Origin of the sequence: Burkholderia sp. BCC1985 (genome assembly GCF_905339915.1) — a bacterium.
Classification (GTDB): domain Bacteria; phylum Pseudomonadota; class Gammaproteobacteria; order Burkholderiales; family Burkholderiaceae; genus Burkholderia.
Map to the genome: position 1 here is coordinate 167,478 of NZ_CAJPGY010000010.1, position 47,219 is coordinate 214,696.

Below are 47,219 nucleotides of genomic sequence, written 5' to 3' on the forward strand. Positions count from 1 at the left end.
TACTTCAGCGCGTCCTCGGTGGTGACGTTGGTGTGCGCGTCGATCTGCTCGCGCGTGATCGACTCGACGACGGCCGGCGTGTCCGGATCGACGGGTTGCCGCCGGGCGGTGACGCTCACGGCGGTCAGCGTGTCGCCCGCAGAGGCGAGCGCGGCGACCGGTGCGGCACGGCCGGCCGGGTTGCCGGCGCCGGCGGGCATTGGGTCGGCGGATGCGCCATCGATCGAGGCCGCCTGCGCGGCCGGCCAGGCAAAAGCGGCCGCGCAGGCAAGCGCGAGCCGGCCGCGCGAGGGCCGCGCGGCGAAGGTGAACGACATGGATGAATTCCTGAAAACGTAACCGGACGCCGCCGCACGCAAGCCAACGCGCCGCGCGCAGACGGCGCGGCGCGCGGACCGGGCCGCGGGCGGCACGCGCGCCACCGGGGCGCGCGAACGATATCAATCAGATCGGGACGTTTTCAGGCGGACCGCGCGGCTGCGCGAGACGGATGCCCGTGCGGGGAACATCGGGAACGGCCGGGGCGGCCGCCCGGTACGCGAACGCGCGCACGAAACCCGGCAACGCGGGCAGGCTCGTGCCGAGCGCGACGTTCGCCGCGAAGCCGGGACAGTACACGCAGTGCGGCACGCCGGCATGATCGAACGACGCCGCGCCGCGGTCGTCGCCGGACTGCGCGAGGACGACCTCGCGAGCGCCTGCCGCACTGCACAATTCGAGCGTGAGCCCGCCGGAACCGCTCGATGCGAGACGCGCGTAGCCGACGACGGGCGACAGTACGTTCAGTACCAGCGCCAGCCATACGAGGCCGATCCATCGCGTCGTTCGTTTCATCGCGGTCCAGGAAAAAGTGCGCGCAAGTATAGCAAGCGGCCCGATTGTTGCCGATTGTGCAGGGCGTGATAGTCGGCATTGCTCGGCGCGCAGCAGCGCATGTGCCGTTAATACAACAGAGACAAAATCTAACGATTCGCCACTGGCATAAATCCAAGCGCGAGGTTGATAATCATTGAACCCGCTGGAGAAACGAACATGGACGAAAGACCAACCCGCATGCCCCCGCCCGAGCAAGTGATGAGCCCGGATCCGGAACCCGTCGGCGTGGAATTCCTCGCCGAATTGCCCGAGCACGTCCGGGCATTCTTCGACGAGCAGCACAAGCTGTACTCGCCGAAGTGAACCTACGTTCCGTCCTGTAACCGCCACGTGTCGATCGATATCGTGCGGTTCATCGCTGCGTTTTCGGCGCAGTTCGCTTCGCACCCCGGCTGCAACGGCCTGACGGTGCCGGATCAGCGCGTCCGCTGATTCTTCTGTCGCGTCGTTCCGCCGCGCGACTGTCTTCGTCTATCCTTCCGGTTTTCCACCTCCGGCCTGTCCGGCTCTCCCCTCTCCCGATCGTTCCGATGAAACAAGCCATTCGTGCCAGCGTCGCTGTCGCCGCGCTCGGCGTCGCCCTTTTTTCGTCACCGCATATCGCGCACGCGGACGGCGACGACACGGCGCTCACCAATCTCGTCGCGCTCGCATCGCAGCGGCTCGCGCTTGCCGAACCCGTCGCACGATGGAAATGGGCGAACCACCAGGCGATCGAGGATCGGCCGCGCGAAGCGGCACTGCTCGCATCGGTGGAGAAGCGCGCCGCACAGTCCGGCGTGGATCCGGCGTTCGCGCGCACGTTTTTCGAGGATCAGATCGCGGCCAGCAAGGACGTGCAGAACGCGCTCTTTGCAAAGTGGCGCGCGACGCAGCCGCCTGAAGGCACGCCGCCCGACCTCGCAACCAGCACGCGGCCGGCACTCGACCAGCTCACGCAAAAGATGCTGACGGGCCTTGCGCAAGTCGCACCGCTGCGCGACGCACCCGACTGCCAGGCGCGGCTCGCACGCAGCATCGCGAACTGGAAGACGCTCACCCGCTACGACTCCACCCAGACGCAGGCGCTCGGCACCGCACTGTCGCACGTTTGCGCCGCAGGCGGCGCCAGCGCGATCGGCTGACGGCGGCGTCGCGCGCCGCGGCCCGCGCTGCTCAGTCGGCAGGCGTAAGTGCCGCGAGCGGAATGAGTTGCAGGCCGCGCGCGAGATGCGTCTGCAGAAGACGATGGGTATGGGGTTCGAACGCGCCGTCCGCGCCGTCGGCCACGAGCCGCACCGCCGCGTCGAGCGATTCGGCCGTACCGAGGTAGCGCCAGCCGTCGATCACGTGAAACAGGCGGCGCTCGCCGCTCGCTTCGAACGCGACCGCACCGTCGAACGGCCAGGGCGCATTGCCCGCACGGGCGTGATCGGCTGCGGGACGCCGGTTGTATGACGGACGCAGGCGGGCGATCCACTGCGCTTCGGCGAGCATCGCGCCTAGTTCATTGCCGGTCTCCCGCCACTCGACCCGCCGCACCTGCTGCGCAATCCGCATTTCCTTCGACGAGCGCCGCTCGCCGGTCAGCAGCGCGCGCAAGCGCTGCCGCACGCGCACGCTGCGGCCGACATACAGTGCTTGGTCGTCCTCCCCGAACAGCGCGTACGCGCCGCATCCGGCCGGCGCGGTATCGAGCCACGCTTCGGTCATGCCGCCCGCGAGACGGAAGTGGCGCGTCGTACGCGCAATCTGGTCGCGCAGACGCTCGAGCGGCACGATCTCGTGCAATTGCCGCCAGAACTGCCAAAGGAGATCGGCATCCGCGAGTGCCCGGTGGCGGGCGGATGGAACGAGGCCATGCCGCTCGATCAGCGCATCGAGTCCGTGCCGCGCCTCGCGCGGAAACAGCGCGCGCGACAGGCGCACCGTGCACAGCACGTCCGGATTGAACGCGATGCCTGCGCGCTCGAATTCGGCGCGCAGGAAGCCACGGTCGAAGCTCGCGTTGTGCGCGACGAACAGCTTGCCGTCGAGCCGCTCGAACAGCGCGGGCGCGAACGACGCAAACGACGGCGCGTCGCGCACCATCTCGTCGGAAATGCCCGTCAGCTGCTGGATGAACGGCGGAATCGACTGTCCCGGATTGACCAGCGTCGTCCATGTCGATACGCCGAGCGGACCGATTTCGACCACGCCGATTTCAGTGATGCGGTGCTCGGCGGACGAGCCGCCGGTGGTTTCGAGGTCGACGAAGACGAGCGGCTGGTCGCAGGCGGGATCGGACGGACGGGAATCGGACATGAAAAGACGGGGGAAACGATGCTTTCGTGAGTATGCACCGGCAGGCGTGTTCGCGACCAGTCCGAACCCGAATCGATTCGCCGGCCGCCGGTTTTCGTGCCCCGGAAAGCAAAAAGCCCCCGCGATGCGGGGGCCGGACGTGGTCGGCGAAGCGTGGCGCGTCAGACCGCCTGGATATTCGCTGCCTGCTTGCCTTTCGGCCCGACTTTCACGTCAAAGGAAACGCGCTGGTTTTCCTTCAGCGTTTTGAAGCCGTCCATCCGGATTTCGGAAAAGTGCGCAAACAAATCTTCGCCGCCATTGTCGGACGTAATAAAGCCGAAACCTTTAGCATCGTTAAACCATTTTACGATACCGGTATCCATACCTTCGTTCCCCACTCGTTTAGATCAAAAAAGCTACTGTTATAGCCGCTTCCCGAAATCCCGCAACGGCGCGCCGACACTCCCCCAGCGCTCCGCCCGGGGACGGAGTGCTGACTTTATAAATTGGACAATCCGGGTGCGTCAAGGGAATTTTTAGGGCTTTCTTTATCAAAAAAACGCTAATGCCGCTGGAATCGGTACACGATCGCCTTTTATTAATTGATTCGCATCAAGAACCTGTCAATATTACCGGGATCGGATCGCCAATAATCGAAATCGTGAAAAACATACCGGGGACGAATCGCTTCGGTAAATTCCTCGGGTTTTTTCCGGGTTGCGGAAAACGGGGGACGTTGCGATGCTGGTGCAAAGGCAATGGGAAGGAGAAGGCCATGTGGCTGGACGGATTCAAGCGCTTCGCGAGCCGGCTTGCACGCGTACGCCGCAAGTCCCGCGCGCTGGCCGAGACCCGTGAAGCGCCGTGCGACACCGAGTTCGACCCGACCTGGCACGGCGATCATTGGCAGAACCTGCTGGCGTCACCGCTGGACGCCCGTCACTACGTAATGGAAGACTGGACGTACACGCCGCCGCAGGCCGAAGCCGACGACCCGCAGCCGACCGGCAAGCGCAAGCGCAAACGACGCTCGTACGCGCAGTAGGGATCGGAACCACAGGGCAAAAAAAAAGCGCGACTGGGAAGTCGCGCCGACAAAGGTTTGGAGATCTTTTCCGTCAACGAAAAAGTCTGCTTCGGAAAGCAGAGATCGCAGTATAGCGAGAGAACATCCTTTCATTATCCATGCCCCGCACAAACCTCTATTGCCGATGTGTCAATAATCGCGCTAGGCGTGCTCCCGCCCGTCATTGATCGCCTGTCGCGATCGCGCAACGCCCGCGACACCCGATACGCAGTCCTGATTGCTTTTTTCGCGTGCTGCATTGCCGCAAAGTCTTGATGGCCGGGCCTCTCGGCGCATATGCTGATTCTTGCCGGATTCAAAATACAGTATTGCGGGAAGCAATTTTCTTCTACGCCCGGACCGATCCGTACACTGCAAATGGATATCCGACGAGGGTGCCGCGCCCAATGCGCACGGCGTCGCCAACCTGCGACGCCGCCGATGCCCGCAGCAGGTTCGATCGACATCATCCTGTTTGGAGACAGATCATGAAAAAGACCCTGATCGTCGCGGCATTGGCGGGCGCGTACGCCACCGGCGCCCATGCGCAAAGCGCCGTCACGCTGTACGGCCTGATCGACGCCGGCATCACCTACACGAACAACCAGGGTGGTCACAGCGCGTGGCAGGAGACGAGCGGCTCGATCAACGGCAGCCGCTGGGGCCTGCGCGGCACCGAGGATCTCGGCGGCGGCCTGAAGGCGATCTTCACGCTGGAAAACGGCTTCGGCATCAATAACGGTTCACTCAAGCAGAACGGCCGCGAATTCGGCCGCCAGGCGTTCGTCGGGCTCGCGCACGAGAGCTACGGCTCGCTCACGCTCGGCCGCCAGTACGACAGCGTCGTCGATTTCCTCGGCCCGCTGTCGCTGACCGGCACCCAGTACGGCGGCACGCAGTTCGCGCACCCGTTCGACAACGACAACCTGAACAACTCGTTCCGGATCAACAACGCGGTCAAGTACCAGAGCGCGAACTACGGCGGCCTGAAATTCGGCGCGCTGTACGGTTTCTCGAATTCCAGCAATTTCTCGAACAACCGCGCGTACAGCGTCGGCGCGTCGTACAGCTACATGGGCTTCAACGTCGCGGCCGCGTACATGCAGCTGAACAACAACGTCAACGCGCTGGCGCTCGCGGCCAGCGACCCGGGCGCGGTAGCCGGCGACTGGACGTTCGGGGCCAGCCGTCAGCGCACCTGGGGCGCGGGCCTCAACTACGCGTTCGGGCCCGCGACGGCCGGCTTCGTGTTCACGCAGACACGCCTGACCGATTCGGCCAGGATCAGCGCCGGGCAGTCCGGCGTGTCGGGCGGCATCCCGCTCATCGGCGGCACGCGCTTCAACAATTACGAAGTGAACGGCCGCTACGCGCTGACGCCGGCGTTCTCGCTCGCCGGCTCGTACACGTACACCGACAGCCGCCTCGACGGCCAGACGCCGAGCTGGCACCAGTTCAACCTGCAGGCCGACTATGCGCTGTCGAAGCGCACCGACCTGTACCTGCAGGGCGAATACCAGCGGGTCAATGCGGACGGCCTGGCGATCGGCGCGAACATCAACGGGCTCGGCACCGCGTCGTCCACCAACAAGCAGATCGCCGTCACGGCCGGCATGCGCCATCGCTTCTGAGCGATGCGCGTGAGCCCGGTCGTTCGGCCAGGACCGTCATGACGAAGCGCCCCACCCGGGGCGCTCGTTCGTTTCAGCGCTGCACCGCACGCATGCGCCGCGCCATGCTCACGCGCTGCCCGATGCCGGATAGCGAACGTCGAGCACGTCGATCGGCTGGGGACCGGCCGGCGTCATCAGCGTAACGGTATCGCCGATCTTCGCCTTGATGAGCGCCCGCGCGACCGGCGAGATCCAGCTGACGCAACCGCGATCGAGATCGACCTCGTCGATCCCGACGATGGTAACGGTATGATCCTCGCCGTCCGGCGTCGCGTAATCGACGGTCGCGCCGAAAAACACCTGGTCGACGTTCTCCTGGCGGCTCGCGTCGACGACTTCGGCGAGATCGAGCCGCTTCGTCAGGAAGCGGATCCGGCGGTCGATCTCGCGCAACCGCCGCTTGCCGTAGATGTAGTCGCCGTTCTCCGACCGGTCGCCGTTCGACGCGGCCCACGACACCAGCCGCACGACCTCGGGACGCTCGACGTCGATCAGGTTCAGGAGCTCGTCCCTGAGCCGCTTGTGGCCGGCCGGGGTGATGTAATTCTTCGTGCCCGCCGGAATCGCGGGCTGACTCGGGTCGAGATCGTCGTCGTCGCCGTCCGACTCTTTGACAAACGCCTTGTTCATGATGCAGATTCAACGCATGGATGACTGATGCTTCAAGGGTACACGAAGGCGGCCTTCCCAAGATCGGGTGACATTTTTTGCGAATAAGGCTTCCCTTTTTATACAACCCTGCTATACTTCCGCTTCTGCGTGCGGCTGTAGCTCAGTTGGATAGAGTACTTGGCTACGAACCAAGGGGTCGTGGGTTCGAATCCTGCCAGCCGCGCCACCTTTTTCGAGGGCCTTCCCAACCGAAGGCCCTTTCAGTTCGATGTTGTAGCGTTTTGTTGTTGCGTGCGGCTGTAGCTCAGTTGGATAGAGTACTTGGCTACGAACCAAGGGGTCGTGGGTTCGAATCCTGCCAGCCGCGCCACCTTTTTGGGAACCTTCCCACCGTAGAAGGTTCCGACAGTTGAAGTAGTACCGCTTTGCGTGCGGCTGTAGCTCAGTTGGATAGAGTACTTGGCTACGAACCAAGGGGTCGTGGGTTCGAATCCTGCCAGCCGCGCCACCTCAGAAGGGCCTTCCTCCGGGAAGGCTCTTTTTTCTTTTCCGCTTCCCCTCTTCGCCTCTCCTCCTCTTCCCGGCAACACCGATCGCGCCCGAATCGTGCGGGAGCTGCCGCCACACAACGCCAAGTCCACATCACAAACGAAAACGGCGGCCCGTGGCCGCCGTCTCATTCCGCTGCATCGCAACGCGCAGCGTCAGTAATCCTGCCGCTCGCGCTCGATGCGCATGCCGCCGTCGTGACGCGCGTGCACGCTGTCGTCGGTCGAGCGCTCGCGCATGATCCGCATCACGTCCGGATTGGTCCGCACGCGCCGCATCACGTTCGCGAGATGCACGCGGTCGCTCACCTGGATCACGAAGCGCAGCACCGTCGATTCGTGCGTCAGATCCTCGTCCATCGCGATGTGAACGATGTTCGCGTCCGCCGACGTGATATCCGCCGCGACACGCGCGAAGATGCCCTTCGTGTTCTTCACGAGCGCCTTCACCGCGACGTCGAACAGACGACCGGGCTGCGGCGCCCATTCGACGTCGATCCAGCGGCCCGGGTCGCGGCGATGGATGCGCTGCGCGACGCGGCAATCCGTCGTATGAATCGCCATCCCGAGGCCGATGCCGATATAGCCCATGATCGCGTCGCCCGGAATCGGCCGGCAGCACGCCGACAGCTGCACGGACATCCCTTCGGTGCCGGTAATCACGACCGGCGGCGCATTGTGCGCGGGATGCCGCTCGGACTTCGGCAGATCGTCGTCCGCATCCCGGCCGCTCATCAGCACCTCGATGCGCTTGGCCATCACCGCGGCGACGCGGCGGCCGAGGCCGATGTCCGCGAAGATTTCCTGGCGGCTCTTGTTGCCCGTCCACTGCACGAGCTTCTCCCACACTTCCGGCCCCACATCGGCCAGCGCGAGCCCGTAACCCTTCAGGCTCTGGTCGACGAGCCGCTCGCCGAGCTGCACCGACTCGTTCAGGCGCATCGTCTTCAGGTAGTGACGAATCGCCGAACGCGCCTTGCCGGTGCGCACGAAGCCGAGCCATGCGGGGTTCGGCTTCGAATACGGCGCGGTGATCACCTCGACGATGTCGCCGCTCTTCAGCTCGGTACGCAGCGGCAGCAACTCGTTGTTGATCTTCACGGCCACGCACTGGTTGCCGAGATCGCTGTGGATCGAATACGCGAAATCGAGCGCCGTCGCGCCACGCGGCAGCGCCATGATCTTCGACTTCGGCGTGAACACGTAGACCGCATCCGGGAACAGGTCGATCTTCACGTGTTCGAGGAACTCGCTCGAATCGCCGGCTTCGCTCTGGATGTCGAGCAGCGACTTCAGCCACTGGTGCGCGCGCTTCTGCACGTCGTTCAGGTCCGCGCCGCCGTTCTTGTACAGCCAGTGCGCGGCCACGCCGGCCTCGGCGATCTCGTGCATCTTGCGCGTGCGCACCTGGAACTCGATCGGCGCGCCGAACGGGCCGACGAGCGTCGTGTGCAGCGACTGATAGCCGTTGATCTTCGGGATCGCGATGTAGTCCTTGAACTTGCCGGGCACGGGCTTGTACAGCGCGTGCAGCGCGCCGATGCACGTGTAGCAGTCGAGCGGGCTCTCGACGACGACGCGAAAGCCGTACACGTCGAGCACCTGCGAGAACGACAGCTGCTTGTCGCGCATCTTGCGATAGATGCTGTAGATCGTCTTTTCGCGGCCGGTGATCTCGGCGTCGAGCTTCGCGTCGCCCATCGCGCGCTGGGCGGCCTCGAGGATCTTGCTGATCACTTCGCGGCGGTTGCCGCGCGCGGCCTTCACGGCCTTCTCGAGCGTCGCGTAGCGATGCGGGTTGAAGTTCGCGAAGCTCATGTCCTGCAGCTCGCGATACGTGTTGTTCAACCCGAGGCGGTGCGCGATCGGCGCATAGATGTCGAGCGTCTCGCGGGCGACGCGGCGGCGCTTTTCCATCGGCACCGCGCCGAGCGTGCGCATGTTGTGCAGACGGTCGGCGAGCTTGACGAGGATGACGCGCACGTCGCGCGCCATCGCGAGCAGCATCTTGCGGAAGTTTTCCGCCTGCGCTTCCTCGCGGCTGCGGAACTCCATCTTGTCGAGCTTCGACAGGCCGTCGACCAGTTCGGCGACCTTCGGGCCGAACCGTTCGGCCAGCTCGCTCTTGGTCACGCCCTGGTCTTCCATCACGTCGTGCAGCAGCGCCGCCATCACGGCTTGCGCGTCGAGCTTCCAGCCGGCGCAGATTTCCGCGACGGCGACGGGATGGGTGATGTAGGGTTCGCCGCTCTGGCGATATTGACCGAGGTGGGCTTCGTCGCTGAAATGGAACGCCGCCTTGACCTCTTTGATTTCTTCCGGAGGGAGATACTCGGCAAGCACGCCCGTCAGTTTCGCGATCGAAACGACGCCGTGCTTGCGCGGCTGCTCCGGCGTGGCGGTCGGCCCGAACAGGTGCCGAAAGGACTGTTCGAGGACCGCGTCGATGTACTGGCGCGCAGGCGACTGGGCCGTGGCTTCGGTGGTCGAATCCGCGGAGGCGGACGATGGGGTGGTGCTCATATTCGCCTCCAGGTCGAGTCGTTGCGCGCGTGGACTACATGGCTGGAACGGGCCGGATGCGCGTTACACCGGCACCTTCTTCAGCATCTCGACGCCGACCTGGCCGGAGGCGATCTCGCGCAGCGCGACGACGGTCGGCTTGTCGCGGCTCTCGATCTTCGGCGTATGGCCTTGCGCGAGCTGCCGCGCGCGGTAGGTGGCGGCGAGCGCCAGTTCGAAGCGGTTGGGGATTTGCTTCAGGCAGTCTTCGACGGTAATGCGAGCCATGTTGGAAATTCCTTCTGAATATAGTCGTTATTCTACCTTATGTCCCTCTACCCTCGCGTCATTCCGCGTGGGGCAGATGGATGCCGAGCTCGATGAACAGCTCCGCGTGTCGCGCGTACTGCGAAGCAAAGCGCAGGCGCGTGGCCGCGACGATGCATTCGAGTTCGGCGAGCGCACGATCGAAATTCTCGTTGATCACGACGTATTCCGCTTCCGACGCGTGCGCGATCTCGCTGCCGGCAGCCAGCAGGCGCCGCGTGATCACGTTCGGCTCGTCCTGGCCGCGCTTCTTCAGACGTTCCTCGAGCGCATCGAGCGACGGCGGCAGGATGAAGATGCCGACCGCGTTGCGGAACTGCTTCTTCACCTGTTGCGCGCCCTGCCAGTCGATCTCGAGCAGCACGTCGTGGCCGTTCATCATCTGCTCTTCGATCCAGACGCGCGACGTGCCGTAATAGTTGCCGTGCACTTCCGCGCTCTCGAGGAATTCGTGCGCGGCGTGGCGCGCGCGGAAATCCTCGACGCTCGTGAAGTGATAGTGCTGGCCGTCCTGCTCGCCCGGGCGCGGCTTGCGCGTCGTGTACGAAATCGACAGGCAGATGTCGCTGTCCTTCGACAGCAGCGCGTTCACGAGCGTCGACTTGCCGGCACCCGACGGCGCGATGACCATGAACAGGTTGCCGGGATAGACGCCCGCGTGAAGCGTATGTGCGTCGTGAGTGGGGTGGATCATCTTGCTTTACTCCAGGTTTTGCACTTGCTCACGCATCTGCTCGATCAACAGCTTGAGCGCCATCGATGCGTCGGCGAGTTCCTTCGCCGCCGCCTTCGAGCCGAGCGTGTTTGCTTCGCGATTCAGTTCCTGCATCATGAAGTCGAGACGCTTGCCGACGCGGCCGCCCTTCTCGATCACGTGACGCGTTTCGTTCAGGTGCGCGGTGAGTCGCGACAGCTCTTCCGCGATGTCGATCCGGATGCCGTACATCGTCACTTCCTGACGAATGCGTTCCGCGGCTTCCTCGCGCGTGACGATCGGCGCGCTGCCTTCGGGCGCCGCGATGCCGAGCGCTTCCTGCAGCCGCTCGACGATCTTCTGCTGATGCTTCGCGATCAGCTCCGGCACGAGCGGCGTGATGCGCGCGACGATCGCTTCCATTTCGGTGACGTTCGACAGCAGCATCGTCGCCAGCTGCGCGCCTTCGCGCGAACGCACGACGACGAGCTCGCCGATCGCTTCCTTGCCGCACGCGAGCACCGCGTCGCGGATCGCGTCCGCCGACACGCCGCTCTCGGCGATCACGCCCGGCCAGCGCAGGATTTCGCCCGCGCGCAGGCGGCCGACGCCCGGGAACGAATCGAGCACCGAACGCTCGAGCTCGGCCAGCTGGCCGAGCGCCGACTGGTTCAGCGCGCCCGCGCCGATGCTCTGCTCGCCGCGCTGCAGGTTGATGCGCACGTCGACCTTGCCGCGCGACAGCTTGTTCATCAGCATTTCGCGCAGCGCGGGTTCGCACGCGCGCACGTCGTCCGGCATGCGGAAATTCAGGTCGAGGAAGCGCGAGTTCACGGTGCGCAGTTCGACCGACACGCTGGTGCCGCCGTTGCCGGTGGCCGTCGCGAGTTCGCGCGTCGCGCTCGCATAGCCCGTCATGCTGTAGATCATGGTTCGTCTCGCCGTCTGGGTGCCCGTCACGGGCGGGAATATGTCGAGGCGCCCGGCGCATTGCAAGGCGCGGGGCGGGAAGCGCGCATTATCCCATTTTTGCGTCCCACCCCGCCGGGCACGCCTGCCGTTCGGCGCTAAAATCGGGGTTTCCTCTTCCGTCCACGATTCCCCTATGACGTCTTCCCTGTCCCGCCCGAGCGGCCGCCGCGCCGACGAACTGCGCAAGGTCGCCCTCACGCGCCACTACACGAAACACGCCGAAGGCTCGGTACTCGTCGAATTCGGCGATACCAAGGTGATCTGCACCGCGAGCGTCGCCGAGCGCGTGCCCGAATTCCTGCGCGATCGCGGCCAGGGCTGGCTGACGGCCGAATACGGGATGCTGCCGCGCGCGACGCACACGCGCAGCGACCGTGAAGCGGCGCGCGGCAAGCAGACGGGCCGCACGCAGGAAATTCAGCGCCTGATCGGCCGTGCGCTGCGCGCGGTGTTCGATCTGGAGGCGCTCGGCCCGCGCACGATCCACATCGACTGCGACGTGATCCAGGCCGATGGCGGCACGCGCACGGCCAGCATCACCGGCGCCTTCGTCGCCGCGCACGACGCCGTGTCGAAGCTGATCGCGGCCGGCAAGCTCGCGCGCTCGCCGATCACCGACCACGTCGCCGCGATCTCGGTCGGCGTGTACGAAGGCGCGCCGGTGCTCGATCTCGACTACGCCGAAGATTCGCAGTGCGATACCGACATGAACGTCGTGATGACGGGCGCCGGCGGCTTCGTCGAAGTCCAGGGCACCGCCGAAGGCGTGCCGTTCTCGCGCGCCGAGATGAACGCGCTGCTCGACCTCGCGCAAAGTGGGATCGGCCAGCTCGTGCAGTTGCAGAAGGACGTGCTGGGCGCCGGCCATGTCTGATGATCGCACCCTCGCGCCGCTGTCGCGCATCGTGCTCGCGTCGAACAACGCCGGCAAGCTGCGCGAATTCACCGCGCTGTTCTCGACGGTCGGCATCGAGATCGTGCCGCAGGGCGACCTGGCCGTGCCCGAGGCGGAAGAACCGTTCGGCACGTTCATCGAGAATGCGCTGACGAAAGCGCGGCACGCGTCGCGGCTCACCGGCCTGCCGGCGATCGCCGACGATTCGGGGCTGTGCGTGCGCGCGCTGCGCGGCGCACCGGGCGTCTATTCGGCGCGCTACGCGCAGCGCGCGGGCGGCGCCAAGGGCGACGCGGCCAACAATGCGTACCTCGTCGAGCAGCTGCGCGGCGTCGCAGACCGACGCGCATACTATTGCTGCGTGCTCGCGCTGGTGCGCCACGCGGACGATCCCGAACCGCTGTTCGCCGAAGGCCGCTGGGTGGGCGAGATCGTCGACACGCCGCGCGGCGAGCACGGATTCGGCTACGACCCGTATTTCCTCCTGCCGTCGCTCGGCGCGACGGCGGCCGAACTCGAGCCGGCCGTGAAGAACACGCACAGCCATCGCGCGCTCGCGCTGAAGGCGCTGCTCGCGCGGCTCGCGGAGGAACCGGCATGATCGTCCTCGTCACGCATTCGCAACCGGAGGCCGCATGAGCCAGGCGGCGGAAACCGGCGCGCGCGTCGTCGCGACCTTCACGTCGCCCGGGCAGGTACGGCTCACGTCGCTGCCGCCGCTCGCGCTGTACGTGCATTTTCCGTGGTGCGTGCGCAAGTGCCCGTACTGCGACTTCAACTCGCACGAGTGGAAAGGCGAGCGGTTTCCGGAAACCGAGTACCTCGATGCGCTGCGCGCCGATCTCGAACAGGCGCTGCCGCTCGTCTGGGGCCGACAGGTGCATACGGTGTTCATCGGCGGCGGCACGCCGAGCCTGCTGTCCGCGGCCGGCCTCGACCGGCTGCTGTCCGACGTGCGCGCGCTGCTGCCGCTCGATGCCGACGCCGAGATCACGCTCGAGGCGAACCCGGGCACGTTCGAGGCCGCGAAGTTCGCGCAATTCCGCGCGAGCGGCGTGAACCGCCTGTCGGTCGGCATCCAGAGCTTCAACGAAGGCCATCTGAAAGCGCTCGGCCGTATTCACGACACCGCGCAGGCGCGCGCGGCCGTCGAGATCGCCGCGAAGACGTTCGACAACTTCAACCTCGACCTGATGTTCGCGCTGCCGAACCAGACGCTCGACGAATGCCGGACCGACATCGAGACCGCGCTGTCGTACGCGCCGCCGCATCTGTCGCTGTATCACCTGACGCTCGAGCCGAACACGCTGTTCGCGAAGTTTCCGCCCGCGGTACCCGACGACGACGCGTCGGCCGACATGCAGGAATGGATCCACGCGCGCACGGCCGAGGCCGGCTACGACCGCTACGAAGTGTCGGCGTACGCGAAGCCGAATCATCAGTGCAAGCACAACCTGAACTACTGGCGCTTCGGCGACTATCTCGGGATCGGCGCGGGCGCGCACACGAAGCTGTCGTTCCCGAACCGGATCCTGCGACAGGCACGCTACAAGCATCCGGCCACCTTCATCGAACGGGCGATGGCCGGCACGCCGGTGCAGGAAGAGCGTGAAGTCGGGGCGCGCGACCTGCCGTTCGAATTCATGCTGAACACGCTGCGGCTCGTCGAGGGCTTTCCCGTGCACAGCTTCGTCGAACGCACGGGCTTGCCGATCGGCACGATCGAGCCGGCACTGAAGGAAGCGGAACGGCGCGGGCTGATCACGCGCGATTTCGCGCAGATCGCGCCGACGCCGCTCGGCCAGCGTTTCCTCAACGACTTGCAGGAATTGTTCCTGCGTGACGATTGAAGCGGAACGAGGCGGCATTTCGGTTACAATGCCGCCTCGTGTGGAAGCGTGGCCGAGCGGTTTAAGGCACCGGTCTTGAAAACCGGCGACGGGAAACTGTCCGTGAGTTCGAATCTCACCGCTTCCGCCAGGAAGTTCGCCCAACCCCGTCCATTCATCGAATGACGGGGTTTTTGTTTGTCCGCGGCGCGCACGCTGCCCGCCTCCGCCTGCCGACGCATCTCGCCCGATGCCGTTACAATCCGGCGCTCCGATTCGCGAAACGGGAAATCCACGTCATGAAGCCCTTCATCGCCTCGTCGCTCGTCGCCCTGCTGGCCACCATCGGCACGCACGCAGCGGCCGCCGATTCCGCCTCCGGCACCGACGCGCAAACACCGTCGTGCGCGATCGCGTACGTGAAGGGCGTCGGCGGCTCGCCGCGCGGCCTGCGCGAATATCTCGCAAGCCCGACGCCGTACAACTACCTGAAGGAAAACGAGCTCCAGTGCAAGGTATCGGATGACGGGCGCGCGACGAACTGCACCGGCGTGACCTACATCCGCAACGAGCAGGTCAGCGTGTACGACGATTCCGACCCGGCGACGCTGACGGTCGTCGCGCCGGTGGAACTCGAGCACGGCCAGAAGTATCCGGTGATCCTCGTGGTGCAGCGCAAGGACGCGCGCTGCACGCGGTAACACGCACCGCCTGCGACGCGCGCAGCCCTCACGGGCCGGGCCGCCATCGCCTAGAATTCGATCAGCACGGCGACACGACCGCCGCCGCGATTCGATGCCGCCCGCACCATCCGTGCGTGCGGCACACGGAGACCGCCATGACCGAACTGTCGACAGCGCCCGATCACGTCGATTACGAAGGCTTCGAGATCCATGTGGTGCCGGGCCTCGTCCCCGGCAGCGATGCGCGCTACACCTACACCGGCTATGTCTGCCATCCGGGCGTGAACCCCGCGCTGCCGGATCATGCCGTGCCGTTCCATGCGGACGGCGAAGAAAGCTTCGCGAGCGTCGAGGAAGCGGTGCATGAAGCCGTGCACATCGGCAAGACCATCATCGACGGCACGCATCCGGACCTGTCCGTTCTATCGCTCGTGACACACGGCTACTGAGCCGGTCGAGCACGCCGCTGCCGCTGCGTCCCGCACGCGCCGCGCGTGCGCAATCGTCGTGCCCGCATGGTCACGTGTCATGTCACATCGCGTCGCGATGCGCGCCGGAAGCCCCGCCGAATCGCCATCCTCCGCGAATCGGCACATCGCGCTTCGCGTGCTATGCGTTTGTCCCGATAACGCGCCGCGCGCAGACGCCTATCATTTTTTTATCGTCACCCTCCGGCACTCCCCCATGCCTTCTCTTCCCTGCCCGGGCGTCGACCGGCTGCGCATTGCCGCGCTGGTCGCCGCCGTCATGCTTGCCGCCTGCACGATCACGCCGCCCCCGTCGCTGCGCTCGATCCTGACGATCCCGTCGGTCATCCGCAGCGCGAATCGCGACCAGTACCGCGTGGAAGTCGCGCAGTGCGTCGCCGAGCACAATCCGTCCGCCGTGTCGCACGGGATGCCGCAGGCGATGCTGCGCTCGCTCGTCGTCGTCGCGTTCACCGTCGATCGCAGCGGCCAGCTCGTCAACGCATCCGTCTATCGCAGCAACGGCGACAGTGAAGCGGAAGCGCTCGCGCTCGCGTCGCTGCGCCGCTCGGCGCCACTGCCGCCACCGCCGTCGAAACTGCTGGACGGCAATGGCCGGCTCGAGATGATGGAAGGCTGGCTGTTCAACGACGACGGCCACTTCCAGTTGCAAAGCACCGCATCCGCGCAGGCGCAATCGATCGACTGAGCCCGCGCCCGCCCGCGTTTGCCGCCATGTCGCGGCGCTGGCTATAATTTTCCGCAATCGCGCGGCCACCCTCCCGCGCGCGTTCGCGCGCCGCACCCGGCATGCGAGCCGACCACGCCGGCACCGGGCGGCGGCGACCTATCCGTCTCCATCGTCGACCGGCGGGTGACGTCCGCGCCACGCCGCGCGTCCACGCCGCCGCCTCATCCGCTCGGCCGCTCCCGGCAGGCGTCCGCCTGCCCGAGCGCTCACCCGGCCGACCGCCCAACGACAAAACGGAGACATCCATGTCCGCATCCCCCCCGGCCGTTGCACACGCAACCGGTTCGGCCGGCGCCGTCAGCCACCGGCGCATCGTGTTCGCGAGCTTCATCGGCACCGCGATCGAGTTCTACGACTTCTACGTGTACGCGACCGCCGCGGCACTCGTCATCGGCCCCGTGTTCTTTCCGCACGGCTCCGCGACCGCCCAGGCGCTGTCCGCATTCGTCACGTTCGGCATCGCGTTCATCGCGCGGCCGATCGGCTCGTTCCTGTTCGGCCACTTCGGCGACCGCATCGGCCGCAAATCGACGCTCGTCGCGTCGCTGCTCGTGATGGGCGTGTCCACCACCGCGATCGGCTTCGTGCCCGGCTACGACACGATCGGTGCGCTCGCACCGGTGCTGCTGTGCGTGCTGCGCTTCGGCCAGGGGATCGGCCTCGGCGGCGAATGGGGCGGTGCGGCGCTGCTCGCGACCGAGCACGCGCCGCAAGGCAAGCGCGGCTGGTTCGGGATGTTCCCGCAGCTGGGCCCGTCGGTGGGCTTCCTGATGTCGAACGGGTTGTTCTTCGCGCTCGCGCTGTCGCTGTCCGACGAACAATTCCGCAGCTGGGGCTGGCGCATCCCGTTCCTTGTCAGCGCGGTGCTCGTCGCGCTCGGCCTGTACGTGCGGCTGAAGATCACCGAGACGCCGGCGTTCCAGGCCGCACTCGAGCGCAACGAGCGCGTGCGCGTGCCGGTCGCGACGCTCGTCTCGCAACACTGGCAGCCGACGCTGCTCGGCGCGCTCGCGATGGTGGTCTGCTACACGCTGTTCTATATCTCGACGGTGTTCTCGCTGTCGTACGGCGTGTCGACGCTGCATATTCCGCGCCAGAGCTTTCTCGGCCTGCTGTGCTTCGCGGTCGTGTTCATGGGGCTCGCGACGCCGCTGTCGGCGTGGGCCTCCGACCGCTTCGGCCGCAGGCCGGTGCTGGTCGTCGGCGCGATCGCCGCGCTGTCGTCCGGCTTCGCGATGGAGCCGCTGCTCGGCAGCGGCTCGATGCCGCTCGTCGCGTTGTTTTTGACGCTGGAGCTGTTCCTGATGGGCGTGACGTTCGCGCCGATGGGCGCGTTGCTGCCCGAATTGTTCCCGACCAACGTCCGCTATACGGGCGCGGGCGTCGCATACAACCTCGGCGGGATCCTCGGCGCGTCGATCGCGCCGTACATCGCGCAGCTGCTCGCCGCGCGCGGCGGCCTGTCGTGGGTCGGCGGCTACGTGTCGGTTGCGGCGGCAATCAGCCTGGTCGGCGTGCTGCTGATGCGCGAAACCCGCGACGCATCGCTCGTCTGAGCCCTCGGGGCGCCCCGGGTTGTGCGGCGGGGGGCGCCGCCTATACTCGATCCGGGGGCGCCGTCACACCCCCCGGATCCCTCCGCTGAAGGAGCCGCCGCAATGAACCTCCACCTCGGCAACGCCGACCTCGTCCTGATCCTGGCGCTCGCGCTGGGTGGCGCCCTGCTGCTCGCGGCGCGCTTCCGGCCGAAAACCTGGCGCGGGCTCCTGTTCGAGGCGCTTCTCGCCAACCTGGCCGCCGTCGCCGCGGTGATGACGGTCGAAGCGCTGCTCGCCTGAACGCGCGGCCCGCTTCCCCGGAGCCGATTCACCCCGATAACGGGCTCGCGCTGGCCCTAGGCCGTCAGCCGGTCACGCAGCGCGCCATAGGCCGGCCCGACCGCATCGATCGCATCGAGTGCCTGCGCAACCGACGGCGGCGCGCCCGGTTCGCCGATCGACAGCGCGTTCGGCGCGCCGCCGATGCCGCAATGGTGACGCGACGTCGCGACGAAAATCATCACGGTCGGCCGCTGCAGCGCGTGCGCCATATGCACGAACCCGGTATCGACTCCCACCACGAGCGCGGCCCGGCCGATGGCCGCACCCAGTTCGCGCACCGACATCGCCGGCAGCACGATCGCGCCCGACGCACGCGCGGCAATGTCCTGCGCAGCGTCGTGTTCGGCTGCCGATCCCCACGGCACGAGCACGCGCACGCCGCGCGCCATCATCTGCGTAGCCAGCTCGGCCCAGTGGTCGGCGGGCCATTGCTTGTCCGGATTGGACGTGGCGTGAAACAGCAGCATGAACGGCGCGCCGTCGGTCACGGCGGGCGGCAGGCTCGCATCCTGCGGCGGGACGATCCCGTAAGCGGCGCTGCCCTCGGGGACATAGCCCAGCGCCTCGCCGGCGCTCACGCGCATCCCGTGCCACGCGTCGCAGTCCGGCCGCGGGCCGAAGCGATGCGAGTAGGCGAAGCGGGCACCCGCCTCGCCGAGATCCTGCGTCTGATAGCCGACGCGGCGTGCGGCACGCGCGAGTGCCGAGATGATCGCGCTCTTGTAGACGCCGTGCAGGTCGATGACCGCATCGTAGCGGTGCGCGCGCAGCGCGCCGATTGACGCCGAGATCGCCTTCAGGTCGCCGCCGTTCCGGAGCTTCTTGAACCGCCGCAACGGCGCGCAAAGCACCTTGCTCACACCCGGATGCCAGCGCACGACCTCGGCACACGATTCGTCGACGGCCCAGTCGACCGTTACGCCCGGAAAGGCACGGTGGAGGTCCGCGACGACAGGCAGCGTCTGGACGACGTCGCCGAGCGACGTCACTTTCACGATGAGGATGCGTTTCACTTTTCTTATGATGAATGGGGTGGGCCGGCCATTTGGTGATGCTAACGACGGTTGCCGCGTTGATACATTACGCCGACATTACATTTGCAACAAAGTGCGACGCTTTGGTGAGGATTTGTCGAGCCCCGGCTGCATCAGGTTCTTTTTATAATGCGCTCTTTGCCCTCCCGGCTTCCGCCGATGCAACGCCCCGCCCTTCCTGCCCTGCTTTCCGGGTTGTTTCCCGCCCTCACCCGCCGCTCGCTGCGGATCTGGCGCCAGTACGGCGTGTTCTGGCTCGGCGCGATCGCCGTGGGCCTCGCGGCCGTGCTGTACGCGCGGCTGATCGACTGGGGCTACGACACGTTCCGCACGATGCGCGACCACGCCGCGTGGCTGCCGCTGCTGCTGACGCCGTCGATCGCCGCCGCGTCGGCATGGCTCACGCGCCGCTTCTTCCGCGGCGCCGAGGGCAGCGGGATCCCGCAGGTCATTGCGACGCTGCATGCGAGCCCGGGCGCGTTCGGCGCGCGGCTGCTGACCCTGCGCATCCTGTTCGGCAAGGTCCTGATCTCGTTCATGGGCATTCTCGGCGGCTTCACGATCGGACGCGAAGGCCCGACCGTGCAGGTCGGCGCGGCGCTGATGTTCAACCTGCGGCGCTTCTACCCGCGCTCGAACGCGCAGATCGAACGACAGCTCGTACTCGCCGGCGCGGCGGCCGGCCTGTCGGCCGCGTTCAATACGCCGCTCGCCGGGATCGTGTTCGCGATCGAGGAACTCACCCGCAGCTTCTCCGCCCGCGCAAGCGGCGTGCTGATCACCGCGATCATCCTCGCCGGCGTCGTCGCGTTGGGCCTGAACGGCAACTACACGTACTTCGGCACGATCGACGCCGGCCAGCATTTCCCGAAGATGCTCGCCGTCGCCGTGCTCGTCACCGCGCTCGTGACCGGCGTTGCGGGCGGCCTCTTCAGCTGGCTGCTGCTCAATACCGGGCGCTGGCTGCCCGCGCGCCTGCTCGGCCTGTATCGCGAGCGCCCGATCGCGTTCGCGGCGCTGTGCGGTTTCGTGATCGCCGTCGTCGGCCTCGTGTCGGGCGGGACGACGTTCGGCAGCGGCTATGCCGAGGCGCGCGGCCTGCTCGACGGCCATGAACGGCTGTCGGTGCTCTATCCGTTCCTGAAGATGGTGTCGATGGTCGCGTCGTACCTGCCGGGCATTCCGGGCGGGATCTTCGCGCCGTCGCTGTCGATTGGCGCCGGGTTCGGCAACCTGCTGCACCTCGTGTTCGGCGACATGAGCCTGCCGATGCTGATCGCGCTCGCGATGGTCGGCTACCTCGCGGCGGTCACGCAGTCGCCGATCACGTCGTTCGTGATCGTGATGGAGATGATCAACGGTCACGCGCTCGTGATTTCGCTGATGGCGACCGCGCTGGTGTCGAGCCGGATGGCGCGCTTCTTCGCGCCGCCGCTCTACGAAACACTCGCGCAGCGCTATCTCGCGCCGCCCGCGGCCGCCGCTGAACCCGCCGCGGCGCCGGCGGCTACGGCCGGCGTCGTCGAGCCGCAGGATGCGGCCGCCGCGCCCGCCGATCCGCTCGATACGCTGCGCGAACGGGACGGTGGCGAGCCGCAGGCCCCGGCGGCCGGCAACGCCGCCACACACACGCCCGCGACGTCGCACGACGACGGACCGTCCGCTTCCGGCACGACCGCTTCCGGCGCGACCGCTTCCGGCACGACTCCTTCCGGCACGAGCGGCCCGGCGCAGACGGGCCCGCGTACCCCTCAGTAGATCACCACCGGCGCGGGCCGATAGTAGACGGGCCGCGCCGGCACGACGATACAGCCGGCGAGCGTGATCGCGACGAGCGCAATGGCAAGGGCGGTTCGTTTCATCGCGCGCCTCCGTCAGGCCCAGTGGCCGCGCGTCCAGAACCAGTTCGGGCCGCGCTGATCCCAGTGGCCCGGCACCCAGTGCATGCCGATACGCTCGGTTTCCCAGCGGCCGCCGATCCAGACGTAGCGGCCATGATCCCAGTGCCAGTGACCGCGCTCCCACACATAGCCGACGCGTGCGTCGGGCACGACCTCGTAGCGCACCGGCGGCGGCGCGTTCGGCGCGACGACGACGATTTCCTCGGCGGGCGCGGCCACCGGTTCGGCGACGAGCATCCGGCCCGACTGCACCATCACCGGCGTACCGACGAGGATTTCGTCGGCGCGTGCGGCGAGCGGCGCGGCGACGGCTGACAGGCCCGCGGCGAACAGTACGAGCGAAACGATACGGCGTTGAACGGTAGAGACAGCCATCACGACCTCCTGATTGACAAATGACGCGAGCGTATTCGTTCAATGCGAGAGATCGACCAACGGCCGACAGACGCCGTGTTACGGCGCGCCCGAAAGTGCAACAGGGCGTAAGACGCGCACGGCGGCAGGCGCCACCGTGCGGGGGGACAGACAGCGGTCAGGCTTGCGGAATCTCGATCTTCACTTCGAGGACTTCGAGATCGTCCTGGCGCTCGAGGCTCACGCGGATGTCATCGTTCGAAATATGGACGTACTTCGAGATGACCGCGACCAGCTCCTTCTGCAGCGCCGGCAGGTAGTCGGCCGGCGGCCGGCCGCCGACCCGCTCGTGCGCGATGATGAGCTGCAGGCGCTCCTTCGCGACCGATGCGGACTTCTTCTTCTCGCCGAGGAGAAACGAAAGGATGGACATGGGCGGCCTCCGTTACTTGCTGCCGAAGAGGCGCTGCAGCAGGCCCGGCTTCTGATAATCGGTGAAGCGCAGCGGCTTGTCCTCGCCGAGGAAGCGCGCGACGACGTCCTTGTACGCTTCGGCGACGTCGGTGCCGTCGATGTGCACGGCCGGCAGGCCCTGGTTCGAGGCGTGCAGCACGGCTTCCGATTCCGGCACCACGCCGATCAGCTTGATGCGCAGGATCTCGCTGATGTCCTCGAGCGACAGCATTTCGCCTTCGCTCACGCGCTTCGGGCTGTAGCGCGTGATCAGCAGGTGTTCCTTGATCGGATCCTTGCCTTCGGCCGCGCGCTTCGTCTTCGACGACAGGATGCCGAGAATGCGGTCCGAGTCGCGCACCGACGACACTTCCGGGTTCGTGACGATCAGCGCTTCGTCCGCGAAGTACATCGCGTGCAGCGCGCCCGCCTCGATACCGGCCGGCGAGTCGCAGACGATGTATTCGAAGTCCATCGCGACCAGGTCGTTCAGCACCTTCTCGACGCCGTCACGCGTGAGCGCATCCTTGTCGCGCGTCTGCGATGCCGGCAGGATGAACAGGTTCTCGCACTTCTTGTCCTTGATCAGCGCCTGGTTCAGGTTCGCTTCGCCCTGGATCACGTTGACGAGGTCATACACCACGCGACGCTCGCAGCCCATGATGAGATCGAGGTTGCGCAGGCCGACGTCGAAGTCGATCACGGCCGTCTTGTGGCCGCGCAGCGCGAGGCCGGACGCGAAGCTCGCGCTGGTCGTCGTCTTGCCCACGCCGCCCTTGCCCGAAGTCACCACGATGATTTTTGCCATTTACCCAATACCCTGTGTTCGTCAATGAGAGCCGATCGACCCGGAGCGTGCCGCGTGAATCACGTCAGGCGCAGCGGTTCGATCATCAGTTTTTCCTCTTCGAGCCGGATCTGCACCGATTTGCCCAGTATGTCGGCGGGCAACGGGTTCTCGGTCGTTCGATAGATACCCGCGATCGAAATCAGTTCCGGCTCCAGACACGTGCAGAAAATGCGCGCGTCGTGATTGCCGTGCACGCCCGCGAGTGCGCGGCCGCGCAACGGCGCGTAGATGTGGATGTTGCCTTCCGCGATGATCTCGGCGCCGTGACTGACCGGCGCCAGCACCACGAGGTCTCCTTTCGCGTAAATCTGCTGCCCCGAACGCAGCGGCCGATCGATCACCAGCGTCTGGCCGCCCGCCGCAACCGGCGTCGGCGCAGGTTCCGGCGCCGGTTCGGCTGCCGCGGCAGCGGCCGGCGCTGCGACGGGCGTCGGCTCCGCTTCCTCGGCCGGCTTCGCGGCCGACACGCGGCGATCGCGCGCCTCGAGCAACGGCAGGCCGGCTTCCCCCGCCCAGCCCTGCGTGGCCAGCGCGACGACGCCCACCGGGCGCATCCGCACGTCGTTCAGCATCTGGCGGATGTCGGCGAGCGCGACGCGTTCGCCGTCCGCGAGGCGGCGGACGTCGATCGCGACGACATCGTCGGCGAAAAACTCGGGAGTCGCTTCGAAGCGCTTGACCAGTTCGGTACGCAACGCGTCGAGATCGGTCGTCTTCACGGTGAACAGCAACGTATCGACCGATCCGCTGCGCAGCTCGAAGAATGGCGATTTTTTAAGCGACATGGACACTCTGCAAAAAATTTTTGCGTATTTTACAGGCGTCCACGCGTGCGGCCATTATTTTTGGGGAGCCGGGGGGCGACGGTCGCGGCGAGCGCGCAACCGGCAGGCGGGCAGTCGGGCGGGCGGCCGGGCTTTCATCACGCCGTGCGGCCCGCGCATTCATGCGTCAGGGTGTGTTGAAGTGCGACACGAACAAGGACTTCATCGCGCCGGGCATCCGCGCGATCGGCGCATGCTCGCCCGTGTTGCCGAAGCCCGCGCGTTCGTAGAAACGGATCGCGTTGCGGTTCGCATCGGCGATCCATGCGTAGACGTCCCGCGCCCCGCGTTCGGCCAGCCACGCGGTAGCCGTTTCCAGCAACAGCACGCCGCCGCGCAGGTGGCGGACCGCATGCGCGACCCACAGCTCGCTGACGAACGCGCGCCGCTCGGGCGTCGTGTCGAAATACGCGCCGATCATGCCGGCCGGATGGCCTTCGGTGTACAGCAGGAAAGTCGTCGACTCGTCGGACGCGGCACGCAGCGCGGCGATGGCCGCCGCCGCGTCGGAATCGACGTTCAGCAATTCGGCCTCCGGCGCTTCACCGGGCGCGTAGGGCTCACGCAGCGATGCGGCGCGGAGTTCGCGATACACGCCGCCCTGATCGGCAGCGATACGACGAACGGTCAAGGTCGAACTCATGCAGGCACAGCCCCCTTCGGACAGCAAGTTACTAGCTTCAACCGAAAGCGGGGCATGAGTCAAATCGTAATTTTCAAATGCCAGCGCGGATCGAAAGGCAGCACGCGTCGCGCACGCGCGGGTGTGCGGGTGCAGCATCGACGCGTCGACGGGCCGCGACGCATGGCAGTCCGAACGGCGAAGTCGGACGCGTCGCCCCGCTCGCCTTGTCATGCGTGGCATTCATGTGGTCAGGGTCCGACGTTACCCTGCAGCGGCGCCGTAATGATCCGTAATATATGTATCCCAAAAAGCCGCGCCGCCACGCGATGTCGCGTCGCATTTATTGCATTGCAACATTCGTTGCGGACCCCGCCGCCGGATACTCGCGCGTGTGGCCTCACGTATTCATCCGACGAGAATACCGGCTGCGCGAGCGGATCGGGCCCGCTCCGGCCTGTTTCAATCACCGTGGCGCAGGGCCCTCCCGGCCCGCGTCCTGCACGGCCCGCCGTTTGGAGTTGCCCGCCTAGCGGCGGGGTTTGGAAAGCGCGCGCGACGGTCGTATAACTGGCACAACCGGACCACCGATCCGGTGCCGCGCGCCGTGCCGCGGACCCACGACGATTCGACCGACGACAAGCGCGTCACTCGGCCGCCGCACCCGCACACGCGGGAGCCGGCCCCGAAAAGGAGGGAGACAATGGCAATGACCGACGCATCGGCCTCGGGCTGGTCGGATGGCAAACGTTATCTGTGGCTGCTCGGCGCGGTGACGATCACGCTGCCGATCCTCTCGGCCCAGCTCGCGCTGTCGACGGGCCTCCACGTGTTCTGGTGGTTCGGCCCGCTGTTCGCGTTCGGCGTGATCCCGGTCCTGGACACGCTGATCGGCGACGATCGCGACAATCCGCCCGAAGCCGTCGTCCCGCATCTCGAACGCGAGCGCTACTACCGCTGCATCGTCTATCTCGCGACGCTGGTCGAATACATCGCGTTCTTCGTGTGCGTGCGGATCGTCGGCACGCATGCGCTCGCGTGGTACGACTACGTCGGCTTCGCGCTGTCGCTCGGCGCCGCAACGGGCATCTCGATCAACACCGCGCACGAACTCGGGCACAAGACCAGCCGCTTCGAGCGCTGGCTCGCGAAAGTCACGCTCGCGCCGGTGGCGTACGGGCACTTCTTCGTCGAGCACAACCGCGGCCATCACGTGCGCGTCGCGACGGCCGAGGATCCGGCGAGCGCGCGCTACGGCGAATCGTTCTGGGCCTTCCTGCCGCGCACGGTGACGGGCAGCATCCGCTCGGCGTGGCGGCTCGAGAAGGCACGCCTCGAGCGGCTCGGGCATTCGCCGTGGACCTGGCGCAACGAGGTGCTGCACGCGTGGGCGATGACCGTCGTCGTGTGGGCCATCGCGATCGCGATGGCCGGCAAGATCGTGATCCCGTTCCTCGTGATCCAGGCCGTGTACGGCGCGTCGCTGCTCGAAGTCGTCAACTACGTCGAGCACTACGGGCTCGGCCGCCGCAAGCTGCCGAGCGGCCGCTACGAGCGCTGCACGCCGCAGCATTCGTGGAACAGCAATCACGTCGTCACCAACCTGTTCCTGTACCAGTTGCAGCGGCACGCCGACCATCACGCGAACCCGACGCGCTCGTACCAGGCGCTGCGACACTTCGACGACTCGCCGCAACTGCCGGCCGGTTACGCGACGATGATCCTGTTCGCCTATGTGCCGCCGCTCTGGTATCGCGTGATGAATCCGCGTGTCGTCGCGCACTATGGCGGCAACATGGCGCAATCGAACATCAAGCCATCGATCCGCGCTCGCGTGCTCGCGCAGTATTCGGCCGCGGGGTGACGCAGGACGGCGCGGTTGCGGTTGCGGTTGCGGTTGCGGTTGCGGTTGCGGTTGCGGTCGCGGTCGCGGTCGCGGTCGCGGTCGCGGTCGCGGTCGCGGTCGCGGTCGCGGTCGCGGTCGCGGTCGGCAATATCGTCACGCGGCCTGCGGCAGCCTGAACACGGCGACCGCGTGCCGCAGCGCGCTCGCCTGCTCGGCCAGCGCCTGCGTCGCCGCCGACGCCTGTTCGACCAGCGCCGCATTGCGCTGCGTCGCTTCATCCATCTGCGTGACCGCGACGTTCACCTGCTGGATGCCGCCGCTTTGCTCCTGCGAAGCGGACGAGATCTCGCCGACGATCGACGTGACCCGCTGCACCGCGCCGACGATCTCGTGGATCGATTCGCCCGCGCGCGCGATCAGCACGGCGCCCTCGTCGACCCGCCGCGTCGATTGCTCGATCAGCGTTTTGATCTCCTTGGCGGCGGCCGCGCTGCGCTGCGCGAGCGTGCGCACCTCCGACGCGACGACCGCGAAGCCGCGCCCCTGCTCGCCCGCGCGCGCCGCCTCGACGGCCGCGTTCAGCGCGAGGATGTTGGTCTGGAATGCGATGCCGTCGATGACCGCGATGATCTCGCCGACCTTCGCCGCGCTGGCGGCAATCCCGCTCATCGTGCCGACCGCGTCCGTCATCACGCCACCGCCCGCGGACGCGATGTCCGATGCGTCGCGTGCGAGCTGCGCCGCATGCTGCGCGTGTTCGGCCGACTGGCGCACGATGCCCGTCAGTTCGGTCATGCTGGCCGCGGTTTCCTCGAGCGACGCAGCCTGCGCCTCGGTGCGCGACGACAGGTCGTGATTGCCCGCCGCGATCTGCGCACTCGCGGTCGCGACGGCTTCGGCATGCGTACGCACCTCGAGCACGACACCCGACAGGCTCGCCTGCATCGTCTTCAATGCGCGCAGCAGATCGGCGATCTCGTCGCGGCCGGCCGCGTCGACGTCGCGCGTCAGGTCGCCGCCGGCCACCGCCTGTGCACAGGCCACGGCGCGATCGAGCGGCCGCAGGATCGCGCGGCTGAACAGGAATGCACCGATCATCGCGATGCCGAGCACGATCAGCATCAGCACGACGCTCGCCGCGGTCGCGTGACGCGCATCGCGGCTCGCTTGCGCCGACACGGCAGCACTCTCGTCGGCGATCGCCTTCGCCGCGCGCTCGAGCAGCGCGGCGGGCGCCCGGTCGACGCCCGCCACGGCCGCGTCCCCGGCCGTCGGCTCGAAGCCCGCGGCCTTGAACGCGTCGAACCCGCGCCGGTAGCCGTCGCCCATCGCCGCATGCGCGCGCATGAACTGCTCGACGAGCGTCCGGCTCTCTCCGGGCGGCAGCTCGCCGACGAGTTGCGCGGCGAGCGTGTCGACCGTGCGCTCGCGCGTCTGGAATGCCTGCCAGTACTTGTCGAGCTTGTCGGGCTGCTTGCCGCGCAGCAGCGTGTCCTTCCATTCCTGCACCTGCAGCTTGAACTGCACGAGCGTGGCCGATACGAGCCGTTCGTCGGCAACGTGCGTCTGCACGTCGTTCGCGAACGTGTCGATCGAGCGATTGAGAATGCGGATGCCGTACAGCGCGCCGCAGAACATCAGCAGCAGCGCAATGGCGAATGCGAGGGGAATCTTGTAGCTCAGCTTCATGGGACCTTGGATCGTCGGAGAACGGCGACCGCGCACAAAGCGCGAGCCGCCGACCGCTCTGTTAACGGCGCGCGAGGTCAAGGCTGAAGCGGGCAAGCGGCGGCGGGAACCGTGCGGGTCGAGCACGAAGCCCGTGGCGATCCGTCGGCGGCGGGAACCGAGGCAACAACGCCCAAGCGGGTGCCGGCCGATCGGTACGCGCGCGCGTACCGCACATCGCATCCACGCTCGCCACCGGGCGACCAAAACGAAAAACCCCGTGATCCTTCCGGATCACGGGGCTTCGTATTTTGGCGGAGAGGGTGGGATTCGAACCCACGGTACGGGGAAACCGTACGCCTGATTTCGAGTCAGGTACATTCGACCACTCTGCCACCTCTCCTTCCTTGCTGCTTCATTTCCCGGTTGGTCGCGTCCGAGAAAGAAAAGATTATAGAACGATCTCTTCGGAACTCACAAGCGTTTTTTGCAAAAATTTTTGCGAGCCCGTCGAAGACCGATCGCGCAGCGATCTCACGACGCCTGCGCAGGCGCTTCGATTCGCTCCATGCCGCCCATGTACGGACGCAGCGCCTCGGGCACCGTGACCGAACCGTCGGCATTCTGGTAGTTCTCCAGCACTGCGACGAGCGTGCGGCCGACCGCGAGGCCGGAGCCGTTCAGCGTATGCACGAGTTCCGGCTTGCCCTGCGCGTTGCGGAAACGCGCCTGCATCCGGCGCGCCTGGAACGCCTCGGTGTTCGAGCAGCTCGAGATCTCGCGATAGGTGTTCTGCGCGGGCAGCCACACTTCGAGGTCGAACGTCTTCGCGGCCGAGAAGCCCATGTCGCCCGTGCACAGCGTGATCACGCGGTACGGCAGGCCGAGCTTCTGCAGGATCGCCTCCGCGTGGCCGACCATCTCGTCGAGTGCCGCATACGACGCGTCCGGCGCGACGACCTGCACCATCTCGACCTTGTCGAACTGGTGCTGGCGGATCATCCCGCGCGTGTCGCGGCCATACGAGCCGGCTTCCGAGCGAAAGCACGGCGAATGCGCGGTCAGCTTGATCGGCAGCGCGGAGCCTTCGACGATCGACTCGCGCACGGTGTTCGTCAGCGAAATCTCGGACGTGGAGATCAGGTACTGCGTGATCGTGTTTTCAGCGCCGCCCTTCTCGACGCGGAACATGTCGTCCGCGAACTTCGGCAGCTGGCCCGTACCGTACAGGATCTCGGGATTCACGATGTACGGCGTGTACGTCTCGCTGTAGCCGTGCTGCAGCGTGTGCGTGTCGATCATGAACTGCGCGAGCGCGCGGTGCAGGCGTGCGATTGAGCCGCGCAGCATCGTGAAGCGTGCGCCGGCGAGCTTCGCGCCGGTTTCGAAATCGAGGCCGAGCGGCGTGCCGACGTCGACGTGATCCTTCACCTCGAAGTCGAACTGGCGCGGCGTGCCCCAGCGGCGCACTTCGACGTTGTCGGCTTCGTCCTTGCCGACCGGCACGCTTTCGTGCGCGATGTTCGGCATGCCCAGCATCAGGTCGGACAGGCGCGTCTGGATCTCGCCGAGCTTGGCCTCCGACGCCTTCATTTCGTCGCCGATCCCGCCGACTTCGGCCATGACGGCCGACGTGTCCTCGCCCTTCCCCTTCATCGCGCCGATCTGCTTCGACAGGCTGTTGCGGCGCGCCTGAAGCTCTTCGGTACGGGTCTGGATCGCACGGCGTTCCGCTTCGAGGGCGGAGAACGCGGCGACGTCGAGGGTGTAGCCGCGATCGGCGAGGCGCTTCGCGACGCCGTCGAGGTCTTTGCGCAGCAACTGGATGTCGAGCATGGGAGGACTTGGAAAATCGTTGTGTAAGACGGGAATTCTAACGCACCGCGGGGCCGCCACGGCATTGGCCGGATGGACAGTGCCGCAAACGCGCGACGGGCGTGGCAGTATCGCATTGCCGGCCTGCGCGCCCGCAGCCGGCGAAGCGCGTTGCGCGACGCCGCGGCGCAGCGCGCGACAGCCGCCCCGGCCGGGCGCAACGCGGCGGGCAACGCACCCGTCTTCGCATCACCATCACCCGAGGGAACCCGATGGCCATCGAACTGGACAAGGATGTCCGCGACCGCGCGATCGCGTCGCTGCAACGGTATTTCACAGAAAACATGGACGAGCCGATCGGCAACATCCAGGCCGGAGCGCTGCTGCATTTCTTCGTCGAGGAAATCGCGCCGGCAATCTACAACCTCGCGATCGCCGATGCGCAGGAGCGCCTGCACGCACGGGTCGCCGAGCTCGACATCGACTGCCACGAGGAGCCGTTCGAGTACTGGAAGAAGCAGCCGGGCCGCCGGCGCTGACACGCCCCAGGCAGCGCCGGCCGTCGCGCCGCGCTCGGCCGGTCAGTCCTTCTTGCCGGCCTCGCGGTCGAGCTCGCGCAGCCACGCGAGCTTGTCGGCGATCTTCGATTCGAGCCCGCGCGGCACCGGCTTGTACCAGCGCGGTTCGCGCATCCCTTCCGGAAGATACGACTCGCCGGCCGCATAGGCATTCGGCTCGTCGTGTGCGTAGCGATACGCGTGGCCGTAGCCGAGTTCCTTCATCAGCTTGGTCGGCGCATTGCGCAGATGCACGGGCACCTCGCGCGACTTGTCCTGCTTCACGAACGCCATCGCCTGGTTGAACGCGTTGTAGCCCGCGTTGCTCTTCGCCGCGCACGCGAGATAGATCACCGCCTGCCCGAGCGCCAGCTCGCCTTCGGGCGAGCCGAGCCGCTCGTAGGTCTCGGCCGCGTCGTTCGCCACCTGCAGCGCGCGCGGATCGGCGAGGCCGATGTCTTCCCACGCCATCCGCACGATGCGCCGCGCGAGATATTTCGGATCCGCGCCGCCGTCGATCATCCGGCAGAACCAGTACAGCGCGCCGTCCGGGCTCGAACCGCGCACCGACTTGTGCAGCGCCGAGATCTGGTCGTAGAAGTTGTCGCCGCCCTTGTCGAAGCGCCGCGCGTTCAGCGTCATCGCGCTGCTGACGAACTCGGCATCGATGGTCGTGACCTTGGCCGAGGCTGCGGCCGTCTGCGCCTGCTCGAGCAGGTTCAGGAAGCGCCGCGCGTCGCCGTCTGCATAACCGATGAGCGTATCGATCGCCTTGTCGTCGAACGCGAGCCCGTCGAGCGCGATTTCCTGCGCGCGCTTGAGCAGCTGACGCATCTCGTCGTCGTTCAGCGACTGCAGCACGTACACCTGCGCCCGCGACAGCAGCGCCGAGTTGACTTCGAAGCTCGGGTTCTCGGTCGTCGCGCCGATGAAGGTCACGAGCCCCGACTCGACGAACGGCAGCAGCGCATCCTGCTGCCCCTTGTTGAAGCGGTGGATTTCGTCGACGAACAGGATCGTGTGGCGGCCGGTGCGATTCAGCGTGTCCTTCGCCTGCTCCATCGACTCGCGGATGTCCTTCACGCCGCCGAGCACCGCGGACAGCGCGATGAACTCGCAGTCGAACGCGAGCGCGGTGAGGCGCGCGAGCGTCGTCTTGCCGACGCCGGGCGGCCCCCACAGGATCATCGAATGCGGCTTGCCGGATTCGAACGCGAGCCGCAGCGGCTTGCCTTCGCCCAGCAGATGCGTCTGGCCGATCACCTCGGCGAGCGTCTTCGGCCGCAGCGCCTCGGCGAGCGGCCGGCGCGGCTCGACTTGAAACAGGTCGGACATGAACCCTCGCTCCAGATCAAACGATGGCGGCCGAACGGGCCGCCGGACCTGACATTATGACAGCCGCGCGACTGCACCGCCGCGCCTGGTGCTTGGTGCTTGGTGCTTGGTGCTTGGTGCTTGGTGCTTGGTGCCTAATGCTTAGTGCCTGCGCCTGCGCCTGCGCCCGCGCCCGATGCCCGCGCCCCAAAACAACACGGGCCTGCCGTCGCCGGCAGGCCCGTGTCGGGAAAACGGCGTGGTGCCGGTCAGCCGTTGATCACGTCCGCGCCCTTCGGCACGACGAACTTGAACGTATCGCTCTTGAGCGGCGGGTTCGTCTGGATGTTCGTGAACGTGAGCAGCGTGACGTTGCCGAACACGTCGTGCAATTCCATCGCCGCGAGCGTGCCGTTGCGGAAGCCGATGCCGATCCGCTGGAATTGCGTGTCCTGCGCCTTCGGCAGCATCTCGAGCCACTCGATGCCGCCCTTCTCGCCGGCATCGCGCAGCGTGTAGTTCTTGTCGAGATCGTTGCTGCCGAACAGGATCGCGGCCGGGCTCGCGCCCAGCGCGCCGTTCAGCTTGCGTTCGGTGACCTGGTTCAGGTCGCGGTCGTACACGTAGAGCTTGTCGCCGTCGGCCTGCAGCACCTGCTGGTACGGCTTCTGGTACGTCCAGATGAACTTGCCCGGACGCGAGAACACGAACGTGCCGCTCGAATTGTCGTTCGGCTTCGGCGCGGCCTGCACGGCGCTCGCGCCCTTGGCCGGCGCCTTGACGATCTGCTGCGTGAAATCGCCTTTCGCCGAGCGCACCTGCGACACGAAGGCCTTCAGCTGCTCGGTGCCGCCCGCGAACGCGTGCGTCGCCGCGAGCATCAGCGATGCGCCGGCGAGCGCCGCGCCGAGCCAGCGCCGCGTCGAACGAAGGGACACTGCGAACGAATGTTGCTGCATATTGCGGTTTTCTCCCTGGGTGGCCGGCGCTGCGGGCGCCGCGGACTCATTCCGCGTCGCGCGCCGGCACAAGAATTTCGCGGTTGCCGCTCGACGACATCGCCGACACGAGCCCCGACTGTTCCATCTGTTCGAGCAGCCGCGCCGCACGGTTGTAGCCGATCCGCAGATGGCGCTGCACGAGCGAAATCGACGCGCGGCGGTTCTTGATGACGATCTCGACCGCCTGGTCGTACAGCGGATCAGACTCCTCGCCGCCTTCGCCGGTTCCCGCGCCGGCCGAGCCCTCGTCGCCGTCGGCCGTGCCGCCTTCGAGCAGCCCCTCGACGTAGTTCGGCTCGCCCTGCTCCTTGAGCTTCTCGACGACGCGATGCACTTCGTCGTCGGCGACGAACGCGCCGTGCACGCGCACCGGCAGCCCGGTGCCCGGCGGCAGGTACAGCATGTCGCCCATCCCGAGCAGCGACTCGGCGCCCATCTGGTCGAGAATCGTGCGCGAGTCGATCTTCGACGACACCTGGAACGCGATCCGCGTCGGCACGTTCGCCTTGATCAGGCCGGTAATCACGTCGACGGATGGACGCTGCGTCGCGAGGATCAGGTGGATGCCGGCCGCGCGCGCCTTCTGCGCGATCCGCGCGATCAGTTCCTCGACCTTCTTGCCGACGACCATCATCAGGTCGGCCAGCTCGTCGATCACGACGACGATGTTCGGCAGGCGGCCGAGCGGTTCAGGATCGTCCGGCGTCAGGCTGAACGGATTCGGAATCTTTTCTTCACGCTTCGCCGCGTCGTCGATCTTGTTGTTGTAGCCCGCGAGGTTGCGCACGCCGAGCTTGCTCATCAGCTTGTAGCGGCGCTCCATCTCCGCGACCGTCCAGTTCAGCGCGTGGCCGGCCTGGCGCATGTCGGTGACGACCGGGCACAGCAGGTGCGGAATGCCTTCGTAGACGCTCATTTCGAGCATCTTCGGATCGATCAGGATCAGGCGCACCTGCTCGGCGGTGGCCTTGTACAGCAGCGACAGGATCATCGCGTTGATCCCGACCGACTTGCCCGAACCGGTCGTGCCGGCCACCAGCAGGTGCGGCATCTTCGCGAGGTCCGCGCATACCGGCTTGCCGCCGATGTCCTTGCCGAGGCTCAGCGTCAGCGCCGACGACGCGGCCGCATAGACTTCCGAGCCGATGATCTCGGAGAGGTGGACCGTCTGGCGGCGCTGGTTCGGCAGCTCGAGCGCCATGTAGTTCTTGCCGGGGATCGTCTCGACCACGCGGATCGACACGAGCGACAGCGAACGCGCGAGATCCTTCGCGAGGTTGACGATCTGGCTGCCCTTCACGCCGGTGGCCGGCTCGATCTCGTAGCGCGTGACGACCGGGCCCGGATACGCGGCGACGACGCTCGCCTCGACGCCGAAGTCCTTCAGCTTCTTCTCGATCAGGCGCGACGTGAATTCGAGCGTATCGGCAGAAATCGCTTCCTGCGTCTTCGGCGCGGGATCGAGCAGCGACACCGGCGGCAGCGTCGAATCGCCCGGCAGGTCGGTGAAAAGCGGCACCTGGCGCTCGCGCTCGACGCGCTCGGACTTCGCCGGCGTGACGACCGGCGGCACGATCGTCACGGGTTCGTGATCCTCGATGCGCACACGCTCCTCTTCGACCTTGCCTTCGCGGCGCACGGCCGCGGCCTCGCCGAGCTTGCGGTCGCGCTCGGCCTCGCGGCGCAGCTTCGCGACGTTGACGGCGGACAGGATCGCCCCGCCCACGCGCTCGGCGACCGACAGCCACGAGAAGCGGAAATACAGCGACAGGCCGATCGCGAGCAGGATCAGCAGCAGCAGCGTGCCGCCGGTGAAGCCGAACGCGTGCGACATCGCGCCCGCCACGGCCTCGCCGATCACGCCGCCCGGTGCGCGCGGCAGCTGCACCTTCAGCGACCACATGCGCAGCGCCTCGATGCCGTCGCACGCGAGCACGACGAGCACGAACGCCAGGATCTCGGTGAGCCAGCCGATCGGCCGCTCGGGTTCGTCGGCGACCGCCTCGTGACGCGTGATGCGCCGGTAGTTGACCGCGATGCGCCGCCCGAGCGGCACGATCAGCCAGTAGGCCGACAGGCCGAACAGCAGCAGGATGATGTCGGCCGTCCACGCGCCGACGCGGCCGGCCCAGTTCGAGATGTGGTCCACCTGCGCGGCGTGCGTCCAGCTCGGATCGCGCCGGCTGTAGCTCAACAGGGCCATCACCAGAAAAGCGCAGAGCGCGACCTGGAGAATCCAGCGGATCTCCGTGAGGAGCTTCGACATCCGGTGCGGCAACGCCTGTGCCTGGGCGGAATAAGGAGCTTTTGCCATGAATCCGTATAAAGAGGACGGGCCGCGCGCCCGCCTGTCGTTCGATCGCGCTTATTGTAAACGCTGCACCGGGGCGCCAAGTGTAAATGACGGTTACATAAGAGGGTCGGGGCGGCCGAAGCCGATACCCGCGCATGCGATCCGGCCCGTGACGCCGGGCCGCGGCAATGCGCCGCCACGGGCGGCAGCCGCCCGCGCCCCACCCCGACCAGCCCGTCCGACCTGCCCCGCGGCTACGGGCGCCCCACCGAGGAACGCTATCGCCACGATTGAAACTCTCGTTCGGCAGCGCAGCAACGGGGCCTTTATAATGCGCGTCTGATACCCATCTACGACGGCATCCCGGTCAACCCAGACCGTCCGGCGAGCCTTACCCCGCCCGCCGCGGCCGCCCTTTACGGATTCGCACATGTCCACGCCCAAACACGCCAAAGTCCTGATTCTCGGTTCCGGCCCCGCCGGCTACACGGCTGCCGTCTATGCGGCTCGCGCCAACCTGTCCCCGGTGCTGATCACCGGCATCGCGCAGGGCGGCCAGCTGATGACCACGACCGACGTCGAAAACTGGCCGGCGGACGCGAAGGGTGTGCAAGGCCCGGAACTGATGGCGCGCTTCCTCGAGCACGCCGAGCGTTTCAACACCGAAATCGTCTTCGACCACATCCACACCGCGAAACTGCACGAAAAGCCGATCCGGCTGATCGGCGATTCGGGTGAATACACGTGCGACTCGCTGATCATCGCGACCGGCGCATCCGCGCAGTATCTCGGCCTGCCGTCCGAAGAATTGTTCATGGGCAAGGGCGTGTCGGCCTGCGCGACCTGCGACGGCTTCTTCTACCGCAACCAGGAAGTCGCGGTGATCGGCGGCGGCAACACGGCGGTCGAGGAAGCGCTCTACCTGACGGGCATCGCGAAGAAGGTCACGGTGATCCACCGCCGCGACAAGTTCCGCGCCGAGCCGATCCTGATCGACCGCCTGCTGGAGAAGGAAAAGGAAGGCGTCGTCGACATCAAGTGGGATCACGTGCTCGACGAAGTGACGGGCGAGGATTCGGGCGTCACGGGCCTGCGCATCAAGAACGTGAAGACCGGCGAGAAACAGGACCTCACCGTGCAGGGCGTGTTCGTCGCGATCGGCCACAAGCCGAATACCGACCTGTTCCAGGGCCAGCTCGAGATGAAGGACGGCTACATCCTGACGAAGAGCGGCCTGCAGGGCAACGCGACGTCGACCAGCGTGCCGGGCGTGTTCGCCGCCGGCGACGTGCAGGACAACGTGTACCGCCAGGCGATCACGAGCGCCGGCACGGGCTGCATGGCCGCGCTCGACGCGCAGCGCTACCTCGAAAGCCTGCACGACAAGAAGTAAGCGTCGAGCCTTCGCGCGCCGGGCGCTACAATGGCGTCCGCTGCCGCGAAGCGGGCTTGACCGGAAAGCCGCTGCCGTCGCGCAGCGGCTTTTTTGTGCCCGCGCGCCCGAACGCGCCTGCCCGGTTACCGAATCATGGCGAAGAACCAGCCCCATCCGAGCGATCCCGCGAAGCGGAAGATCGCCGCCCGTCCCGCGAACCCCGCGCCGGCCGCCCCGCCGCCCGCGCCCGATCCGGCCGCATTGCGCGGCCAGGGCCTGGCCGGCCTCGGCGCGTTGCGCAAGGCGCTGCAAGGCGAAGCCGATCGCCGCGACCGCGAGCGCATCGAAACCGCGAAGGCCGAACGCAAGGCCGAAGCCGACGCGAACCTGTTCCGCAACGAAATCGGCGCGATCCAGCAGCTCAACGCGCCGCCGCGCGCGAAATCCGGCCGTACGCCGCCCGACCCGGTGCCGAAGCAGACGCAGCGCGACGAGGAAGCCGTGCTGAACGCGACGCTGTCCGACGAATTCGATCCCGAGACGCTGCTCGACAGCGACGAATCGCTGTACTACCACCGCCCCGGCATCAGTCGCGACGTCGTGCGCAAGCTGAGGAGCGGCGCGTGGATCGTGCAGGCGCAGATCGACCTGCACGGGATGCGACGCGACGAGGCGCGCGATGCGCTCGCCGAATTCATCCGCGAAGCCGGCAAGAAGGGGCTGCGCTGCCTGCGCGTGATCCATGGCAAGGGGCTCGGCTCGATCGGCAAGGAACCCGTGCTGAAAGGCAAGGTGCGCGCGTGGCTCGTGCAGAAGGAAGAAGTGATCGCGTTCTGCGAGGCGCGCAGCCACGACGGCGGCGCGGGCGCGGTGCTCGTGCTGCTGCAGCCGCTCGCGGCGCCCGCCGATCGGGGGCCGCGTGCCGCATCCTAGGCTGACGCTCGCGATCGCGGTACTGGAGGCGATCGCGACGCTGGCGTTCGCAATCTCGGGCTTCATCGAGGCGCGCAAGAACCGTCTCGACTCGGTCGGCACGTTCGTCGTCGCACTCGCCACCGCATTCGGCGGCGGCACGCTGCGCGACATCCTGCTCGAACGCCGCCCGTTCTACTGGGTCGTGCACGACGACTACGTGATCGCGATCTTCGTGCTCGCGCTGTTCGCGCCGTTCGTGTTGCGGATGCTGTCGCGGCTGTCGGCCGAGCGGCTGCTGCTGGTGGCCGACGCGATCGGGCTCGGCATCTTCAGCATCTCGGGCACCGCGATCGCGCTCGATGCCGAGATGCCGCGCTTCATCGCGGTGATGATGGGCGTGATCACGGGCGTGGTCGGCGGGATCATCCGCGACGTGCTGTGCAACGACATCCCGCTGATCCTGCGCGATTCGCGGCCGTACGCGACCTGCGCGTTCGTCGGTTGCTGGTTCTACCTGCTGCTCGCATGGCTGCAGTTCGACTCGGTGTACAGCGTACTGCTCGCGACCGGCTTCATCCTCGTCGCGCGGCTCGCGACCTTCAAGTTCGACGTGCGGTTGCCGCACTGAGCGCCGCCGCGACACCAGACGCACCGCCAGAAACAAAAGGGGCCGCTCCTTCGAGACGGCCCCTTCTTCATTCAGCGCAACCGCGGCCTCACGCGATCCGCTCTTCCGACGCCGGATCGAACAGCACCGCCTTCGACACGTCGAACAGCAGCGACTGCGTCTGCCCCGGCTGCGGGTTCGCGGCCGGATGCACGCGGCTCACGATCCGCTTTCCGTTGACCTGCGCGAACACGTGCGTGTCCGGCCCGGTCGGCTCGGTCACGTCGACGCGCACGTCGATCGGCTGCAGCTTCGACGCCTCGCCGTGGTGCGCATTGCGCGCGTCGGTGATGCGCTCCGGACGCAGGCCGAGGATCACCTCGCGGCCCACGTGCCCGTTCATCCGCTTCGCGTCGAACGGCAGGTTCAGCGCGCTGCGCGCGAGGCCCGTGTCGATCTCGAGCGCGATCCCGCTGCCCTGCTCGACCAGCTTGCCATTGATGAAGTTCATCGGCGGCGCGCCGATGAAGCCCGCGACGAACAGGTTCGACGGCGAATCGTAGATTTCCTGCGGCGCACCGAACTGCTGGACCACGCCGTCCTTCATCACCGCGATCCGGTCGCCGAGCGTCATCGCCTCGATCTGGTCGTGCGTCACGTAGACGATCGTCGTGCCGAGGCGCTGGTGCAGCAGCTTGATTTCCGCGCGCATCTCGATGCGCAACTTCGCGTCGAGGTTCGACAGCGGCTCGTCGAACAGGAACAGCGACGGATCGCGCGCCAGTGCACGGCCCATCGCGACGCGCTGGCGCTGGCCGCCCGACAGCTGGCCCGGCTTGCGGTCGAGCAGATGCTGGATCTGCAGCATCGCCGACACGCGCTCGACGATCTGCTGCTGCTCGCTCTTCGGCACCTTGCGGATGTTCAGGCCGAACGAGATGTTCTCGCGCACCGTCATCGACGGGTACAGCGCGTACGACTGGAACACCATCGCGATGTCGCGATCCTTCGGCGACAGGTCGTTGACGACCTTGCCGTCGATGCAGATCTCGCCGCTCGTCACGGTCTCGAGACCGGCGATCATGTTGAGCAGCGTCGACTTCCCGCAGCCCGAGCCGCCGACCAGGATCAGGAACTGTCCGTCCTCGATCTCGATGTCGACACCCTTCAGGACCGGCACCCCGTTCGGGTAGGTCTTGTACACGTCACGGATGGAAAGGCTTGCCATGCTGTGAATCCTCTGTCTCGTCTCGCGCGGCGCTACGGCGCCGCGTCGGGTTCGTTTCGATGCGCCGCGCGTCGTGCGCGGCCGGTTCGTCGTATCGGATGAAGCCGCGCTTACCCCTTCACCGCGCCCGCCGTCAGCCCGCGCACGAAGTAGCGGCCGGCGACCACGTAGACGAGCAGCGTCGGCAGCGCGGCGATGATCGCGCCGGCCATGTCGACGTTGTATTCCTTCACGCCCGTCGACGTATTGACGAGGTTGTTCAGCGCAACCGTGATCGGCATCGAGTCGACGCCGGAGAACACGATCCCGAACAGGAAGTCGTTCCAGATCTGCGTGAATTGCCAGATCAGGCACACCATGAAGATCGGCAGCGACACCGGCAGCAGGATCTTCGTGAAGATCGTGAAGAAACCCGCGCCGTCGATGCGCGCGGCCTTCACGAGCTCGGCCGGCACGCTCACGTAGAAGTTGCGGAAGAACATCGTCGTAAACGCGATGCCGTACACGACGTGCACGAACACCAGGCCCGGAATCGTGTTGGCGAGGCCGAGCATCCCCTGCAGGCGCGCCATCGGCAGCAGGATCACCTGGAACGGGATGAAGCAGCCGACCAGCATCATCGTGAACAGCGCATCCGCGCCGCGAAAGCGCCAGTGTGTGAGCACGTAGCCGTTGAACGCGCCGATCAGCGACGAGATCAGCACGGCCGGAATCACCATCTGCAGCGAGTTCAGGAAGAACGGCTTCATGCCGTCGCAGCGCACGCCGGTACACGCGCCGCTCCACGCCTTCACCCACGGATCGAAGGTCCAGTGCGTCGGCGGCGTCAACAGGTTGCCGGTGCGCAGCTGGTCGAGGTCCTTGAAGGAGGTCGACAGCATCACGTAGATCGGGAACAGGAAATACAGCGCGAACAGGATCAGCGCCGCATAGATCACTGCCCGGCTGATCGTCACTTTAGGCTGCATTGCGGGTGCTCCTCGATTCCATATACATCAGCGGCACCAGCACCGCGACCACGGTCGCGAGCATCATCACCGACGACGCCGCGCCGAGCCCGAGCTGGCCGCGGTTGAACGAAAACGTGTACATGAACATGGCCGGCAGCGACGACGACGTGCCGGGGCCGCCCGCCGTCAGCGCGACGACCAGGTCGAAGGTCTTGATCGTGATGTGGCAGAGGATCAGCAGCACCGAGAAGAACACCGGGCGCATGCTCGGGATCACGATCTTGCGGTAGATGGTCGGCAGCGTCGCGCCGTCGACCTGCGCGGCCTTGAAGATCTCCGCATCGACGCCGCGCAGCCCGGCGAGGAACAGCGCCATCACGAAGCCGGTCGACTGCCACACGGCGGCGATCACGATACAGAAGATCGCCTTGTCCGGGTCGTCGAGCCAGCCGAACGAGAAGCTCGTCCAGCCCCAGTCGTGCATCACCTTCTCCAGGCCGAGGCCCGGGTTCAGGATCCACTGCCATGCGGTGCCCGTGACGATGAACGACAGCGCCATCGGATACAGGAAGATCGCGCGCAGCGCGCCTTCGTTGCGGATCCGCTGGTCGAGCAGGATCGCGAGGAACAGCCCGAGCGCGACGCAGATCGCGATGAACGGAATCCCGAACCAGCCGAGGTTCGCGGCGGATGTCCACCACACGTCGTTCTGGAACAGGTCCGAGTAACGGCCGAAGCCGTCGAATTCGTAGTTCGGCAACAGCCGCGAATTGGTCAGCGACAGATAGCCGGTAATCAGGATGAAGCCGTAGATGAACACCACGGCGATCGCGAGGCTCGGCGCGAGCACGAGCTTCGGAATCCAGCGATCGGCGAAGGCCGACATCGGCGACGTGCGCCGTGCGGCGGCAGCGCCGGATCCGTTTCCGCTAAGAGGGGCAGCCACTTGATTCGACTCCTGGAACGAGGGTGACGCAGGCCGGGCCGGCGCCGGGTACGGCACGGGCCCGCGAGCGAGCCCGTTTGCTGCACATGCAGGAACGCCCGGCCGATCCTGCGTTTCCGGCCGGGCGCCGGTCGCGCTTTACTTCACCTTCGCGGCCTTCGCGAGCGCGGCGACCGCGCTCTTCGAATCCTGCTGCGAGTTCATGAACTTCGTCACGACGTCGGTGATCGCGCCGGCCGTTGCATCGCCCTGCGCCATCCCGTGCGCGAGCGACGGCACGAAGCCGCCCGACTTGATCGCGGTCTGCTCGTCGGCATACGACTTCTTCGCGCAGTCGTCGAACTTGTCCATCTTCACGCCGAGGCGCACCGGCACCGAGCCCTTCAGCAGGCTGAACTGCTCCTGGAAGTCCGGCGTCATGATCGTCTTCGCGAGTGCGACCTGGCCCGGCGTCGCGTCCTTCTGCCCCTTCTGCTGGAAGAACACGAACGAGTCGACGTTGAACGTGTACGAATTCGCGGTGCCCGGCACCGCCGCGCAGATGTAGTCCTTGCCCGCCTTCTTGCCGGCGTTCTCGAACTCGCCCTTCGCCCAGTCGCCCATGAACTGCATGCCGGCCTTGCCGTTGATCACCATCGCGGTCGCGAGGTTCCAGTCCCGGCCGTTGCGGCCCGTGTCGAAGTAGCCCTGGATCTTGCGCACCGTGTCGAACACCGACAGCATCTGCGGCGACGTCAGCGTGGCCTGGTCGAGATCGACGAGCGCCTTCCTGTAGAACGCCGGACCCTGCGACAGCACGACGTCTTCCCACAGCGTCAGGTCCTGCCACGGCTGGCCGCCCATCGCGACCGGCTGGATGCCGGCAGCCTTCAGCTTGTCGGCCACCGCGAAGAATTCGGGCCAGGTGGTCGGCACCTTCGCGCCGACCTTGTCGAGCGCGGCCTTGTTGATATAGAGCCAGTTCACGCGATGCACCGAGAACGGCGCGGCGACGGTGTGGCCCTTGTACTTGATGATCTTGTCGATTTCCGGCGGCAGGTTCTGCTTCCAGTCGCCGGCGGCGGAATCGATGTTGACGAGCACGCCCTGGTCGGCCCAGTCCTGGATCAGCGGGCCCTTGATCTGCGCGGCCGACGGTGCGTCGCCGCTGATCACCTTGGTCTTCAGCGCGGTCATCGCCGCGGCGCCGGCGCCGCCCGCGACCGCGAAGTCCTTCCACACGTAACCCTGCTTCTGCACGTCGTCCTTCAGCACGCCGACGGCCTTCGACTCGCCGCCCGAGGTCCACCAGTGCAGCACGGTTACGTTCTCGGCCGCCTGCGCCGCCACGGCGCCAGCCATCAGACCCGCGGCGCAGAGCGCGCCCATGATCGAGCGAACTTTCATTACTTATCTCCTCCAGACTGAATCAACTCGTGAGGTTCCCTGACGGGGAACCGGCTTCTTGATAAACGACGGGGAAATCGAGCCGCGGGACGCATTGCAGCGTACGGGGCCGATGACCGGCCGGGCTCTTACAGAAAGCGTGAATCGAGATTCAACGGCGTGTCTCCTCTTTGTGTTTCTGGCCCGCCGCGATGCCGCGGCGCGAGCCCGGGGGCGACGATGCGCGGACGATGCGCACCGTCAATGTCCGATAACATTCGGCACAAGGCGCTCCCGAAGGCGAAGCTCGCGCAGTTCATCGACCGCGCTTCTTTTTTTCTTCGCCCAGGTGCTACCCCTTGCGGCGGATTGTAGTTAAACTACAATTCAGTGTCAAAAATATTTTTATCGCACTACGGATCGCTTCCCAGCACCCCCAATCGGCGGAGACACATGCATACCGATTCCAGCTTTACCTTCGTACTTTTCGGCGGCACCGGCGACCTGTCGATGCGCAAGATCCTGCCCGCGCTGTTCGAAGCGCACCGCGGCAACATGCTTGCGGAAAGCGGCCGGATCGTTGCCGTCGCGCGGCACGAATCGGATCGGGCCGGCTATCTCGAGTGGGTCGACACGCACGTGAAGCCGCATGCGGCGAAGGCGGCCGGCAAGGCATTCGACGAAAGCGTGTGGAAATCCTTCCTCGAGCGCATCGAATACGTGAAGCTCGACCTCGGCCGCGCGGAGGATTACGTCGTGCTGCGCGACGCGGTCGCGCAGCTGTCCGGCATCCGCGTGTTCTATCTCGCCACGGGGCCGTCGCTGTTCGTGCCGATCTGCAAGGCGCTCGCGTCGGTCGGCCTGAACGAGGGCGCGCGCATCGTGCTCGAGAAGCCGCTCGGCTACGACCTGAAATCGTCGAACGCGATCAACGACGCGGTCGGCGAGATCTTCGCGGAAGACCAGATCTACCGGATCGACCACTACCTCGGGAAGGAGCCGGTACAGAACCTGCTCGCGCTGCGCTTCGGCAATGCGCTGTTCGAGCCGCTGTGGCGCCGCGAATGGGTCGAGAGCATCCAGATCACGATCGCCGAGGAGCTCGGCGTCGAGGCGCGCGGCGATTTCTACGACAATACGGGCGCACTGCGCGACATGGTGCAGAACCACCTGCTGCAGCTGCTGTCGATCGTCGCGATGGAGCCGCCGCACTCGATGGATTCCGACGCGGTGCGCGACGAGAAGCTGCGCGTGCTGCGTGCGCTGAAGCCCATCGATCCGCGCGACATCGGCAAGGTCGCGGTGCGCGGCCAGTATCATGCGGGCGTGATCAAGGGCGCGCAGGTGCCGGCCTATGCCACCGAACCCGGCGTGAAACCCGACAGCCCGACCGAAACCTTCGTCGCGCTGAAGGTGGAGATCGAGAACTGGCGCTGGGCCGGCGTGCCGTTCTTCCTGCGCACCGGCAAGCGTCTGGCCGACCGCGTCGCGGAGATCGTCGTGAACTTCCGGCCGGTGCCGCACTCGGCGCTGGGCCCGACCGCGCTGCGCCCCGGTTCGAACCGCCTCGTGATCCGGCTGCAGCCGAACGAGACGATTCGCCTGTACTGCCTCGCGAAGCAGCCCGGCGAAGGGATGAACCTCGCGAGCGTGCACCTCGACCTCGCGTTCGACCAGTTCTTCAAGGAAGGGCAGATGGAGGCGTACCAGCGCCTGCTGCTCGACGTGATCAACGGCCGCCTCGCCCTCTTCGTGCGTCGTGACGAGCAGGAAGCCGCGTGGCGCTGGGTCGAGCCGATCCTGAACGAATGGGCACGCTCGCTGAAACCGCCGAAGCCGTACGCGGCAGGCACGTGGGGGCCGGCCGCGGCGAGCGCGATGCTCGCGCAGCACGGCACCTGCTGGCTCGAAGAAGAAAACTGATGCAAACCGTTGTCGTGCGCGCCAGCGCGCGGCGACGTGCCCCACGATTCGCACGAATTGAACAGACAAAGCAGTCCGGAGGAGATGTGATCGAGATCCACGCTTTCGACACCCAGGAAGCGCAAAGCGAAGCGCTCGCGCGCGCCGTCGGCGATGCGCTGCGCGCCGCGCTCGCCGGCCCCGCGCGCCCGACGCTCGCGGTGTCCGGCGGCACGAGCCCGCGCCCGTTCCTGCACACGCTGTCGCACGCAGCGCTCGACTGGGCCGGCGTCGACGTCACGCTGGTCGACGACCGCTGGGTGCCGGAGAACGATGCGGCCAGCAACGCGCAGCTCGTGCGCGACACGCTGCTGCAGCACGCGGCGGCCCCTGCCCGCTTCCTGCCGCTCGTCGACACGCGCGCATCGCTCGATGCGCACGTCGCCGCGCTCAACGCCAACGCCGACTACCGCGTGCCGAACGTCGCGGTGCTCGGCATGGGCGAGGACGGCCACACGGCGTCGATCTTCGCGGACGCGCCCGAATGGGACCACGCGATCACGACGCCCGAGCGCTTCGTCGCCGTGCATCCCGGCGCCGCGCCGCATGCGCGCGTGAGCTTTTCGCTCGATGCGCTGAAGCGCGTCGACCGGCTGTTCCTGTTGATCGCGGGCAGCCGCAAGCGCGACGTCCTCGACGCCGCGGCCGCGACGCTGCAGAAGAACGCGATTTCCCAACTGGCCAACGACAAGGGGACCCAGCTCGATGTCTACTGGTGCGCAAAGTAAGGCTGTCGTCGCGGGCCAGCATGCCGACGGCCCGCGCCTGCTCGCGGACGTCGGTGGCACCAACGCGCGATTCGCGCTGGAAACCGGCCCCGGCGAGATCACGCAGATCCGCGTCTATCCCGGCGCCGACTACCCGACGCTCACCGACGCGATCCGCAAGTATCTGAAGGACGTGAAGATCAGCCGCGTGAACCACGCGGCGATCGCGATCGCGAACCCGGTCGACGGCGACCAGGTGACGATGACCAATCACGACTGGAGCTTCTCGATCGAGGCGACGCGTCGCGCGCTCGGCTTCGACACGCTGCTCGTCGTCAACGACTTCACCGCGCTCGCGATGGCGCTGCCGGGCCTGACCGATGCGCAGCGCGTGCAGATCGGCGGCGGCGCGCGCCGCCAGAACAGCGTGATCGGGCTGCTCGGGCCCGGCACCGGGCTCGGCGTGTCCGGCCTGATTCCGGCGGACGACCGCTGGATCGCGCTCGGCAGCGAAGGCGGTCACGCGTCGTTCGCGCCGCAGGACGAGCGCGAGGATCTCGTGCTGCAGTACGCGCGCAAGAAGTTTCCGCACGTGTCGTTCGAGCGCGTCTGTGCCGGCCCCGGCATCGAGATCATCTATCGTGCGCTCGCCGCGCGCGACAAGAAGCGCGTCGCCGCGACCGTCGACACGGCCGAGATCGTCGAACGCGCGCATGCGGGCGACGCGCTCGCGCTCGAGACGGTCGAATGCTTCTGCGGGATCCTCGGCGCGTTCGCGGGCAGCGTCGCGCTGACGCTCGGCGCGCTCGGTGGCGTGTACATCGGCGGCGGCGTCGCGCTGAAGCTCGGCGAACTGTTCACGCGCTCGTCGTTCCGCGCACGCTTCGAGGCGAAGGGCCGCTTCACGCAGTATCTCCAGAACATCCCGACCTACCTGATCACCGCCGAATATCCGGCGTTCCTCGGGGTATCGGCGATCCTCGCGGAGCAGCTGTCGAACCGTTCGGGCGGCGCGTCGTCGGCCGTGTTCGAGCGGATCCGCCAGATGCGCGACGCGCTGACGCCGGCCGAGCGCCGCGTCGCCGATCTCGCGCTGAACCATCCGCGCTCGATCATCAACGACCCGATCGTCGACATCGCGCGCAAGGCGGACGTGAGCCAGCCGACGGTGATCCGCTTCTGCCGCTCGCTCGGCTGCCAGGGGCTGTCGGACTTCAAGCTGAAGCTCGCGACCGGCCTCACCGGCACGATTCCGATGAGCCACAGCCAGGTCCATCTCGGCGACACGGCCACCGACTTCGGCGCGAAGGTGCTCGACAACACGGTGTCCGCGATCCTGCAGCTGCGCGAACACCTGAACTTCGAGCACGTCGAGAACGCGATCGAGATCCTGAACGGCGCGCGCCGCATCGAGTTCTATGGGCTCGGCAACTCGAACATCGTCGCGCAGGACGCGCACTACAAGTTCTTCCGCTTCGGAATCCCGACGATTGCGTACGGCGACCTGTACATGCAGGCCGCATCGGCCGCGCTGCTCGGCAAGGGCGACGTGATCGTCGCGGTGTCGAAGTCGGGACGCGCGCCGGAACTGTTGCGTGTGCTGGAGGTCGCGATGCAGGCCGGCGCGAAGGTGATCGCGATCACGTCGAGCAACACGCCGCTCGCGAAGCGCGCGACCGTCGCGCTCGAGACCGATCACATCGAGATGCGCGAATCGCAGCTGTCGATGATCTCGCGGATCCTGCATCTGCTGATGATCGACATCCTCGCGGTCGGCGTCGCGATCCGTCGCGCGTCGACCAACGGCGAGCTGCCGGAGGCCGTCGCGCAGGCGCGCGCGCGGGCGAGCGACGACGAAACGGCCGACGTGCTCGACTGGCTGAGCCACGGTGCGTCGCCGGCGGCGAAGGACGTCGCGCGGGATTGATGCTTCGGCGAAACGCCGTCGATACACGACACCCCGAATGCTGGATTCAAGCCCGGCGTTCGGGGTGTTTCGCATGAGCGGCATCGCCCCGCACCACAGCGGCCCGGCAGGCATCGACGATGCCGTCTGCCGAGGACTGCGCGTGACTCATACGTTCGTACACGCCCCTATTTTCGAACAAGTCCAATTGTCAGCAGTTGCCCAGGCTCGGTAACTTCCTTCGCTCCGCGTGATGCGACCATCCGCGCTTGTCAAGCCGGAGGACAAGGTGTTCTGATGAGCCAATTTACATGGAACGAGTTTGAGGATTTTGTGAGAAGGGAGACCGGTGTTAGTCCCCAAAAAATTCTCACAAAAGGTCATGCCGTCGAGGGTGATTTGGATATCACTGGCGACGATGCGATCCAGTTTATGGAGAGCTTCTTCGACAGGTTTCCGGTGCAGGTTGGCGATTTTGAGTTCAGTCGCTACTTCTCAGGAGAGGGCTTCAGCTTGATTGAAGTGGCGCGGATGGCTTTCTCCAGAAAACGCCGAGAAAAATATGACAAAATGCCACTGACTCTAGGCATGCTCTATCAGGCTATTTTGGATGGAGAGTGGAACAATCAGCGCTTGGAAAGTCTGCCGCGCTGATCGTACCTCGCCAAATAGACCGGTTTATTTTT

General features: G+C 66.5%; 46 protein-coding genes and 5 tRNA genes (1 of these 51 only partly in view). 26 read left to right on the forward strand and 25 right to left on the reverse strand.

Annotated features, from left to right (window positions below; all coding sequences use genetic code 11):
• Together U4Z31_RS12960 and U4Z31_RS12965 are read right to left on the reverse strand one after the other, a co-directional pair.
• Positions 1 to 317: the 5' end (the start) of a TonB-dependent receptor gene (locus U4Z31_RS12960; protein WP_321810527.1), read on the reverse strand. The gene continues 2,032 nt to the left of window position 1, outside the view; 317 of the gene's 2,349 nt are visible here — the first part of the coding sequence; the start codon lies at positions 315 to 317; its stop codon lies beyond the left edge, outside the window.
• Between the two features lie 127 nt (positions 318 to 444).
• Positions 445 to 834, reverse strand: coding sequence for a DUF2946 domain-containing protein (locus U4Z31_RS12965; protein ID WP_044848540.1), 390 nt, complete (start codon positions 832 to 834; stop codon positions 445 to 447).
• Between the two features lie 198 nt (positions 835 to 1,032).
• Here U4Z31_RS12965 and U4Z31_RS12970 point away from each other — a divergent pair, with 198 nt between their 5' ends.
• On the forward strand, positions 1,033 to 1,179 hold the full coding sequence (locus U4Z31_RS12970; RefSeq protein ID WP_009690993.1) for a hypothetical protein: 147 nt from the start codon (positions 1,033 to 1,035) through the stop codon (positions 1,177 to 1,179).
• 227 nt (positions 1,180 to 1,406) lie between these two features.
• Positions 1,407 to 2,000 (forward strand): chorismate mutase, encoded by a 594-nt coding sequence (locus U4Z31_RS12975; protein ID WP_321810528.1) that lies wholly within the window; start codon positions 1,407 to 1,409, stop codon positions 1,998 to 2,000.
• A 31-nt stretch (positions 2,001 to 2,031) separates the two neighbouring features.
• Here the strand turns inward: U4Z31_RS12975 and U4Z31_RS12980 are convergent, their stop codons facing one another.
• Together U4Z31_RS12980 and U4Z31_RS12985 are read right to left on the reverse strand one after the other, a co-directional pair.
• A complete protein-coding gene (locus tag U4Z31_RS12980; RefSeq protein WP_321810529.1) occupies positions 2,032 to 3,159 on the reverse strand; it encodes an exonuclease domain-containing protein in 1,128 nt (375 codons plus the stop codon).
• A gap of 161 nt (positions 3,160 to 3,320) precedes the next feature.
• Positions 3,321 to 3,524, reverse strand: a complete 204-nt coding sequence (locus U4Z31_RS12985) for a cold-shock protein (RefSeq protein WP_006476615.1) — start codon at positions 3,522 to 3,524, stop codon at positions 3,321 to 3,323.
• Positions 3,525 to 3,916: 392 nt separating this feature from the next.
• Between U4Z31_RS12985 and U4Z31_RS12990 the strand changes: the two genes are divergently transcribed.
• Both U4Z31_RS12990 and U4Z31_RS12995 read left to right on the forward strand, forming a co-directional pair.
• A complete protein-coding gene (locus tag U4Z31_RS12990; RefSeq protein ID WP_321810530.1) occupies positions 3,917 to 4,186 on the forward strand; it encodes a hypothetical protein in 270 nt (89 codons plus the stop codon).
• 509 nt (positions 4,187 to 4,695) lie between these two features.
• Positions 4,696 to 5,838: a porin gene (locus U4Z31_RS12995; RefSeq protein WP_044848536.1), complete on the forward strand. Its 1,143-nt coding sequence runs from the start codon at positions 4,696 to 4,698 to the stop codon at positions 5,836 to 5,838.
• 108 nt (positions 5,839 to 5,946) lie between these two features.
• Here the strand turns inward: U4Z31_RS12995 and greB are convergent, their stop codons facing one another.
• Positions 5,947 to 6,510, reverse strand: coding sequence for a transcription elongation factor GreB (gene greB / locus U4Z31_RS13000; protein ID WP_044848535.1), 564 nt, complete (start codon positions 6,508 to 6,510; stop codon positions 5,947 to 5,949).
• A 131-nt stretch (positions 6,511 to 6,641) separates the two neighbouring features.
• On the opposite strand from greB, the gene U4Z31_RS13005 reads away from it, so the two are divergent.
• The 3 genes from U4Z31_RS13005 (at position 6,642) to U4Z31_RS13015 (ending at position 7,000) form a co-directional block, all read left to right on the forward strand.
• Positions 6,642 to 6,718: transfer RNA gene (locus tag U4Z31_RS13005), tRNA-Arg, on the forward strand.
• A gap of 67 nt (positions 6,719 to 6,785) precedes the next feature.
• Positions 6,786 to 6,862: transfer RNA gene (locus tag U4Z31_RS13010), tRNA-Arg, on the forward strand.
• A 61-nt stretch (positions 6,863 to 6,923) separates the two neighbouring features.
• Positions 6,924 to 7,000 (forward strand) — tRNA-Arg (locus tag U4Z31_RS13015).
• 196 nt (positions 7,001 to 7,196) lie between these two features.
• Here U4Z31_RS13015 and U4Z31_RS13020 read toward each other — a convergent pair.
• From U4Z31_RS13020 to U4Z31_RS13035, 4 genes are all read right to left on the reverse strand, one after another.
• Positions 7,197 to 9,563, reverse strand: a complete 2,367-nt coding sequence (locus U4Z31_RS13020; protein ID WP_044848534.1) for a RelA/SpoT family protein — start codon at positions 9,561 to 9,563, stop codon at positions 7,197 to 7,199.
• Between the two features lie 63 nt (positions 9,564 to 9,626).
• Positions 9,627 to 9,830, reverse strand: coding sequence for a DNA-directed RNA polymerase subunit omega (gene rpoZ, locus U4Z31_RS13025; RefSeq protein ID WP_044848533.1), 204 nt, complete (start codon positions 9,828 to 9,830; stop codon positions 9,627 to 9,629).
• Positions 9,831 to 9,888: 58 nt separating this feature from the next.
• Positions 9,889 to 10,563: a guanylate kinase gene (gmk, locus tag U4Z31_RS13030; protein WP_044848532.1), complete on the reverse strand. Its 675-nt coding sequence runs from the start codon at positions 10,561 to 10,563 to the stop codon at positions 9,889 to 9,891.
• A 6-nt stretch (positions 10,564 to 10,569) separates the two neighbouring features.
• Positions 10,570 to 11,493, reverse strand: a complete 924-nt coding sequence (locus U4Z31_RS13035; RefSeq protein WP_321810531.1) for a YicC/YloC family endoribonuclease — start codon at positions 11,491 to 11,493, stop codon at positions 10,570 to 10,572.
• 175 nt (positions 11,494 to 11,668) lie between these two features.
• On the opposite strand from U4Z31_RS13035, the gene rph reads away from it, so the two are divergent.
• The 9 genes from rph to U4Z31_RS13080 all read left to right on the forward strand — a co-directional run bounded on the left by rph (position 11,669) and on the right by U4Z31_RS13080 (position 17,998).
• Positions 11,669 to 12,409, forward strand: a complete 741-nt coding sequence (rph, locus tag U4Z31_RS13040) for a ribonuclease PH (protein ID WP_044848530.1) — start codon at positions 11,669 to 11,671, stop codon at positions 12,407 to 12,409.
• Entirely contained in the window at positions 12,402 to 13,031 is a 630-nt protein-coding gene (gene rdgB / locus U4Z31_RS13045) for an RdgB/HAM1 family non-canonical purine NTP pyrophosphatase (RefSeq protein WP_044848529.1), read from the forward strand. Before rph ends, rdgB begins: the two co-directional genes overlap by 8 nt.
• Before the next feature lie 34 nt (positions 13,032 to 13,065).
• On the forward strand, positions 13,066 to 14,280 hold the full coding sequence (gene hemW / locus U4Z31_RS13050; protein WP_321810532.1) for a radical SAM family heme chaperone HemW: 1,215 nt from the start codon (positions 13,066 to 13,068) through the stop codon (positions 14,278 to 14,280).
• A 42-nt stretch (positions 14,281 to 14,322) separates the two neighbouring features.
• Positions 14,323 to 14,410 (forward strand) — tRNA-Ser (locus tag U4Z31_RS13055).
• Positions 14,411 to 14,558: 148 nt separating this feature from the next.
• A complete protein-coding gene (locus U4Z31_RS13060) occupies positions 14,559 to 14,960 on the forward strand; it encodes a hypothetical protein (protein WP_321810533.1) in 402 nt (133 codons plus the stop codon).
• A gap of 137 nt (positions 14,961 to 15,097) precedes the next feature.
• A complete protein-coding gene (locus U4Z31_RS13065) occupies positions 15,098 to 15,391 on the forward strand; it encodes a hypothetical protein (protein ID WP_044848553.1) in 294 nt (97 codons plus the stop codon).
• Between the two features lie 235 nt (positions 15,392 to 15,626).
• Positions 15,627 to 16,118: an energy transducer TonB gene (locus U4Z31_RS13070; protein WP_044848527.1), complete on the forward strand. Its 492-nt coding sequence runs from the start codon at positions 15,627 to 15,629 to the stop codon at positions 16,116 to 16,118.
• Positions 16,119 to 16,405: 287 nt separating this feature from the next.
• Positions 16,406 to 17,716: an MFS transporter gene (locus tag U4Z31_RS13075; RefSeq protein ID WP_321810534.1), complete on the forward strand. Its 1,311-nt coding sequence runs from the start codon at positions 16,406 to 16,408 to the stop codon at positions 17,714 to 17,716.
• Positions 17,717 to 17,818: 102 nt separating this feature from the next.
• Positions 17,819 to 17,998 (forward strand): hypothetical protein, encoded by a 180-nt coding sequence (locus U4Z31_RS13080; RefSeq protein WP_257768071.1) that lies wholly within the window; start codon positions 17,819 to 17,821, stop codon positions 17,996 to 17,998.
• Between the two features lie 56 nt (positions 17,999 to 18,054).
• Here U4Z31_RS13080 and waaC read toward each other — a convergent pair whose 3' ends face one another.
• Positions 18,055 to 19,053: a lipopolysaccharide heptosyltransferase I gene (gene waaC, locus U4Z31_RS13085; protein ID WP_321810535.1), complete on the reverse strand. Its 999-nt coding sequence runs from the start codon at positions 19,051 to 19,053 to the stop codon at positions 18,055 to 18,057.
• Between the two features lie 180 nt (positions 19,054 to 19,233).
• Here waaC and U4Z31_RS13090 point away from each other — a divergent pair, with 180 nt between their 5' ends.
• Positions 19,234 to 20,832, forward strand: a complete 1,599-nt coding sequence (locus tag U4Z31_RS13090; protein ID WP_321810536.1) for a chloride channel protein — start codon at positions 19,234 to 19,236, stop codon at positions 20,830 to 20,832.
• 116 nt (positions 20,833 to 20,948) lie between these two features.
• Here the strand turns inward: U4Z31_RS13090 and U4Z31_RS13095 are convergent, their stop codons facing one another.
• From U4Z31_RS13095 to U4Z31_RS13115, 5 genes are all read right to left on the reverse strand, one after another.
• The gene (locus U4Z31_RS13095; protein ID WP_044849297.1) at positions 20,949 to 21,350 is read right to left on the reverse strand and encodes a YXWGXW repeat-containing protein; all 402 of its coding nucleotides are present in this window, start codon (positions 21,348 to 21,350) and stop codon (positions 20,949 to 20,951) included.
• A 157-nt stretch (positions 21,351 to 21,507) separates the two neighbouring features.
• Entirely contained in the window at positions 21,508 to 21,762 is a 255-nt protein-coding gene (gene minE, locus U4Z31_RS13100) for a cell division topological specificity factor MinE (RefSeq protein WP_006486661.1), read from the reverse strand.
• A gap of 12 nt (positions 21,763 to 21,774) precedes the next feature.
• On the reverse strand, positions 21,775 to 22,590 hold the full coding sequence (gene minD / locus U4Z31_RS13105) for a septum site-determining protein MinD (protein WP_044849298.1): 816 nt from the start codon (positions 22,588 to 22,590) through the stop codon (positions 21,775 to 21,777).
• A 59-nt stretch (positions 22,591 to 22,649) separates the two neighbouring features.
• Positions 22,650 to 23,417 (reverse strand): septum site-determining protein MinC, encoded by a 768-nt coding sequence (gene minC, locus U4Z31_RS13110; protein WP_321810537.1) that lies wholly within the window; start codon positions 23,415 to 23,417, stop codon positions 22,650 to 22,652.
• Between the two features lie 166 nt (positions 23,418 to 23,583).
• On the reverse strand, positions 23,584 to 24,237 hold the full coding sequence (locus U4Z31_RS13115) for a GNAT family N-acetyltransferase (protein WP_235879340.1): 654 nt from the start codon (positions 24,235 to 24,237) through the stop codon (positions 23,584 to 23,586).
• Positions 24,238 to 24,781: 544 nt separating this feature from the next.
• Between U4Z31_RS13115 and U4Z31_RS13120 the strand changes: the two genes are divergently transcribed.
• Complete coding sequence (locus U4Z31_RS13120; RefSeq protein WP_321810538.1) at positions 24,782 to 25,942, forward strand: alkane 1-monooxygenase; 1,161 nt, start codon at positions 24,782 to 24,784, stop codon at positions 25,940 to 25,942.
• A gap of 135 nt (positions 25,943 to 26,077) precedes the next feature.
• Here U4Z31_RS13120 and U4Z31_RS13125 read toward each other — a convergent pair whose 3' ends face one another.
• The 3 genes from U4Z31_RS13125 to serS all read right to left on the reverse strand — a co-directional run bounded on the left by U4Z31_RS13125 (position 26,078) and on the right by serS (position 29,428).
• Positions 26,078 to 27,613 carry a methyl-accepting chemotaxis protein gene (locus U4Z31_RS13125; protein ID WP_321810539.1) on the reverse strand — a complete coding sequence of 512 codons (1,536 nt, stop codon included), beginning with the start codon at positions 27,611 to 27,613 and terminating at the stop codon, positions 26,078 to 26,080.
• Between the two features lie 291 nt (positions 27,614 to 27,904).
• Positions 27,905 to 27,995: transfer RNA gene (locus tag U4Z31_RS13130), tRNA-Ser, on the reverse strand.
• A gap of 131 nt (positions 27,996 to 28,126) precedes the next feature.
• Complete coding sequence (gene serS / locus U4Z31_RS13135) at positions 28,127 to 29,428, reverse strand: serine--tRNA ligase (RefSeq protein WP_044849213.1); 1,302 nt, start codon at positions 29,426 to 29,428, stop codon at positions 28,127 to 28,129.
• Between the two features lie 251 nt (positions 29,429 to 29,679).
• Here serS and U4Z31_RS13140 point away from each other — a divergent pair, with 251 nt between their 5' ends.
• On the forward strand, positions 29,680 to 29,946 hold the full coding sequence (locus U4Z31_RS13140) for a DUF2164 domain-containing protein (RefSeq protein ID WP_124487783.1): 267 nt from the start codon (positions 29,680 to 29,682) through the stop codon (positions 29,944 to 29,946).
• Positions 29,947 to 29,988: 42 nt separating this feature from the next.
• Here the strand turns inward: U4Z31_RS13140 and U4Z31_RS13145 are convergent, their stop codons facing one another.
• From U4Z31_RS13145 to U4Z31_RS13155, 3 genes are all read right to left on the reverse strand, one after another.
• A complete protein-coding gene (locus tag U4Z31_RS13145) occupies positions 29,989 to 31,299 on the reverse strand; it encodes a replication-associated recombination protein A (protein ID WP_044849211.1) in 1,311 nt (436 codons plus the stop codon).
• A 248-nt stretch (positions 31,300 to 31,547) separates the two neighbouring features.
• Positions 31,548 to 32,237, reverse strand: coding sequence for an outer membrane lipoprotein chaperone LolA (lolA, locus tag U4Z31_RS13150; RefSeq protein ID WP_044846204.1), 690 nt, complete (start codon positions 32,235 to 32,237; stop codon positions 31,548 to 31,550).
• A gap of 46 nt (positions 32,238 to 32,283) precedes the next feature.
• Positions 32,284 to 34,593 (reverse strand): DNA translocase FtsK, encoded by a 2,310-nt coding sequence (locus tag U4Z31_RS13155; protein ID WP_044846205.1) that lies wholly within the window; start codon positions 34,591 to 34,593, stop codon positions 32,284 to 32,286.
• 409 nt (positions 34,594 to 35,002) lie between these two features.
• On the opposite strand from U4Z31_RS13155, the gene trxB reads away from it, so the two are divergent.
• The 3 genes from trxB to U4Z31_RS13170 all read left to right on the forward strand — a co-directional run bounded on the left by trxB (position 35,003) and on the right by U4Z31_RS13170 (position 37,490).
• Entirely contained in the window at positions 35,003 to 35,965 is a 963-nt protein-coding gene (gene trxB, locus U4Z31_RS13160; protein ID WP_044846206.1) for a thioredoxin-disulfide reductase, read from the forward strand.
• Between the two features lie 135 nt (positions 35,966 to 36,100).
• On the forward strand, positions 36,101 to 36,880 hold the full coding sequence (locus U4Z31_RS13165; RefSeq protein ID WP_321810540.1) for a Smr/MutS family protein: 780 nt from the start codon (positions 36,101 to 36,103) through the stop codon (positions 36,878 to 36,880).
• Positions 36,867 to 37,490 (forward strand): trimeric intracellular cation channel family protein, encoded by a 624-nt coding sequence (locus tag U4Z31_RS13170; protein WP_044846208.1) that lies wholly within the window; start codon positions 36,867 to 36,869, stop codon positions 37,488 to 37,490. The genes U4Z31_RS13165 and U4Z31_RS13170 overlap by 14 nt, the downstream gene beginning before the upstream one ends.
• Before the next feature lie 88 nt (positions 37,491 to 37,578).
• Here the strand turns inward: U4Z31_RS13170 and U4Z31_RS13175 are convergent, their stop codons facing one another.
• From U4Z31_RS13175 to U4Z31_RS13190, 4 genes are all read right to left on the reverse strand, one after another.
• Positions 37,579 to 38,697, reverse strand: coding sequence for an ABC transporter ATP-binding protein (locus U4Z31_RS13175; RefSeq protein WP_044846209.1), 1,119 nt, complete (start codon positions 38,695 to 38,697; stop codon positions 37,579 to 37,581).
• Positions 38,698 to 38,807: 110 nt separating this feature from the next.
• Positions 38,808 to 39,665, reverse strand: a complete 858-nt coding sequence (locus U4Z31_RS13180; protein ID WP_044846210.1) for a carbohydrate ABC transporter permease — start codon at positions 39,663 to 39,665, stop codon at positions 38,808 to 38,810.
• Positions 39,655 to 40,593 (reverse strand): carbohydrate ABC transporter permease, encoded by a 939-nt coding sequence (locus U4Z31_RS13185; protein ID WP_124487779.1) that lies wholly within the window; start codon positions 40,591 to 40,593, stop codon positions 39,655 to 39,657. The genes U4Z31_RS13180 and U4Z31_RS13185 overlap by 11 nt, the downstream gene beginning before the upstream one ends.
• A 138-nt stretch (positions 40,594 to 40,731) precedes the next feature.
• Complete coding sequence (locus U4Z31_RS13190; protein WP_124487778.1) at positions 40,732 to 41,979, reverse strand: ABC transporter substrate-binding protein; 1,248 nt, start codon at positions 41,977 to 41,979, stop codon at positions 40,732 to 40,734.
• Between the two features lie 432 nt (positions 41,980 to 42,411).
• Between U4Z31_RS13190 and zwf the strand changes: the two genes are divergently transcribed.
• The 4 genes from zwf to U4Z31_RS13210 all read left to right on the forward strand — a co-directional run bounded on the left by zwf (position 42,412) and on the right by U4Z31_RS13210 (position 47,187).
• The gene (gene zwf / locus U4Z31_RS13195; RefSeq protein ID WP_124487777.1) at positions 42,412 to 43,881 is read left to right on the forward strand and encodes a glucose-6-phosphate dehydrogenase; all 1,470 of its coding nucleotides are present in this window, start codon (positions 42,412 to 42,414) and stop codon (positions 43,879 to 43,881) included.
• Between the two features lie 86 nt (positions 43,882 to 43,967).
• A complete protein-coding gene (gene pgl / locus U4Z31_RS13200) occupies positions 43,968 to 44,648 on the forward strand; it encodes a 6-phosphogluconolactonase (protein ID WP_321798226.1) in 681 nt (226 codons plus the stop codon).
• Positions 44,626 to 46,554: a bifunctional transcriptional regulator/glucokinase gene (locus U4Z31_RS13205; RefSeq protein WP_124487775.1), complete on the forward strand. Its 1,929-nt coding sequence runs from the start codon at positions 44,626 to 44,628 to the stop codon at positions 46,552 to 46,554. Before pgl ends, U4Z31_RS13205 begins: the two co-directional genes overlap by 23 nt.
• Positions 46,555 to 46,830: 276 nt before the next feature.
• A complete protein-coding gene (locus U4Z31_RS13210) occupies positions 46,831 to 47,187 on the forward strand; it encodes a DUF1493 family protein (protein WP_321810541.1) in 357 nt (118 codons plus the stop codon).
• Positions 47,188 to 47,219 lie beyond the last annotated feature (32 nt).

What these genes read in the sequence shown, in the direction of transcription:
- U4Z31_RS13180 (WP_044846210.1), bottom strand. Translation starts at nt 39,665, where the DNA reads ATGCAGCCTAAAGTGACGATCAGCCGGGCAGTGATCTATGCGGCGCTG.
- U4Z31_RS13065 (WP_044848553.1), top strand. Translation starts at nt 15,098, where the DNA reads ATGACCGAACTGTCGACAGCGCCCGATCACGTCGATTACGAAGGCTTC.
- minD (WP_044849298.1), bottom strand. Translation starts at nt 22,590, where the DNA reads ATGGCAAAAATCATCGTGGTGACTTCGGGCAAGGGCGGCGTGGGCAAG.
- U4Z31_RS13190 (WP_124487778.1), bottom strand. Translation starts at nt 41,979, where the DNA reads ATGAAAGTTCGCTCGATCATGGGCGCGCTCTGCGCCGCGGGTCTGATG.
- rdgB (WP_044848529.1), top strand. Translation starts at nt 12,402, where the DNA reads ATGTCTGATGATCGCACCCTCGCGCCGCTGTCGCGCATCGTGCTCGCG.
- serS (WP_044849213.1), bottom strand. Translation starts at nt 29,428, where the DNA reads ATGCTCGACATCCAGTTGCTGCGCAAAGACCTCGACGGCGTCGCGAAG.
- trxB (WP_044846206.1), top strand. Translation starts at nt 35,003, where the DNA reads ATGTCCACGCCCAAACACGCCAAAGTCCTGATTCTCGGTTCCGGCCCC.
- hemW (WP_321810532.1), top strand. Translation starts at nt 13,066, where the DNA reads ATGAGCCAGGCGGCGGAAACCGGCGCGCGCGTCGTCGCGACCTTCACG.
- greB (WP_044848535.1), bottom strand. Translation starts at nt 6,510, where the DNA reads ATGAACAAGGCGTTTGTCAAAGAGTCGGACGGCGACGACGACGATCTC.
- U4Z31_RS13115 (WP_235879340.1), bottom strand. Translation starts at nt 24,237, where the DNA reads ATGCTGCACCCGCACACCCGCGCGTGCGCGACGCGTGCTGCCTTTCGA.
- U4Z31_RS12970 (WP_009690993.1), top strand. Translation starts at nt 1,033, where the DNA reads ATGGACGAAAGACCAACCCGCATGCCCCCGCCCGAGCAAGTGATGAGC.
- minC (WP_321810537.1), bottom strand. Translation starts at nt 23,417, where the DNA reads ATGTCGCTTAAAAAATCGCCATTCTTCGAGCTGCGCAGCGGATCGGTC.
- gmk (WP_044848532.1), bottom strand. Translation starts at nt 10,563, where the DNA reads ATGATCCACCCCACTCACGACGCACATACGCTTCACGCGGGCGTCTAT.
- lolA (WP_044846204.1), bottom strand. Translation starts at nt 32,237, where the DNA reads ATGCAGCAACATTCGTTCGCAGTGTCCCTTCGTTCGACGCGGCGCTGG.
- U4Z31_RS13070 (WP_044848527.1), top strand. Translation starts at nt 15,627, where the DNA reads ATGCCTTCTCTTCCCTGCCCGGGCGTCGACCGGCTGCGCATTGCCGCG.
- U4Z31_RS13020 (WP_044848534.1), bottom strand. Translation starts at nt 9,563, where the DNA reads ATGAGCACCACCCCATCGTCCGCCTCCGCGGATTCGACCACCGAAGCC.
- U4Z31_RS13090 (WP_321810536.1), top strand. Translation starts at nt 19,234, where the DNA reads ATGCAACGCCCCGCCCTTCCTGCCCTGCTTTCCGGGTTGTTTCCCGCC.
- U4Z31_RS12985 (WP_006476615.1), bottom strand. Translation starts at nt 3,524, where the DNA reads ATGGATACCGGTATCGTAAAATGGTTTAACGATGCTAAAGGTTTCGGC.
- U4Z31_RS13035 (WP_321810531.1), bottom strand. Translation starts at nt 11,493, where the DNA reads ATGATCTACAGCATGACGGGCTATGCGAGCGCGACGCGCGAACTCGCG.
- U4Z31_RS13075 (WP_321810534.1), top strand. Translation starts at nt 16,406, where the DNA reads ATGTCCGCATCCCCCCCGGCCGTTGCACACGCAACCGGTTCGGCCGGC.
- U4Z31_RS13205 (WP_124487775.1), top strand. Translation starts at nt 44,626, where the DNA reads ATGTCTACTGGTGCGCAAAGTAAGGCTGTCGTCGCGGGCCAGCATGCC.
- U4Z31_RS13140 (WP_124487783.1), top strand. Translation starts at nt 29,680, where the DNA reads ATGGCCATCGAACTGGACAAGGATGTCCGCGACCGCGCGATCGCGTCG.
- U4Z31_RS12965 (WP_044848540.1), bottom strand. Translation starts at nt 834, where the DNA reads ATGAAACGAACGACGCGATGGATCGGCCTCGTATGGCTGGCGCTGGTA.
- U4Z31_RS12995 (WP_044848536.1), top strand. Translation starts at nt 4,696, where the DNA reads ATGAAAAAGACCCTGATCGTCGCGGCATTGGCGGGCGCGTACGCCACC.
- U4Z31_RS13175 (WP_044846209.1), bottom strand. Translation starts at nt 38,697, where the DNA reads ATGGCAAGCCTTTCCATCCGTGACGTGTACAAGACCTACCCGAACGGG.
- minE (WP_006486661.1), bottom strand. Translation starts at nt 21,762, where the DNA reads ATGTCCATCCTTTCGTTTCTCCTCGGCGAGAAGAAGAAGTCCGCATCG.
- U4Z31_RS13155 (WP_044846205.1), bottom strand. Translation starts at nt 34,593, where the DNA reads ATGGCAAAAGCTCCTTATTCCGCCCAGGCACAGGCGTTGCCGCACCGG.
- zwf (WP_124487777.1), top strand. Translation starts at nt 42,412, where the DNA reads ATGCATACCGATTCCAGCTTTACCTTCGTACTTTTCGGCGGCACCGGC.
- U4Z31_RS13165 (WP_321810540.1), top strand. Translation starts at nt 36,101, where the DNA reads ATGGCGAAGAACCAGCCCCATCCGAGCGATCCCGCGAAGCGGAAGATC.
- U4Z31_RS13120 (WP_321810538.1), top strand. Translation starts at nt 24,782, where the DNA reads ATGGCAATGACCGACGCATCGGCCTCGGGCTGGTCGGATGGCAAACGT.
- U4Z31_RS12990 (WP_321810530.1), top strand. Translation starts at nt 3,917, where the DNA reads ATGTGGCTGGACGGATTCAAGCGCTTCGCGAGCCGGCTTGCACGCGTA.
- U4Z31_RS13145 (WP_044849211.1), bottom strand. Translation starts at nt 31,299, where the DNA reads ATGTCCGACCTGTTTCAAGTCGAGCCGCGCCGGCCGCTCGCCGAGGCG.
- U4Z31_RS13080 (WP_257768071.1), top strand. Translation starts at nt 17,819, where the DNA reads ATGAACCTCCACCTCGGCAACGCCGACCTCGTCCTGATCCTGGCGCTC.
- U4Z31_RS13060 (WP_321810533.1), top strand. Translation starts at nt 14,559, where the DNA reads ATGAAGCCCTTCATCGCCTCGTCGCTCGTCGCCCTGCTGGCCACCATC.
- U4Z31_RS12980 (WP_321810529.1), bottom strand. Translation starts at nt 3,159, where the DNA reads ATGTCCGATTCCCGTCCGTCCGATCCCGCCTGCGACCAGCCGCTCGTC.
- U4Z31_RS12975 (WP_321810528.1), top strand. Translation starts at nt 1,407, where the DNA reads ATGAAACAAGCCATTCGTGCCAGCGTCGCTGTCGCCGCGCTCGGCGTC.
- U4Z31_RS13125 (WP_321810539.1), bottom strand. Translation starts at nt 27,613, where the DNA reads ATGAAGCTGAGCTACAAGATTCCCCTCGCATTCGCCATTGCGCTGCTG.
- U4Z31_RS13095 (WP_044849297.1), bottom strand. Translation starts at nt 21,350, where the DNA reads ATGGCTGTCTCTACCGTTCAACGCCGTATCGTTTCGCTCGTACTGTTC.
- rpoZ (WP_044848533.1), bottom strand. Translation starts at nt 9,830, where the DNA reads ATGGCTCGCATTACCGTCGAAGACTGCCTGAAGCAAATCCCCAACCGC.
- rph (WP_044848530.1), top strand. Translation starts at nt 11,669, where the DNA reads ATGACGTCTTCCCTGTCCCGCCCGAGCGGCCGCCGCGCCGACGAACTG.
- U4Z31_RS13210 (WP_321810541.1), top strand. Translation starts at nt 46,831, where the DNA reads ATGAGCCAATTTACATGGAACGAGTTTGAGGATTTTGTGAGAAGGGAG.